Raw genomic sequence first — 57,252 nt, 5'->3', positions numbered from 1 at the left:
GTGTCGGTCGATGACCCCCGGTTCGACGAGATCGCTTGCGCGGCAGACGATAACCCTCGTGTGAGCGGCATCGGCTGGCGCCCGTCGGCCGGTCAGGGGGTGATTGACTACGACGCGTACAAGCCGGGTATTCCGGAGAAGTTCGCCGCGTTCGCCGCTGCTGTCGATCTGCCTGACACGCTGACGATTGTTACCGGTCAGGGTGGTCGTCACCTCGTGTTCTCACTGCCCGACTACGCGCATGAGTCGGGGCTGTCGGTGCCTGAGGGGAGCGGAATCGACGCCGTGCGCACGCACTGGCAGGGCTACTTGGTCGGACCCGGTTCGGTTCACCCGGACACCGGCGACCTGTACCGGTTCGAGGAGCCTCGTCGGCCGATCGCTGAGTTACCGCCGGACGCGGTCGCTGCACTGACGGCGTCACGTCGCCGTACGAGCGGACGCGTCGGCCGACCGGCCAATGATGAGGTTGCGCTGTGGCTGTATCGCCACGGCAGCGGACGGCCGTCGGCCGCGATGCGCACAGCGGTCCGCGATCTGGGAACGATGCGTGAACACGCCCACGACACGATGCGCGATGCGATCTGGCGCTGTCTGCGTCTGGCCGACGAGGGCCACCCCGGCGCCCAGGTCGCTATCGGCAAGGTCACCGCGAAGTTCCTCGACGAGATGACCCGGCGTGAGCGCGTCGGTCTGCCCGGTGTCCGCACGCCTGAGGAGGCCATGTACGAGATTCGCGATGCGCTGGCCGGTGCGGTGGCCCACATCCTCGCTGACCGTGAGGGGGTGGCCTGATGGCTGACGCTGACGAGGTCGCACGCAAGGTGACCGAGGAGCTTGTGGGCAAGCCTCCGCAGGAGCGAAAGCGCAAGCCGCGCAAGGATATGCACAAGGTTGCTGACGCGATCGAAGTCTACCTGCGCCGGTATTGTGTGCTGCCCGGTGAGCACTGCTACGTGGCCGCGACGCTGTGGGTGATGCACTCGTGGGTGGTCGAATCGTTCGACACGACGCCGCGTCTGTTCCTCGACAGTGCGGTGCCCGGTTCGGGTAAGAGTCGCGTGCTCGAATTGCTCGAACACCTCGTGTGCTGGCCGCTCAATTCGTTTTCTGCGTCCCCGGCCGCGTTGATCCGGTCGATCGACGCCGGACAGCGAACAATCCTGATCGACGAGGTCGACACGGTCTATGCGAAAGCGGCAGGGACCGAGGACATCACGGCCGTGATCAACGCCGGGTACAAGCGGGGTGCGAAGGTGCCGCGTTGTGTCGGTCAAGGTGCCGACTTCGAGGTGGTCGAACTGTCCGCGTTCGCGCCGATGGCGCTGGCCGGGCTGACGACCAACGTCCCCGACGCAGTGCGGTCACGGTCGATCCACTTCCGGATGCGCAAACGCATCGCGGCCACCGAACCGCTGGCGCGTTACCGGCGTCGGGACGCTGAGGCTGAGGCCGGGTCGATGCGCGCCTCACTGCGCGTGTGGTCGGAGTCGACGGTCACCGATGCGCTGGCAACCGCGCGCCCGGTGCTGCCCGACGGCGTCGAGGATCGACCAGCCGAGGTCTGGGAGCCGTTGGTGGCTGTGGCCGACGCGGTCGGTGGGCAGTGGCCCACACGTGCCCGTGAGGCGTGCGCTGCGTTCGTGTTCGCGAAGTCAGCCGACGGCCCGTCGCTGGGGGTCGAGATGCTGACCGCGATTCACGAGATTATGGCGACGTTCAAGCTCGACGACATCGCGACCCCGACGCTCATCACTGCGATCAAAAACATGAAGGACGCGTCGCCGTGGCCTCCGTCGCGGGGTGACCTCGAACCGGCCGTGCTGGCGCGGTTGCTGCGTCCGTTCGATGTCGAGCCGAAGCAATTCAAGGTCGACGGCAAGAAAGTGCGCGGCTACCGGCGGTATGGCGATGGCGGTCTGTTCGATGCGTTTGCGCGCTACGTCGAGGACGGCGACGCACCCGACGAGGAGTCGCGCAGCGTGCCCGAACCGAAGCGGACGAGCGTTGTCCGAATCGACCGGAGCGGACGTCGGCCGCTGCTCAGACTCGACTACGACATCCGCGATGTGCCCGGTGTCGACCCCGACGACGAGGAGACGGCGTCGTGACCGTCTCCGCGCCCGTCCTCGTCAGAGGCGGTACTAGCGGTACCCCCGGTACCCGCGTGGTGTATCCGCTGGTCAGAGCGCCGCTGGCGTGGTACCGGGCTGGCGAAATTACCCGGTACCCGACCGGTACTGACCCGGTACCCGACCCCGATCGGGTAGGTACCGGCAAGACGCGGGTACCGGGTACCCGGTACCTACCCGGTACCAATTTCACCCCCTCTGACCTGCGAAGTACCGGCAGTACCGCCGGTACCGCCGTCTCAGCCAATGGACGGGAGCACACGAGCGCATGACCGCATCCACGAGCGGCACCGGACCCCGATCGAAAGCACGCGAGAGCGCGATCGAGGCACGGCGCCGACAGTTCGACGAGTACGTGCATCGGATGCTGACCGACCCGATGCCGGGGACTACCTGGCACCCGTTGTTCAGGTGGCCGTCGGACTCCGACGAGGAGTACGCGGCGCGGGTCGCCGAGCACGAACGCAACACACAGACCACCGGCCACGCGGCCGGGGAGAGATGAGGAACGATGAGCATCATGGACACGCCGCCGAGTGACGCGGCATACGCACACGAGGCCACGAGGGTCCGGCCCAACGCTGAGATGAGCCAACCGGGTCGCAAGGAGGTCGCCGAGCACAACAAGCGCGTCATGGCCCAGGCTGGGGATCGGCTGATGGCCTCGACGACGTCGGTTGCACCGGAGCCTGCGCCGCCGGTCGGTAGTCATCCGCCGGTGCCCGACCTCACCGCCCAGGGGGACATCGGGCAGGCCGTGATTGACCTCGTGCGGTTCGACCGGATCGAGGCCGCACGCACGCGCTGCGTCTCGCGCGTTGTCGAGGAGGAACGCGCGCTGGTCGACGAGGCACACGGAGACGCACTCGATGCACAGATCGACGAGCACCTGACGGCGGCGTGGTCCGCTGCCACGAAGAAGGAGCGTGTGCCCGCGCTGCTGGACCCCGTCATCCGGTGGGACACCCACGAGCGCGTCGTCGAGGACCGTCGATTGATCGGCAGGCGGCTGCGTAGCGCGATCGACGACCGCGCGGTGTCCGACGCGCAGGAGGCCGTGACCGGTGCCCTCGACGACATCCACGCTCTCGTGATCGAGGAGGGACAAGGGGCGCTCACGGACGCAGTGCAGGCACACGAACGATTGACCCTGGCCAATCTCGACGTGGACGCCGACGCGGGTGCCCTCGTCGACCGAGGCGACGATGGCGCGTTGTCGGCATTGCGGCTCTGGCGCGCGGCCGTCGTGCGATGGGAGCGCGCGCAGGCTGTGCGGCAGTGGGTTGCCGCTGCCCTCGACAGGGGTCTCACCGTGAGCAGGGAGGGGTCGGTGTGCGTGGTGCCGCCTCCCCGTATGCGCAGCGGTGAGTGGCTGTCGGAGGCGGATCGGCAGCGCGCCAACGCACCTCAGGCTGAGGAGCGCACCCGGGGGTCCTATTGCTGGCAGGGGTCCGCGCCGTCGTGGTTGGCTGGCCGGTCTGCTCACGAGGTGCTGAGGTGGTTCGTTGGCCTTGATGCTGGCGACCGGCTGTCACCGCGCGGTGTCGTGAGCGATGAGGTGTCGGCATGACGAACGAGGACACCTACGACCGCGGTTTCGGTCGATACCTCGATCGAGACATGCGGGATCGGCCGCACACGGCGCAGGAGGCCACCGACGAGCGCGCAACGCGTGGACAGGGCACGGTGGCCGACCAGGGGTCCAGTGGGGACAAGCCTCGTGCGCCTCGTGGCGACGATCGCGGGTTCGGCAGGTACTTGCCGCCTGCGTCGTGATCTAGCCCGTCAGCGGCTATTACGGCCCCGGTATCGCACACTGCGTGCGGCCGGGGCCGTCGTCGTGTCCGGCGCAGGTGGCAGGATGAGATGACCGGGGGTGTCACCCCTCCCCGCCTGCGCACGCAGGGCCCCGCCGCGTACTGTCCTCACGAACGAGGCCAAAGGTTAAAGGCACTCGAAATCGGTCCTGACCAGGGCATTTAGACCCACTGAGAGCCACGCTGACGGCCGTTCGCAGCGTCGTCGAGGTCGAAACCTACACCCGCGCAACGCATTACGTGGCACGGTGGCGCGCTGAGAGTACGGCTGAGAGTAGACCTCGCACGGTTGACGCCAACCGAACCAGTTGCGACACAACGTGATTCACGTGCACCGGCGGTATCCTGGCAGCACACCCGGACATCACCACCGGGGCGACAGGAGACACCGACATGCCACCCAAGAAACGGACCGCCGGGGCTACCGGCGACGCCATACGCGCGTTCTACACGACGTGGGCAGCCGACGAGGGTCTAGAACTCGACGTGACCGACCTCGCGCTGCTCGAACGCCTGGCGAAGGCCACCGACCTGGCCGCGCGGATCGAGGCCCAGATCGACGCCGACGGCCCGATGCTGACCACCGAACGCGGCACGAGCAAACCGCACCCCGGCCTACCCGCGTTGCGCGGAGAGGTCGAACTAGCCGCGAAGCTGACCGTCCTCCTCGACAAGCGCATCGAGGACGCCGCGTCGGACCAACCGGCCAACCGTGGCGGCGTCGCACCGTTCGCCACACGCGGCCAGTACAACCGCACCGGAACCGACGACACCCCGGCAGCGGTGCGTAAGCCCGCACGCACGCCCCGGAAGCGGAGGCAGTGACGTGGTGCGCAAGAGCACGGGACCACGGCTGTCGTCGACCTCGACGGCAGCCAAGGCGCCGGAGGAACTGACGTTCGCCGACGTACCGGCCGACCTGCGTCCGTCGTCATTCGCGCGTGTGTGGCTGTCCGTTGTGCCGTTGCGCCCGGACGAGACCGACGAGAGGCACTGTTCGCTCGCATTCGGCCTCAGCGTTGACGAGGGTGACCGGGAGCGGTCCGTAGGGCGCACGCTGGCTGTCGATTCCCACTGGCGCACGAAGCTAGCGCAGGAGGCGCACGCGGAGGCCTACCGTGCATGGCTGGCCGACAACGGCCTGGCCGACCTCGTGCGGAGCAACGGCGCACCGACCGGCGCGTGGTCGATGCAATCGTTTCGCCGATGGGACGAGGCCCGACGCGGCATCTGATCTGTGCACGCACTGTGCACGCACACACTCCGGTTCACCCCGGTTTCTCGCGATCCGGCAACGGTTCGACACAACGGCATATATGCAGTTCAATCGGTGTTTCTGAGTTGGCGCCGGTTTGTGCCGGTTTCTCGCAAACGTCGAGATGCGAAAACTGACACGGAAGAGGTCACTGGTTCAATCCCAGTATCGCGCACCATCAGATCCCGCTGTTCGCAGCGGGATCTTTTCGTTCCCCGGCCCCTTGGCGCAGTTGTGTGGGATCCACGGGTACAAAAATGCCCCCGAGGATCCCACGCAACTCTAAGCGGTGCTTGCGTTCGCCACCCGAGTGCGGTCTGATTGCCAGACTGACACGGGGTGCCGACACAAGGTCGGCTGAGATCAGACCCGCAGAACCTGCTCCAGTTAGCACTGGCGAAGGGATGGTCCGAAAATGCCTGCAGCGCTGCCTCTTTCCGAGCACGTCATTCTGATCACCGGCGCGGGCCGCGGACTGGGCGCAACGCTCGCACGCGCCGCGGCGCGTGAGGGTGCGCGTGTGGTCGTCAACTATCGACGCAGCGCCGACGCGGCCGTTGCGCTGGCAGCAGAGTTCGGCGACCGAGCACTCGCCGTCGAAGCCGACGTGACCGACCCCGACGCGGTTCAGACGATGATCGACACTGCGACAACCTATTTCGGCGCGCCTATCTCGGCGGTGGTGAACAACGCCCTGCCCGACTATTCGTTCAACGGCGACGCCCGCTCAACCGCCGACACCATCAGCACCGCAGAACTCGACGCGCAGTTTCGCGGAATCGTCGGTGGCGCACTGACAGTCGTACAGGCGGCGCTTCCGGGCATGCGCGAAGCCGGTACAGGGCGCATTGTCAACATCGGCACCAACCTCGTGCAGAATCCCGTTGTCCCCTACCACGACTACACAGCCGCCAAGGCCGCACTCCTGGCGCTGACTCGCACGCTGGCCGCCGACCTCGGCCCGGACAACATCACCGTCAACATGGTCTCCGGCGGACTCCTGCGCACCACAGACGCGAGCGCAGCGACACCCCCTGAGATCTTCGACGCCATCGCCGCGTCCACTCCCCTGCGGTCGGTCACCACACCAGAGGAATTCGCCGACGCCACAATGTTTTTCCTCTCACCGTGGTCGCGGGCGGTCACCGGACAGAACCTCGTCGTCGACGGCGGCCTCGTCAAGGACTGAACACCGGCAGGCATACTGCGAACATGAACATCGACTACCGCCCGGGCAGCTTCACCGTCGTCGACTCATCAGGTCGCGAGGCCGCATTCGACGGGGACCAGTACAAGTGGGAGATCACCGACGGCATGCTCATCGTCAACGCCATCACCACCGAGGGCCAGGGCGCGATGCCATACGAGGTGACCGAACTCCGCGAGATCTACGCGGGCTCGTGGCGACTCTCTCTGGGGTGAATCCGGAGCTTCGTCGTGCATCTGAGCCCGCCGATCGCCTTCCGACGCCCTCGGCGCGGTCGTAGAATCGTATGCATGACTGCTGATATGACACCCGGCTGCGACAACCCCGACTGCACCTGCGGGCCCGAGTGCTCGTGCGGCGCCAACTGCACCTGCGGAAAGAAGTAGCGCCGCCTGTGCCACCACATCCGACCAGCCAGGTGGCCGGCGATGCTGCACCCGAACAGCATTCCCAGAGCGCCGTGGCCGTCGACGTCGTGGTCGACCCCTCACTCGCAGGCGTCGTCGCCGAGGTAGCTGCCGCAACCTTCCCCCTGGCCTGTCCGCCGCACTCGTCGCCCGACGACATCGCCGAGTTCATCACGACCAACCTGGCCGAAGCGAACTTTGCTGCCTACATCGCCAGCGACGAGAGCGACGTGTTGATCGCACGCACATCCGACGGCACGACGGTGGGCTATTCGCTCGTGCACCACCGGCCATCGACCGACCCCGACGTCGCAGCGGTGGTCGTCGAGACACCGTCGTCCGAGCTGTCGAAGATGTACGTACTCCCCGACCATCACTCACGCGGTCGCACCGAGCCGCCTGCACAGTTGCTGATGCGCGCCGCGATCGAGACCGCCCGTGATCGCGGCAGCGTGCTCGTCTGGCTCGGCGTCAACCAGGAAAACGTTCGCGCGCAACGCTTTTACACGAAGATGGGATTCGAGCGTGCCGGGGTCAAGACGTTCGACCTCAACGGCAGCATCGAGCACGACTTCATCCTGACCCGACGCCTTTAGACTGAGCGCGCCGGGACCTAGTCAGCGCACGGGAACGTCGAGTGCCTTCGCGATGGTCGGCCATTCGCGGTGCAGATCCTGGTTCCAGTAGCCCCAGGAGTGCAGACCCTGCCGGAAGTTGTAGGTGATCTTCACGCCCGCCTGATCGGCCTTCTGCTTGAATGCCGTCGTGCACTCGAGCGCGGCACGCTCGAGTGCGCCACCGACCGGCGAGGCGATCCCAGCGAGGCCCAGCGAGAGGTCAGGAAGTCCGTCGCCCACAGCGACATAGATCGGCTTTCCGCGCAGTGCTGCGATGTGTTCTGCGGGTCGTGTTCGGTCCACAGCGGGTCGGTGATCGGTCCCCACATGTTGTCCGGGTTGCCGCCGCGCGTCTGTACCGTCGCCGCTGTCGCGCGACGGAAATCCGGCGTCCCCTGATCGAGGCATCCGCTGAATGCCGCGACGCCCGAATACATCTCGGGGTTGCGAACCGCGATCGACATCGCGCCGAGTGCGCCCATCGACAGCCCACCGATCGCGTTCACACCGTTGGTGTCGAAGCGCTTCGCGATCAGCGGCGGGAGTTCTTTGGTCAGGAATGTCTCCCACCGGTTGTTCTTGAGGATGGGGTCGTTCGACCGCCAATCGGTGTAATACGAGCCCGTGCCTCCGATCGGGAGCACCACATTGACCTGCTTGTCGGCCATGAACTTTTCGATGTCTGTCTGATAGGTCCAGCCACTCTCGGTGTAGTTGGTGTAGACACCGCCGTCGATCCCGTCGAGAAGATAAAGGGTCGGACGCGGCGTCGACCGATCCCGAGGCAACAGGACGCTGACCGTGATCCGCCTCTTCATCGCTGCGGAGTACGTCGTCACCTGAGCGCGCGTGGCGCTCGCCATGCTCACCGCTTCAATGCGTGACGCGTCGGTCGAGCTTAGGGGTTCCGCAGAGGCCGGAGCCGAAATCGCCACTCCCACAAAGAGTGCCGCGACCAACGCAGCAGCCGCCGTCATCACAATCCGCACAATTACCCCCAGGGTCGAGTCATACGAGACGCCGACGCACCCCGCTCATGAGCGCAGATTCCCGTCCCCCGACACCGACTACACTACTGAGGAGTAAGTAAAGCACGACTGACTTCAGTGAACACTCGAACACTGGAATTCGGCTGACAGTCGGCGCTAGCCGATCGCCGTTTCCGACGACCGCGACAGCGCGAGAAGTCGCGACGTCGCACGGAGATACTTCTTGCGGTACCCGCCGGCAAGCATCTCGTCGGTGAAGATCTCGTCGAGCTTCCCACCCGACACCGTCACGGGGATGTCGGCGTCGTAGAGCCGGTCGGCGAGAACGACCAGGCGCAGCGCCACCGATTGATCCTTGGCCGGATGCACGTCACGGATACCGACAAGGGACACACCGTCGACCAGCGCTTTGTACTTCGACGGATGCAGCGTACTCAGGTGCTCGCAGAGTGCGTCGAAATCGTCGAGGGTCGCGCCGGGCGTCGACTCTACGAGAGCGACGAGGTCGGCGTCGCTGCGCGGGTCGGGTGCAGGCGGTAGGTCGCGATGGCGGTAGTCGGGTCCGTCGACGCGGATGGTGTCGAAGACGGATGCGAGCTTGCGGATCTCCCGCAGGAAGTCCTGTGCTGCGAAGCGCCCCTCACCGAGTTGCCCGGGCAGCGTGTTCGACGTCGCGGCGATCGACACACCCTGCGCGGTGAGTTCGGCGAGCAGTCGCGAGATCAGCATGGTGTCGCCGGGGTCGTCGAGTTCGAACTCGTCGATGCAGAGCACCGAGTGGTCGGACAACCGCTCGACGGCCTGCATGAATCCGAGCGCGCCCACGAGGTGCGTCACCTCGACGAACGTCGCGAACGACTTGGGTTCTGGCATCGCGTGGTAGATCGACGCCAACAGGTGCGTCTTGCCGACGCCGAACCCGCCGTCGAGGTAGAGCCCGACGCCCTGCTGTTGCTTGTTGCGGGAGAACAGTCCCTTCTTACCGCCCCTGACCTTGCGTGCGCGCGTCACGAAGTCGCGAGCGGCGTCGACGGCCTGCGACTGCGTAGGCTCGTTCGGGTCGGGGATGTAGGTGTCGAAGCTGACCTCGTCAAAGGTCGGTGGCGGCACCATCTCATCGATAAGAGCGTCGGGAGACACGACCGGATTGCGGTCGACAAGACTGGCCACCATACCGGGAGCCTAGCGATAACCATCGGAGGGACGAGATGCTCTACCTGCAGAAAGCGACCCAGGTCACATTATCTCCCGACGACGACGTCGACGGGATCGCCGATCTGTACGCCTATCCCACCGACCTCGACCGCCCGTGGCTCAGAGCCAACATGATCTCCACGCTCGACGGCGCGGCGTCGTTTCAGGACAAGTCCGGGGGGCTCGGTGGCGCGGGCGACAAAGCCGTCTTCCGGGTCCTTCGTGGATTGTGCGACGTCGTCCTCGTGGGCGCCAGAACAGCGATCGACGAGGGCTACGGCCAACCACAACCCGACGCTTCGTTCGCCGCGCGCCGATCGGCCGCGGGCCAGACGCCCGCTCCTCGGCTCGCCCTGATCACCCGGTCGCTGACGGTCGACCCCGACTTCGCGCTGCTGAGCGACCCCGCCACCGTCGTCATCACCACATCCCAGGCCGACGCCACCCGTCGCGCTCGCCTGGCCGACGCGGGTGCGACTGTCGTCGATTGCGGTGACGACGCCCTCGATCTCCACCAGGTGACCGACTACCTCACGGCGACCGGCAGCCCACGCATTCTGTGCGAGGGCGGCCCCAGCTTGCTCGGTTCGTTCGTCGACGCCGATCTCGTCGACGAACTGTGTCTCACTGTCAGCCCCAACCTGGTATCCGGCGACGCCCCACGTATCTCACACAGCGATCGCGACGCCGCGACGCTGCACCATCTGCGGCTCGTGCACCTCCTCACCGACACCGACGGCTATGTCTTCAGCCGGTGGAGCCGTTGACTACGCTCGCCCACATGCGATCTGCGCGAGGCCGACACGGACAACCCCGGCGACCCCGTCACCCCTGGACCGTCGTCATCGGCGCCACCTGCGCTCTCGTCGCGGCGCTCGTCGTGTCGTCGTGCGCAGTCGGCCCCGACACCGGACCAGGACTCGTACCCGCGGGCGACGGCGGCGGCAACCAGTCTCCGGCGTCATCGAGTGCCGCACCACAGATCCCCGCACTGCAGAAGCCGCGCAACGAACTCGACTGGCGCGAGTGCGGTAGCCGGGTCGCACGGGACTACTCGACGACGGCGCCGAGCGGCGTGACCATCGAGTGCGCCACTCTGCCCTCCCCCATCGACCCCGATCGCCCCGGAGACACCGTCGACGTCGCGTTGACCCGGGCCCGGGTGGCCGATACCCCCGCCGACGCTGCGCCTCTGGTGCTGACCTCGGGCTCCGACCTTCCTTCGTCGCGCACACTGCTGCTCCTCGCGGGCGGCGCGGGCAAGAAACTCCTCACGAGCAATCCGGTGGTCGCAGTCGACAGGCGCGGGATCGAACGCAGCGGCGCACTCGACTGCCTGACGCGCGACGAACGCTCGACGATCCGCAACAACGGCCTCGGTGGTGGGTCGTCGGACACATCTGCGCGGCTCACACGGCTGTCCGCCGCGGCGTCGACCGCCTCGGACGGCTGCACCGAAACACTTTCTCCGAACCAACTGCATTTCGGCATCTCCTACGCGGCGTCCGATCTGGAATCGCTGCGTGAGCGGTGGGGAGTCGACAGGCTCGGGCTGATCGGCGTGGGCGAGGGGTCAGACGTGGTCATCGCGTACACCGCCCAGTACGGCGGTCGGACCGGGCGCATCATCCTCGACACACCGACGCCCTTCGGCGCGAATGCCCGTGACACCGGCGCCAACGAAGCGACCGGAGTCCAGGCCGCACTGCGAACCTTCGCCCAGCGCTGTTCCTCTCTGCCGTCGTGCGCGTTCGGGGCCAACGGAACCCAGACGATGCAGAGCGTGCTCGACAAGGGGCGCGACGGTCAGCTGGGCGGCATGTCGGACACCGATGCGCTGACCGCGATCACCACGGCACTCGCACTCGCGCCCAACAGTCCCGACGGAATCAACTCGGTGGCATCGGCCATCGCCGCCGCCGACCGCGGAGACACCCGTGCCCTCTCCGGACTCGCCGACGATGCGGCGTCGCTGCGTGAGTCGGACGGACAGCTCGTCGCCGCGTGCAACGACGTGTCCGGACCGATCGGCCAGAACGAGATCCCCGGCCTTGCAACGACCTGGAGCAAGCAGAATCCGCTCACCGGAAACAACTCGGCACTCTCGCTCGGTAGGTGCCTCGGCTGGGCGTCGACACCCACGGTCAATCCGCCGAACTCGTACCCTGTCCCACCGCTGCTGCTCAACGGCACCGGCGATTCGATCAACGGCGGCAACGGCATCTCGACCGTCAACACGGTGCTGACAAAGGCGGGCGCAGACTCGGTCAGCGTGACGTGGGAGGGCCTGGGCTACTCGGTGCTCGCCCGCAGTGACTGCGCTGCCGACGCGGTCTCCGACTACATCGAGCAGGCACCGCTGAGCGGGCCGTCGGAACGCGGTTGTCCGACCTGACCTAGTCCTGCAAAACGCGTCGCAGGATTCCTACGCCGGCACGGCGGGGCCGACGCCGTGTCGGACGCCACTCGTAGTACGGTTCGCGGGTGGCCTCTCTCGACAGGATTCTCTACCCGCAGATGACGGTGCAGCGGATCATCCCGCTGGTGCTGTGGCCGCTCACGATCATGACGGCGATCCACCGGTCGGTGATTCTCGCGATCAACGGCGACCGGACCGACGACTTCACGCCCGTCTACCAGGCCGCGTTGCGGTTCATGAACAACCAGCCGGTCTACAACGAGAATCTCAACACCGTCGACCCGCATTATCTGTATCCGCCATCCGGGACGTTGTTGATGGCACCGATCTCGGTGCTGGATCCGCAGACCGCGCGCTGGACCTTCATCGGGGTCAGTGTGCTTGCGTTGGTGATCTCGGCGCTTCTTCTCACCAAGCTCTTTGGCTACTCACTCAAGTCGTGGGTCTTGCCGACCATCCTGTTCTTCTTCTTCTTGACAGAGTCGACGGCCCACACTCTGATCTTCACGAACTTCAATGCCTTTGTGCTGCTTGGCATGTCCGCATTCATGCTCCTGATGATGAAGCGTCAGGATTGGTGGGCCGGTGTACCGATCGGGCTGACCATCGCCGTCAAGCCGGTGCTCGCCCCCCTCCTGCTGCTCCCGCTGCTCAACCGTCAGTGGCGCATCCTGGTCACCGGAATAGCCGTCCCGCTAATCCTCATGGTCATCGCGTGGCCGCTGTCGGCGGACCCGAAAGCCTTCATCGACCGAACACTCCCCTATCTCGGCGAGGCACGCGACTACTACAACAGCTCGATCGCGGGCAACGGCGCCTACTTCGGTGTCGCACCGTGGCTGGTGCTCGTTCTGCGCATCGCGTTCGTTCTGATGGCCGTGTTCTCGCTGTGGTTCCTGTACCGCTACTACCGCACGACCAATGAACTGCTATGGCTGACCACCTCGTCGGGTGTGCTGCTGACCACCACGTTCCTCGTGGGCGCGCTCGGGCAGGGCTACTACTCGATGCTGCTGTTCCCGTTGATCATGACCGTCCTGATCCCGGGCTCAACCATCCGCAACTGGCCGGCATGGCTCGGGATATACGGCTGCATGACTTTCGACTCGTTCTACTCCCGCGAATGGACGGCCTTCGGCTGGATGCTGGAGTACAACAAGGTCACCTACGGCTGGTCGCTGTTGATGATTGCCGTGTTCTGCTCACTGCTGTTCCGTTATCTCGACGTGCGGGGACAGGGTGAGGGTTCGCTCCAGCGGCAACCGGAGGTTCCGGCCGCCGAGGCACCGTCGTCCACAGACACCGCGGCTGACCGGACCGTCAGCCAGCCTCGATAACGGGCCAGTGGCACGGCCAATGCGACACTCGTACCGTTGAGTCATGACATCTGAGACTTCTGGAAAGTCGACTTCCGAGAGCCCCGAACAACTGTCGAACCTCACCGACGAGCAGTGGCGTGAACGCCTCACCCCGCAGGAATTCCGCGTGCTGCGGCAGGCGGGCACCGAAGCGCCGTTCGTCGGCGAGTACACCGACACCAAGACCACCGGCGTGTACCGGTGTCGAGCGTGCGGTGCCGAATTGTTCCGCAGCGACCAGAAATTCGATTCGCACTGCGGATGGCCGTCGTTCTTCTCACCGTTGGCGGGCGACGCGATCATCGAACGATCCGACGACTCGATGGGGATGCGACGCACCGAGGTTCTGTGCGCCACCTGCGGCTCGCACCTGGGCCACGTCTTCGCCGGCGAGGGCTACGACACCCCGACCGACCTGCGGTACTGCATCAACTCGATCAGCATGACGTTGGAGCCGGACGAGAGCTGACAGGTCGCGCCGATCAGCAGCCGAGCTGATCGGCCAGGTCGTCGAATCCTGTGGCGCGGAAGTCGTCGAGCGAGTTCGGGGTTTCGTCTTTGTGCACCGGACCCCACTCGCGCGGACGTTCGACGTAGGCGGTGCGCAGTCCGCACGCGCGCGCCGCGTCGAGATCCCACGCGTGCGTGGCGACCATCAGGACGTCTGACGGCTCAACCTGCATGAGGCGAACGATCCCGAGGTAGACCTCCGGCGACGGTTTGTAATGCCGCCACAGGTCGGCGCCACCGAGGAAATCCCAGTCGAATCCGTTGTGTTTGGCCATCTCGGCGAGTAGCGCCACGTTTCCGTTGCTCAACGCGGAGACGATGAACTTCGACGTCAATCGGCGTATTCCGCCCGCCGCGTCAGGCCACCCGGGAATGACGTGCCAGGCGTGGACGGCCGCGTCCAGCTGCGCCGGGGTCGCCGTGATGTCGTACGAGTCCCGCAGCAATGCGTCCAGTGACTCGCGGTGGATGTCGTCGAGCAGTGTCCACTGCCTGGCACCCGATTCGATCAGCTCCAGCGAGGGCGCGTAGGTGTCTCGCCAGTCGTTCGCGAGCTGTGAGGCGCCGACGGTCGGAAACTGTTCGGCCAGAACAGCACTCACACCCGTATGCCAATCGGTGACGGTGCCGAACGTGTCGACGGCCAGGACCTTGACCACGTGCCCTCCTCGTTCGTGAACTAAGGCAGCGCGTCGACGAGGTCGACGACCTCGACGCGTGGTCCCGTGAAGAACGGAATCTCCTCGCGCACGTGACGGCGAGCCTCAGTGGCGCGCAGATCGCGCATCAGGTCGACGATCCGGTGCAACTCCTGAGCCTCGAAGGCGAGCAACCACTCGTAGTCTCCGAGCGCGAACGAAGCAACCGTGTTGGCCCTGACGTCCTTGTAACCACGTGCAGCCTTACCGTGTTCCGCGAGGATCGTCCGACGCTCCTCGTCGGGGAGCAGATACCAGTCGTAGGAGCGCACGAACGGATAGACGCAGATGTACTTTCCTGCCTCTTCACCGGCGAGGAAAGCGGGCACGTGGCTCTTGTTGAACTCTGCGGGCCGGTGCAGCGCCGCTGCGCTCCACACCGGATCGCACGCCTGGCCGAGCACCGTCTCGCGGCGGAATCGGCTGTAGGCGGCCTGCAACTGCTCGATGTGCTCGGCGTGCCACCAGATCATGAAGTCGGCGTCGGCGCGCAGTCCCGACACGTCGTACACGCCGCGCACGACGACGCCCTCGTCCTCCAGCGACTTGAAGAAGTCGGTGGCGTCGGACTTGGCCTGGTCACGCTCGTCGCCGAGCTCGCCAGGGCGCACGGCGAAGACCGAGAACATCAGGTAGCGGATCGTCGAGTTCAGTGCGGTGTAGTCGAGGCGGCTCATGAGATCAATGGTGCCACCGGCGCGCGTCCGCGAACCGGGCAGGGTGGTCTCGACTCGGGTGCTCGCTGACGCTCGCGCCCGCTCGACCAGCGAAGTTGGGCACGGTGGTCTCGACTCGGGAGCTCGCTGGCGCTCGCGCCCGCTCGACCAGCGGAGTTCGGCTCGCGCCCGCTCGACCAGCGGAGTTCGGCTCGCGCCCGCTCGACCAGCGGAATTGGACAGGGTGGTCTCGACTCGGGTGCTCGCTGGCGCTCACGCCCGCTCGACCAGCGGGGTTGGGCGCTCCGGCTCACGCCACTCGACCAGCGAAGTTGGGCGCACGTCCGCTCGACCAGCGGGGTTAGGCCCCCAGGTCGCCGAGCAGGCGTTCGACGGCCCTGCCTGCCTGACCAATGCACGCGGGTACCCCGACGCCACGCACCGCATTGCCCGCCAGGGCGAGCCCGGCAGGCAGCGACGCTTCGACCCTCGCCATCGTCGCAAGATGTCCTGGCGCGTAACGCGGTAGCTCCCATCGCTGCACGAACGTGTCGATGACGCGTCCCGTCAACGGCTCGATGCCTGCGGCCGCGCACACTCGATCGAGATCGGCCAGCGCCCAGTCGCGCAGTCGATCGTCGATGCCCGGCTCGACGTCCTCGTCGGGAATCGGCTGCCCGTACCGGCCGAAAGACGCACGCACCGACAGCAACTCGCCTGGTTCGCCGAGATGCGCCCACTTGCGCGAGCTGAGTGTGAAAGCCTTGGCACGCAAATCTTCTCCCGTTGCGACGAGCACGCCGGAATTGTCGGGAAGTGCGGTGTCAGGTGTCAGCGTGATGGACACGACCACCGATCGCGCCCGCTCGACAGCCTGCAACGTCGACGCGGCGTCGGGCGCCTCTCGGCGGAGCATGTGTCCCGTCATCCAGCACGGTGTCGACAGAACGACGCCGTCGTAGCTCGCATCGGTAGCGGCCGGCCGATCGCCCGTGAAGAGGGCCCACCGCGAGCCGTTGCGTCGGACGTCGGTCACCGCGGCGCAGGTGCGGAGGTCTGGTCGCGCGGCGTCGAGCAGCGCCTCGACGAGGACGCGATATCCGCCGATCAACGTTCCGAAGACCGGCCCGGTCGTGGTCGGGTTGGCAAGCAAGGCGCCGACCGCCGCCGTCAGACTCGGCGCACCCGCATCGAGCTGTGCCGCCAGAGCCGGAAGTGCTTCGCGCACACCGATATCCGCGGCGAGGCTCGAATACACCCCGCCGAGCATCGGGTCGACGCTGCGCGACACCACCGACGGACCGAACCGGTGGGCGACAAGATCTCCCACAGAGACGTCGGTACCGGGAGCCCATTCCAACGGGCGGTCGGGTTCGGCACGCATCCGCTCGAGATCTGCCGGATCGACCAGACCGGCCACCGCGTCGGGCGTCGCGGGAATCCCCATCAGCGCGGGGCGGGGCATGTCGTGCAATCGGCCGCACGCCCACAGTGCGGGTCGACGCCCGGTCGGTGACACCACCCGATCAGCCAGACCGAGCTCGGTGACCAAGCCGAGCGCCTCCGGTCGTCGCACGATGAACGCCTCGGCGCCCACATCAACGAGCACTGATCCCCGACCGTCAGCACCGACGTCGACCGTCTTGAGGATTCCGCCCGTCCGCTCCCCTGCTTCGTAGAGGTCGATACGTGCGTCGGGACCGAGTCGCTGCCGCAGCCGGAACGCCGCGGTGAGACCCGAGATGCCCGCTCCGACAACGGCGACGTCGATGGTCATGTCCTCACCTCGCGAACGTTCAGATCGAATGGACCAGTTCTACGGTCCGCGTGATCACATCCGGATCGGTTCCCGGCAGCACACCGTGCCCCAGGTTGAAGATGTGCCCTGCGGCGCCGTGCACGACGGCACGCTCGCCCTCGGCGACGATGCGTCGGACATGTTCGTCGATCGTGGCCCCACCTGCGAAAAGCACTGTCGGATCGAGGTTTCCCTGCACTGCGACACCTCCGCCGACGCGGCGCGCGGCATCGTCGAGCGGCACGCGCCAGTCGACGCCGATCACGTCGGCCCCGACCTTGGTCATGGACTCGAGCAACTCCCCCGTTCCGACACCGAAGTGGATGCGGGGCACGCCGAAATCGGAGACCTCGGCCAGCACGCGCGCACTGTGCGGCGCGACGAACGTCCGGTAGTCGGCATCCGAGAGCGCACCCGCCCACGAGTCGAAGAGCTGGATCGCGTCGACTCCGGCGTCGAGCTGGGTCCGTAAGAAGGTGATGGTGATGTCGGCGAGGCGACCCATCAACGCATGCCAGAGTCCCGGATCGGAGTACATCATCGACTTGGTGATCGTGTAGTTGCGGCTCGGCCCGCCCTCGATCAGATACGAGGCGAGGGTGAACGGCGCACCCGCGAATCCGATGAGTGCGGTTTCGTCGTCGAGTTCGTCGAGGATCAGCCCGATGGCACGCGCGATCGCGCCCACCGATTGGGGGTCGAGCGCCGGGAGCTGCGCCACGTCGTCGACGGTACGCACCGGATGCGCGATGACCGGGCCGGTACCCGCGACGATGTCGAGGTCGACACCGGCAGCCTTGAGCGGCACGACGATGTCGGAGAAGAGGATTGCTGCATCGACGTCGTGGCGGCGCACCGGTTGCATCGTGATCTCACAGACCATCGCCGGGTCGAAGCACGACTCGAGCATCCCGTGATCGGCGCGAATGGCACGGTATTCGGGCAGGGAGCGACCTGCCTGCCGCATGAACCACACCGGACGTCGTGTGGGTGCGCCGCCGGTCGCGGCAGCGATGAGCGGCATCTGAGCATGATTTCGGCGCGTGCGGGCAGGGTGTGACATCACCGATCACTCTGCCATGTGGGGCACAGACGCAGGCCGACCAGGTCGGCCTTGCTCGCCGAGCTCCCCCGCCTGCCTCGACACGCCGACGACCGAGGACCTACCTGCCCGGCGCGCCTCCCGTCGGCCACGCCTACCTCACTCTACCGTCGAGATGTGACCTCCTCCGGAGCTCCGACGGAGCCTGCTGACTTCCGCACCGCGGTCGAGTCGCTGCACACCGCCCAGATTCGGCGCGACATCGAGGTCGGGCCGATCCGTCCCCCGCAGCGACTCGCCCCGTACAGCTATGCCGTGGGCGCCGAAGTCCGCGTACCCGATATCGACGACGACGTGCCGGTCGACTCGTCGGGAAGTGCATTCGGCCGACTGGTCCTGCTCTACGACCCGGCAGGCCAGGACGCCTGGAACGGCACCATGCGCCTCGTCGCCTACATTCAGGCCGAGGTCGAGGCCGCGCTGGCAATGGATCCTCTCCTGCCCGAGGTGGCGTGGAGTTGGCTGTCCGACGCGCTGGGCGCCGAGGTGGGTTCGACGTCGAGCGACGGCTCGCGGACGTCGCGGACCGGCGAACCGATCGTCGTCACCGCGCTCGGCGGAACTGTCACGTCGACGACGTCGGTGCGCTACGGCGACATCGCCGGACCACCCAGGGCACATCAACTCGAAGTGCGAGCCTCGTGGACCGCACCGACCTCCGACGGCCTCGGTGGCCATCTCGAGGCCTTCTGCGACGTCCTGTCGTCGGCTGCGGGCCTCCCCCCGGTCGGGGTCACCGAGCTCGGTTCGGTGTGAGTCCATCGGTATGAGTACATCCGACGAGCGGCCCGCCGACCCCGGCAACGAGGTCGTCGCCGAACCGTCCGTCGAACCACTACTCGCACCAGCCGACGGTGTTCCACCGGTGCTGTCCCGCGCGGCGGACTTCGCCTATGCCGCCGAATGCCTTGCCGCCGGAACCGGCCCCATCGCCGTCGACACCGAACGCGCCTCGGGATATCGATACTCGCAGCGTGCGTACCTCGTTCAGCTGCGTCGCACCGGCTCCGGCTCGTTTCTGCTCGACCCGATCAGCGAGCCAGAGGCCCTGGCCCCGGTGATCGAGGCGCTCGACGGCCCGGAGTGGGTGTTGCACGCCGCCGATCAGGATCTGCCCTGCCTACGCGAACTCGGTTTCCGCTGCGAGACGGTCTTCGACACCGAACTGGCCGGACGGCTGCTCGGAGAACCCAAGGTCAATCTCGCGGCGATGGTCGCCACATATCTCGAACTCGGTCTGCAGAAGGGCCACGGGGCCGCTGACTGGTCGCGGCGACCGCTCCCCGACGACTGGCTCAACTACGCAGCGCTCGACGTCGAGGTGCTCGTCGAATTGCGCGACGCCGTGCAACAGGCGCTGGTAGAGCAGGGTAAGGACGAATGGGCGCGCCAGGAGTTCCGATACGTTCTCGACCGGCCGGCTCCTGCCCCACGCGTCGACAAATGGCGCAGGACCGCCAACGTGCACACGGTGAAGAACAGCCGATCGTTGGCTGCGGTCCGCGAGCTGTGGGCTGCGCGTGAAGAGCTCGCCCAGCGACGCGATGTCGCGCCCGGCCGGATTCTGCCGGATTCGGCCATCGTCACCGCGGCCAACGCCATGCCGACATCGCAGGCGGAGCTGACCCGACTACCCGTCTTCGGCGGCCCACGGCAACGTCGTCAGGCCGGCATCTGGCTCGGCGCGATCGATCGTGCACGCAGCCTCCCCGAATCCCAACTGCCGTCGAAACGCGGTCCGACAGTAGGACTCCCGCCGATCAGCAGGTGGGAGCAGCGCAACCCCGACGCCGCGAAGCGCATCGCGCAGGTCCGTCCGATCGTCAAAGAGATCGCCGAGAACAACAACCTGCCCCTCGAGAATCTGCTCGCGCCCGACCTGGTACGCCAACTCGCCTGGGACGGAGTCGATCTACCTGCGACACCCGACGTCGTCGACGCATACCTCGCGGCGGGCGGTGCGCGGCCGTGGCAGCGCGAACTGACTGACATCGCTCTTGCTGACGGGCTGAATGCCGCTGCGAAAGCGCCTGCGGCCGAGCCGGATTCGACGAGCTGACCGCGAGCGTCAGCCCCGGTCGCTCTCCGGCGTGTCGACGCCGGCGCCATCACGCGCCACGTCGATCGCCTCGTCGGCGTGCTCGAGCTCTGGCACCGTCTCCATCCCCGACACCGTGGCCGTGATCGACCGCGCGAGATCCTGAGCCGTCAGACCGAGCTCGGCCAGAATCTCGCCACGCGACGCATGTTCGATGAAACGCTGCGGAATCCCGCGAAGTTGCACGGGCACAGGCACTTCCGCGTCGGAGAGGGCGGCGCTGACGGCAGCTCCCACTCCCCCGCTCACACCGCTGTCCTCGAGCGTCACCACCAGCCGATGTCGGCGCGCGAGGTCGACGATCGACTCGGCGACGGGCAGCACCCACCGCGGATCGACGACCGTCGCGTCGATGCCCTGCTTGGCCAGCCGGTCCGCGGTGTCGACGGCGAGACCACAGAACGCGCCGACGGCGACGATGAGTACGTCGCCCGACGCTTTTCCGACGCCAGGTGACGACCGACGCAGGATGTCGACGCCGTCGTCGAGACGCTCCACCGCGCGAATGTCTTCGGGTACAGCGCCCTTTGAGAAGCGCAGTGCGGTCGGGCCGTCGTCGACGGCAAGCGCTTCGTCGAATTCTTCGCGAAGGCGGACGGCGTCGCGCGGTGCGGCGACGCGCAAACCGGGAACCATCGCCATCAGCGACAGATCCCACATGCCATGGTGACTGGGGCCGTCAGGCCCGGTGATCCCGGCACGGTCGAGGACGAGGGTGACCGGCTGACGCAGCAACGCGACGTCCATGAGGAGCTGGTCGAATGCGCGGTTGAGGAATGTCGAGTAGATCGCGACCACGGGGTGCATGCCGCCCAGCGCGAGACCCGCCGCCGAGGTGAGCGCGTGCTGTTCGGCGATGCCTACGTCGAACATCCGATCGGGATACTTCTCGCCGAACGGTGCGAGCCCGGTCGGGCCGGGCATCGCAGCGGTGATCGCGACCACGTCGGGACGCGTCGCACCCGCTTCGAGGAGTGCCGCGGAGAACACCGACGTCCAGTCCTGCGCGGACACCGACTTCGCGCGGCCGGTCTTGGGATCGATCACACCGGTCGAGTGCATCTGATCCGCCACGTGATTCTCGGCGTGGATGTAGCCGTTGCCCTTGCGGGTGACGGCGTGCACGATGACCGGACCGCCGAAGGATCGGGCCCGCGCGAACGCCGCCTCGAGCGCTTCGACGTCGTGGCCGTCGACCGGCCCGACGTACTTGAGCCCGAGGTCGGTGAACATCTGCTGGGGCGCGAGGAGGTCTTTGATCCCGCTTTTCATGCCGTGCAGCACCGCGTACGCGGGTCCGCCCACAACGGGCAACATCTGCATCACACGACGGCTCTCGTCGAGGAAGCGTTCGTATCCGGGCTGGAGTCTCAGACCCGACAGGTGCGCCGCGACGCCGCCGATGGTCGGTGCGTAGGAACGCCCGTTGTCGTTGACGACAATCACGACCGAGCGGTCGGAATCGGCGATGTTGTTGATCGCCTCCCAACACATTCCGCCGGTGAGCGCGCCGTCGCCGACGATCGCGACGACCGTGCGGTCCTGACCGGTCAGAGCGAACGACTTCGCCAGGCCGTCGGCGTAACTCAGCGCTGCTGATGCGTGTGAGGACTCGACCCAGTCGTGCTCGCTCTCGGCGCGATCCTGGTACCCGGTGAGTCCGTCGCGTTGACGCAACTCGTCGAAGCCCGCGGCCCGTCCGGTGACGATCTTGTGCACGTACGACTGGTGGCCGGTGTCGAAGATCACGGGGTCGACAGGCGAATCGAAGACGCGGTGAAGCGCGAGCGTCAGCTCGACGACCCCCAGGTTGGGGCCGAGGTGGCCACCTGTGGCCGACACTTTCTCGATGAGGAATTCACGGATCTCACCGGCGAGTACCACGACCTCATCCGGCGACAACGCCTTGAGATCGGCCGGGGAAGAGATCCGCTCGAGCACACTCATCGAGTCCTCCTACTACGCACACCGGCCGCGCGGGCTTGTCGCGGTCGTGTCGAACAGTCTACGGACCTCGCGGCAGTGCCCTGGGTCACCACAACCGCGAGCTGGTCACACACCGGCGGCCGCGATCGGCACCAGCACGGCGATCGCCTCGACGTGGTGTGTCAGCGGGAAGGCGTCGAATGCCCGCATCCTGGTGACCGCGTATCCGCGTTCGGTGAACAGCGCGAGGTCACGTGCGAACCGCGCGGCGTCGCAGCCGACGTGCACGACGATCTCGGGCGACGCGGCGACGATCCTGTCGATCACGCGGGTGCCTGCGCCGGTTCGCGGCGGGTCGAGGACGACGACCTCCGGTGACGGCAACGACTCGATCACATCGGCGACCTCGCCATGATGAGTGGTCACCGACGAGTCCTCCTCGTCGAACACCGCATCAGCCGCGGCCAGTGCGGCGGCGTCGGAGTCGACGATGTGGACCTCACGGAGGTCGACAGTGTCGACGAGGGCGCCCGCGAACACACCGGCTCCGCCGTAGAGATCCCAACAGGTCGCGGGTGGCGAGACGTCGGTCGAAGCGACGAACTCGGCGACGGTCTGCGCGTAGACGGTCGGTGCCATTCGGTGTGCCTGCCAGAAGCCGGTCACCGGAATCGACCACTCTCGCTCGCCCACGCGGTGGCGGGCGGCGGCGTCGCCTTCGAGTACCGTTGTGGCCCTGCGTGATTCGACACTACGTCGACGACGCTGCGCGGCGCTCCTGCCACGATCGCGACGAGAATGTCGCCGCGGCGCCACTGCCGGCGCGAGTTCGGTGATGTGCCTGCGGCCGACGTCGTCGGCGACGATCGCCAACTCCGCACCGGGCGTGAAGCGGCGGTCGTCGAGCCCGTCGAGCAGACCTGCGACCGGCTGTACACAGTCGACACCGACGACGAGGTCGCCGCTGTGGAAGCGGTGCTGTCCGCTTCGGCCTGCGTCGTCCACCGCGAGACGCGTCCGCACACGCCAGCCGGTGGCGTCGTCGGACAATGAGCGGATGCCGATCGAGGGTGGCGCATCGAGGTCGGCGTCGGCGGCGCACCAGTCGTGGACGCGATCGGCGGTGAAATGACCGACCCGCACGAGCACGTCCTCGAGCGCCTGAGCCTTCAACGTCTGCGCGTGGCCCGGTTCGATGAAGGCGAGGTCGCAGCAGCCTGCGCCGTGAGCAGCCGCCGGGCAGATCGTCTCGACGCGATGCGGCGAGGGGTCGAGGATCTCTATCGCCTCCGCGCGCCAGAACGACTCCGCTCGGGTGTCGACGACGCGCGCCGTGACCGTCTCCCCGGGAATGGCGCCGCGCACGAACACCACACGTCCGTCATCAAGTCGCCCGACGGCATCTCCCCCGTTGGCCGGGCGATCAACCCGCACGGTGACGACAGGTGCGGTCACGGGTCGTTGCGGCGTGGAGCTCACTGGCCACCCAGCGCTCGTCGGGTGTCACCTGGGGCGTTGTACTCGAGGTCGTCGCGGCGTCGGTCCGACGACGTGAGCTGCCAGGGCACCGACGTGACCATGACGCCCGGCTCGAACAGCAGGCGCGTCTTGAGGCGCAGTGCCGACTGGTTGTGCAGAATCTGCTCCCACCAGTGACCGACGACGTATTCGGGGATGAAGACGGTGATCACGTCGCGCGGATGCTCGCGGCGCACCCGACGCACGTACTCGATCACCGGGCTCGTGATCTCCCGGTATGGCGACGCAATCACCTTGAGCGGCACCTTGATGTCGCTTTCCTCCCACTGCGACACCAGTATTCGCGTGTCGCGGTCGTCCACGTTGACCGTGATGGCCTCGAGGACGTCCGGCCGCGTGGCGCGGGCGTAGAGCAACGCGCGCTTGGTCGCCATGTGCAGCGTGGAGACCAGGACGATCGAGTGTGTGCGGCTCGGGAGAACCTGGTCTTCCTCTGCTTCGACACGCTCGAGTTCGCGTTGGACCGATGCGTAGTGGTGGTGGATCAGTTTCATCAGCACGAACAGGATCACCATCGCGAGGATGGCGATCCATGCGCCCGCGGTGAACTTGGTGATGAGCACCACCACCAAGACCGTCGCCGTCATCACCAGGCCAACCGAGTTGATGACCCTGGACTGCTTCATTCGACGCCTGGCACGCGGATCGGTCTCGTGTCGCAACAGACGCGTCCAGTGACGCACCATGCCCGCCTGGCTCAGCGTGAACGAAACGAACACGCCGACGATGTAGAGCTGGATGAGCGCGGTGACCTCACCGCCGAATGCGACGACGAATGCGATCGCCGCGACGGCAAGGAAGATGATGCCGTTGCTGAAGGCGAGGCGATCACCACGAGTGTGCAACTGTCGGGGCAGGAACCGGTCCTGCGCGAGAACCGAACCGAGCACCGGGAATCCGTTGAACGCGGTGTTGGCCGCGAGCATCAGGATGAGGGCCGTGGCGACGGCCACGAAGTAGAAGCCCGCCGGGAAACTCTCGAAGACGGCCTGCGCGAGCTGCGCGATGAGCGCCTCCTGCTGAAAGCCGGGTGGCGCGCCGATCAGGTCGCGCGCCGGGTCGGAGACGTACTTGGCGCCGACCCGCTCGGCGAGCCAGACGATCCCGAGCAGCAGCACGATCGCGATCGTTCCCAGCATGAGCAGCGTCGTGGCTGCGTTGCGCGACTTCGGTTTCTGGAATGCGGGCACGCCGTTGCTGATCGCCTCGACACCGGTCAGTGCCGCCGAACCCGACGAAAACGCTCGCGCGATGAGGAAGATGAAAGCCACACCGGCGAGATGCGTGTTCTCCGCGCGGATACCGAAGTCGGCGGTCTCGGCGCGGACGTCACGTCCGAGGACGAAGATCTCGGTCGCGCCCCACAGGAGCATCGCGATGACCCCGATGATGAACGCGTAGGTGGGAATGGCCAGCACCGAGCCGGATTCCTTGATGCCGCGCAGGTTGACAGCTGCGAGCACGACGATCGCCGCCACACAGAACCACACCCGATGCTCGTGCACGAACGGGATGGCGGAACCGATGTTCTCCGCGGCCGACGAGATCGAGACCGCGACGGTCAGCACGTAGTCGACGAGCAGCGCGCTGCCGACGACCAGACCCGCCGTCGGTCCGAGATTGACGGTTGCCACCTCGTAGTCGCCGCCCCCGGACGGATAGGCGTGGACGTTCTGTCGGTAGCTCGCGACGACCACCGCCATCACGACAGCGACAGCGATCGCGATCCAGGGCGCCAGGGTCATGGCGCTGAGACCTGCAACCGAGAGGACCAGGAAGATCTCCTGCGGCGCGTAGGCGACAGACGACATCGCGTCAGAGGCGAACACGGGCAGCGCGATCCGCTTGGGCAGCAGGGTGTGGCCCAATTTGTCACTACGGAACGGCCTGCCGAGGAGCAGTCGTTTCGTCGCAACAGACGCCTTTGACACGGTGGACACCACGCAACACTAAGACCTAGCGCTCGGGTTGGGCCACTACGCCCCCGGCGAGGTCTATCAAGCGGCTGTGAACTCCGCGTGTGGGCAGTTCGCATGGCCCGATGTCGCCGGGGTCATCGGGCGGGTAGGTTCAAGTCGCGCGGACAATCGGCGGCAACCGCCTGCGTCGACGCTCCACCGCGCCCGACTAGCAGTGAACCCACGAGAGGATCGATGTGCGGGTAGTCATCATGGGGTGCGGACGAGTGGGATCGTCCCTGGCGATGGCCATGCAGAAGCGCGGTCACCAGGTGGCCATCATCGACCGCGATCCGGCCGCGTTCACACGACTGTCCGACGACTTCACCGGCGAGCAGATCGTCGGGGTCGGGTTCGATCGCGACGTACTCGCCCGCGCCGGGATCGACCGAGCCGACTCGTTCGCCGCGGTGTCCTCGGGCGACAACTCCAACATCATTGCCGCGCGCGTCGCGCGCGAGACCTTCGACGTCCCTCGCGTCGTCGCCAGAATCTACGACGCGAAGCGAGCCCAGGTCTATGAGCGACTCGGGATTCCCACCGTCGCAACGGTGCCGTGGACGACCGAGCGTTTCGTCTCGGCTCTCGGCGAGACGTCGACGACAACGGAGTGGCGCGATCCGTCGGGAACCATCGCGATCGCCCAGCTCGACATCCACGAGTCGTGGATCGGCATCACGTCGGTGAAGTTCCAAGAGCTCTCCGGGGCCCGCCTGTCTTTTCTGAACCGCCACGGCAAACCGATCCTCCCCGAAGCCAAAACCGTTCTGCAACAAGACGACATCGTGTTCGCATCGGTCCGCCTCGACGATCTCGCCGGTGTGCGCGCACTCGTCGCAGCGCCGCTGGCCCATGCCGATTAGAGGAGAGAGATGAAAGTCGCCATCGCCGGTGCAGGCGCAGTCGGTCGTTCGATCGCCCGTGAACTCATCGCGGCAGGCCACGAGGTCACGCTGTTCGAACGCCTCGCAAGCCACATCGACGTCGAGGCCGTCCACGGAGCGAACTGGCTGCTCGCGGATGCCTGCGAGCTGGCCAACCTCGAACGAGCCGGGTTGCAATCCTACGACGTGATGATCGCCGCCACCGGCGACGACAAGGCCAATCTCGTGGTCAGCCTGCTGGCGAAGACCGAGTTCGCGGTGAGCAGGGTCGTCGCCCGCGTAAACGATCCGCGCAATGAGTGGCTGTTCGGGGAGGACTGGGGCGTCGACGTCGCGGTGTCGACACCTCGGCTACTGGCCTCACTGGTCGAAGAGGCGGTGTCGGTCGGTGATCTGGTGCGGCTCATGACATTTCGTCAGGGTCAGGCAAACCTCGTCGAACTCACGCTGCCGCCCGACACCCCGCTGGCGGGCAAGCCGGTCCGCAAGATCGATCTGCCGCGCGACGCCGCGCTGGTGGCCATCATCCGTGGCGGCCGCGTGATCGTGCCCGAGCGCGACGATCCGCTCGAGGGTGGCGACGAACTCGTCTTTGTCGCCGCGGTCGAGGTGGAACCGGCGCTACACGCGGCGATCCACGGCAGCTGAGGCCCCGCCGGCGCGCGACGCGCGTCGGACGAGCACCATGGTCACCACGACTGCGAGCGCGGTGAGCGGCCAGCCCATCCCGATCCGAGCGACGGCCAGCCAACCGGTGTCGCCGCTGTCGTAGAGCGACGATTGTGCGAGATAGCGTCCCGCGAACACGAGTGCCCAGAATGCCGTGGCGACGTCATAGGCGATCAAAGTCCCGCGGTCGTGACGCCACTGCGTTCCGGTGCCGTTGACGTAATTCCAGGCCACGCCGATCAGCGGCCATCGAAGCAGGATCGAAGCGACCAGGACACCCGCGTACACCAGCGATGTCCAGATGCCGAACAGAAAGTACCCTTTCGCGTCGCCGACGCGATGGGCGATGAACGCGCAGATCGCCACGCCGAGAAAGCCGGAGATCGCCGGTGCGAGTCCGTCGTGACGGAACAGACGGACGGCCGCGACCGATACCGCCGTAGCGAGCGCCGCGATGATCGCAGCCGTCAGGCCGAATGCGGCGTTGACGGCCACGAATACAATGACGGGGATCGTCGACGAGATCAGGCCGGATACTCCGCCGAGCTGCTCGAGAACCGTCGGCGTCGGCCGTTCGCCCACCTGAGCTGCGTCGATATCCGACGCGGCGTCGGTACTGTCAGTCTTCTCCGTCGCCATGCAATTCGTAATCGGGGTTGTAGATCACCTTGGTGCCATTGTGTTCGCCGAGACGCCCACTCACGGTGATCTTCCGACCCGGCTCGATACCCGGTATGCGGTTACGGCCCATCCATTTCAGAAAGACGACGTCGCTTCCGTCGAAGAACTCCGCCTTGACCCCACTCTTGGCGGTGCGTGAACAGGTCTCGACCGCGCGCAACTCGCCATGCATCGTGACCTCGTCACCGCGCGAACACTCCACCGCGCGCTGGGCGCCGGTGGCCGCCGACTCCGCCGCGATCTTCTCCGCGTCGGCTTCTCCGAGATCTTCGGTGAGCCGCCTGGTCAGTCGCTTGAGATAACCGGCTGTGGGCATCACAACCTCCAAATAGCGATGTGGGCACGATCAGTGTTTCGGGCGCGGCTTATCGGGCTGAACCAACCGAGCCGCACTCGGTCAGCCTAGACCCCTGCGCTCAGCAGTTACAACGCACGGCATCATCGGTTCATGCCCTCGGCTGACACCGCGCCCCCACCAGCACCGACCGCGTTGATCGTCATGCCCGGCACAGGTTCGGACGACGACTACGTTCGACGAGCATTCGGGGCGGCTGCACGACTTCTCGACGTCGAGCTCATCGCTGTGAAACCGACCGCCGACCTCATCCCCGGATTCATCCGCGCACTCGACGCCGCGGCGCGCGAGCATGCGGTCGTCCTGGTCGGCGGCGTGTCCATCGGCGCGGTGACCGCACTGCGGTGGGCGCTGGACCGACAGTCCGCACACACCGGAACCTGTGCCGGCGTCCTGGCTGCGCTACCGCCGTGGAGCGGCGAACCGTCGGGATCGCTTGCCGCGGCGAGCGCCCGCCTGACCGCCGACTCCATCGAACGCGACGGACTCGACGCAACGATCGCGACGATGGTCTCGACGAGTCCCGAGTGGCTCGGCGTCGAGCTGAGTCGGTCGTGGCGCGCGCAGTCCCGCGACCTCGTCGCACAACTGCGCGCTGCGGCGGAGTGCGTGGCACCGACCCCGGACGACATCTCCGAACTCACTGTGCCACTTGCGATTACCGCTGCGGTCGACGATCCGCTACATCCCCGCGCAATCGCCGAGGACTGGTCGGCCGCTGCACCGCGCGCGGAGGTCGTCGACGTCGGATTGACCCAGTGGGGCATCGACCCCTCGGTGCTCGGGACGTCGTGCGCGCGCGCCTGGCTGCGCCTGAGTGCGGCGCCGGAGTCGGAGCCTGCCCGGCACCTATGAGAGGGAGGTCAGCGGCGTCGTCGAAAACGCTGCATGGCCGAGCCCGCCGAGCGGGGCTGATCGTCGGATGAGTCGACATCCCCACCGGCCGTGAACTCGGCGTCGGCGGTGGCAACACCCGTGTCCGTGCCACTCGTCTGCTGTGCCGTCAGATCGTCACCCGAGCCTGCAATGGCTCCGTCGGGTACGACGACGCCGGGCGGGACATCGCCACCCTCGGCCGACGCGCCCTCGAACATTTGCTGTTGTGCTGCGGCGACCTGCTCGGCCAACACCGGCGGCAGCACAAGCGGCAGCATCTCGCGGGGAGGTGCGGGCTCGGTGCCTCGACGCACCACCGACTCCGCGAGCACGGCACGGGACAGCTGGGACAGTTCGGACGCGGTGTCGTTCGGACCGCTCGCCACCAGCCGAACCATCCAGCGCGGGCCGTCGACTCCGATGAAACGATGACTGCCGCCCGGAACCTCTGCGACGATTTCGCGGCCCCAATGACCGTCTTCGATGCTCGTGGTCGCTCCGTCGTTCTTCAGTGAGTCGACGAGTTCACCTACCACCTCGCGCCACAGTCCCGGCGACTTCGGCGCCGCGAAAGCAGCGACGGTGATCCGGCCGTAGGGAGTCACCAGGTAGACGGCCTCTGGTTGATGGTCGGCGGTCATCTCGACGGTCACCTGGCCGCCTTCGACAACGGGCACCAGCACGGCGCCGAGGTCGAGGTGCGATTTCTCGAGATCCTCTGCCGGGGTGTCGAGTTCGGTGATGTCGTAGGGTCCGCGCGCCTGCCCGATGAGCAGCTGCTGGTCGGCAGTGTCCGACGCCGACTCGGGGTCTCGTGCCATCACGTGGGGTTCTCCTCGTTCGCGTTGTCGCCTGCGGTATCCGAGCCGTTGGCCGGGTCGACGATGCCCGGATCGACGGATCCCCCATCCGTCAGTATGGCGTGTCCGCCGCTCGATCCGTAGCCGCCCTCGCCGCGAGCTGTCTCGTCGAGCTCGTCGACCTCGGTGAAGTCGACCAGTTCGATCCGCTGGATCAGCAACTGCGCGATGCGATCCCCGCGCACGATGCTGATCGTCTCCGACGGATCGAGGTTGATCAGACACACCTTGATCTCCCCGCGGTACCCGGCGTCGATGGTTCCGGGCGCGTTGACGATCGACAATCCGGCGCGTGCGGCGAGTCCCGACCGTGGATGGATCAGCCCGACCGTTCCGAATGGCAGCGCGACGGCGATCCCCGTTCCGACGAGCTGTCGACGGCCTGGCGGCAGTTCGACATCGATGGTGGAACAGAGGTCGACACCCGCATCGCCGGCATGAGCCCGAGTCGGCAGTGGAATGTCGGGATCGAGTCGCTTCACCGGGATCTGACCGATCGGTGCGGCGCCAGGGGTGGATTCTACGGTCACGAACGCAGACTACGCTGAGCTTTGTGAGTTCATCCGAACGCCCCGAGGAGACCGGGGCCCAGTCGCCAGGACCGACTGATCCGGCAGCAGACCGCTACAGCGAACGGCTGCGTGTGCCCCTGTGGTGGTGGCCTGCCGCGGCAGTGGTGACCGCGGTCGCCGGATACGAGATAGAGCTCTCGGCGCATCGCTCGTCGTGGAGTTTCGTCGGATACATCGCCGTCGGGCTGCTGTGTGCATTCCTGCTGTGGTCGATGGGCCGTACCCAGATCAGGGTCAGCGCAGACGGAGTCTTGCATGCGGGCAAGGCGCAATTGCCGAATTCTGTCATCGCGCGCGGGGCGAGTATCCCTGCGTCGGCCAAGAGCGCGGCGCTCGGTCGGCAGCTCGATCCGGCTGCGTTCCTCATGCACCACGCGTGGATCAAGACGATGGTGTTGTTGGTGTTGGACGATCCCGATGACCCGACGCCCTACTGGCTGGTGTCAACGCGCCATCCCGACAAGGTGCTCGCCGCACTGGGTATTCCCGATGCCAGCACGACGCACGCGGTGAGTCCTGAGCACTCGGACCGCGACCAGAGCTGAGGCGACCAGAGCTGGGGCCCGCGGTAGTCCGAGACTCACGAGCAGACGCAAGCGGCGCAGCGGTGCCGGATACCGGCACGCTGCGCGCCGCTCAGGCGCAGTCGACGCAGATGAGCGAGCTGCCATTCTCCCGAGCCAATCGGCTGCGGTGGTATACGAGGAAGCAGCTGCTGCAGGTGAATTCGTCGGCCTGCTTGGGGATCACACGGACGGAGAGCTCTTCTCCGGAGAGATCAGCGCCGGGCAGCTCGAATGACTCGGCCGTGTCGGTCTCATCGACATCAACCGCAGACGACTGGGCTTCGCTGCGACGAGCCTTCAACTCTTCGAGCGAATCCTCATTCAGGTCTTCGGTCTCCGTACGCCGTGGCGCGTCGTAATCAGTAGCCATTGTGTGCCTTACTTGGTTGGAGTTGGAGCCGTGGAGGACTGGCTTGTGGCCGGTCGACCAATTGAGCACGATGCCTGTCGGGGGGTTGGATTTCACCGACGTCACAACAACTCGTGGCGCCTGCAATTCGTTACCCCCAACCAAACAGATTTATGTGATTTGCATCACATATTCCGTAGGCTGGTCCGTCCCTGTCTAGGACGGGGCGCCCGAACTGTAGTGCATCGCTTGTCTGCGGTCAACATCACGCGTACGCCGATTCATTCCCGAGCGTCGGTCGGCTCAGACGGACACGCGGAGTGAACCGGGACTCATCACACAGGGACCGACTCGCACGCACGGTGCTTGACCCACACCCGCGCACGAACCCTCTACAGTGAACCTCGTCCTGCTCGCTGGGCTCCCGGCGTCGGCAGGCGCAGGTATGCGTGGATGCGAGAAGGAGCAGGGTTCAACGGTGGTCTCGAGGATTACGGTCGGTTATCCCACCGATGACAAGGGACGCCCCTATCGACGTCGGCGTGCGCGGCCCGCCATCATCGTCGCGGTCATTCTGCTCGTCGTAGGTGTGATCGCATGGGCTGTCGCACTTTCCAAATCGACAGCCGACGCAACGCCCACGAGTTGCAACCAGCCCACACCGGCCAGTTCATCGGTGGCGGCACCCCCGGTCGCCAATGCCCCCGCGGCCGCGTCGGCGAAGACACCGAAACTGACCGTCGTCAGTCGTGACGACATGCTGAAGGTCGCACCCGCCGCGCTGTCGACATTCCAGGTGCGCGTGCTGAACGCGTCGACTCAGCGCGGCGAAGCCCAGACCGTCTCAGACGATCTGACCGCGCAGGGATTCAATCCCGTTCCCGACGGCGCATATGCCGACGACGCCCTCTACCCCAACCACGACCTCGACTGCGTGGCGCAGATCCGCTTCGGGCCCGCGGGAAAGGCTGCCGCAGCGTCGGTCTGGGTCGCGATCCCGTGCGCAGAACTGGTCGACGACGGGCGCACCGGAACCTCAGTCGACGTCGCGCTCGGCGAGTACTACAAGGCACGTGAGCAGTCGCAGGACACGCAGGCCGCGCTCGAGGCCCTTCGCTCGGCGGACCCGCACAACCCCAAGACCGGGGCCGACCCGGGAGTGGTGCGGGCGGTTCACGCCCAAACCTGTTGATCGACAGGCTGATCGATCATTCAGGAGATCGGCGACAGCGCGCCGATCTCATCGAGCAACGCGAAGAACTCATCAGCGATACCCGGCGCGACGGCGACCGTTGCATCGCCGTCGGCTGAGCGCGAATCCGGTGGCGGAGTCCGCACAATCGCACCCGCCTCTGCTGCGACGAGGCCACCGGCCGCCCAGTCCCAGGGACTCAATCCGTGCTCGATATGCGCATCAACCGCGCCGGAGGCGACCATGCACAGGTCGAGCGCCGCGGCACCTACTCGACGTAGATCCCGAACCCGGGGAAGAAGCCGGGACATCAGCTCGCCCTGCACGCGTCGGCGCTCGACGTCGTAGCCGAAGCCGGTCGCGACCAGTGCGAGGTCGACGCGCGAGATCGGGTTGGCACGAAGCCTCGTACGCACACCGTCGCGCACTTCATATGCGCCACCCGACAGCGTCGCGGTGTAGACGACGTCGCGCGCGACGTCGACGACAGCACCGGCAACCGACCTGCCGTCGACCTGGGCGGCCACGGAGACCGCATACGCGGGGATGCCGTAGAGGAAGTTGACGGTCCCATCGATGGGATCGATCACCCAGCGCACACCGGACGGAACCTCGACGGTGCCGCCCTCCTCTTCACCGAGGACGGCATCGTCTGGACGCAGGCGCTTGAGCAGCCCGCGGATGAGTTCCTCGGATTCGGTGTCGGCGAGCGTCACAGGGTCGGTCGGCGTCGATTTCGTCGACACGGCCGACGGGGCAACGTCATTGCCTGTTCCCGGTGCCGTTCCGGTGTGACCGAACAGCTCCGGCCGCCGCCTGCGGACATGGCGAGCCGCTTCGGTGGCCACCTCGAATGCCACCTCACCGAGCCGCTCCACATCGACGCCGGCGATAGTCGGAGCCGTATCGACCTTCTCGCGGGGGATGTTCACCAGACCATCATGTCAGTTGACCTTCGCCCGACCCTCTCGGTGACCTCTACTCGACCTGTGGGCGGCACGCAGTCAGCCGACGGTTACGTGATCGTCACCGTGCGACACGTTTTCCGACAAGGTCCGCCCGTTGCACGTCACGCCTCGATAGCCTGAATATCGCACGGTCGCGGACACTGCGATCACCGAGAGAGGAAGCCGCCATGACCGACTCATCCACCTCTGCGAACGATTCCGCCGGACCCCGCGCGTTCGGCGTCGACGTCGGGGGGTCGGGGATCAAGGGCGGAATCGTGGACCTCACGACTGGCAAGCTGGTCGGCGAACGCTACAAGGTGCTCACCCCCAAACCCGCGACACCCGAAGCGGTCTCGCGGGGCGTTGCCGAGGTCGTCGGCCACTTCAACTGGGATGGGCCCGTTGGCATCACACTTCCTGGAGTCATCACCGACGGAACCATGCGCACCGCGGCGAACATCGACAAGGGCTGGATCGGCACGAATACCTACGAGCTCTTCGCCAAGGATCTCGGGGGGCGTGCTCTGTCGGTCGTCAACGACGCGGACGCAGCCGGAATGGCCGAGGACGCGCACGGCGCCGGACGTGGCGTCGACGGGGTGGTCATGCTGCTGACGTTCGGCACCGGCATCGGATCGGCGATCCTGGTGAATGGCACGCTCGTACCGAACACCGAGCTCGGCCACCTGATCGTCGGAAAGAAGGAAGCCGAGCATCAGGCGTCCTCGCGCGTGAAGGAAGAAAAGGGCTGGTCGTACAAGAAATGGTCCAAGAAGGTCAGCAAGGTCCTCGATGAGTACGAGGCACTGTTCTGGCCGTCGTTGTTCATCGCGGGCGGCGGCATCAGCTGCAAGGCCGACAAGTGGATTCCGTACCTCACGAACGAGACCAAAGTGGTTCCGGCGACCCTGCAGAACACGGCCGGAATCGTGGGAGCCGCGATGGCCGTCGATCAGGGTCTCAAGCCCTGATCCCGTCGACGTCGCAGCGATCTCGTAGCGCCCGCCGTCGGCGATCCCCAGGGGTCGCCGACGGCGCGCTACCGAGATTGCGACAACCGGCCTGACCTGGCATTTGTCACATTCGGGGTGATGTTGTCGTTACAATGGCTTCCACCGGTGACGATGCACCGAGAAACCAGCCCGATCCGCAGCGGTTCTCCGCTGTGAATCAGCGTGTCAGATTGTGTTCGGAAAGGTTGTACGTGGCAGCCACCCAGACCCGCCAGAGCGACGCCGAAGCCGAGGATTCGACGACGACGTCGGCCCCGGCTGCAGATAAGCCAACGGCAAAGAAGACCGCCAAGAAGGCGGCCAAGAAGGCCACAGCTCGCAAGGCCCCCGCCAAGAAGGCGGCCAAGAAAGCCGCTCCGAAGAAGGCGGCCAAGAAGGCCGCGAGTCCTGCCGACGGGGCAGAAGAAGCCAACGAAGCAGAAGAACTCGACGGCGGCTCGATCGACGACATCGACGGCCCCGACGCGGAACTCGACGAAGACGTCGAGATCGACGACGACGATCTCGAGGTCGACGACGAGGAAGCCGAAGATACGGCCGACGACGACGCCGAAGAGGAGTCCGAGACTCCCGCGAAGACGACCGCCGGAGCCACTCCCCCGGTCGCGCCGCCCGCCGACAAGGCGTCGAAGGACGCCGACGCGAAGACCGCAGGAGACTTCGTCTGGGACGAGGAAGAGTCAGAGGCTCTTCGTCAGGCCCGCAAAGACGCAGAGCTCACCGCGTCCGCCGACTCGGTTCGTGCCTACCTCAAGCAGATCGGCAAGGTCGCCCTCCTCAACGCAGAAGAGGAAGTCGAACTCGCCAAGCGCATCGAAGCAGGCCTGTACGCCACCGAGCGTCTGCGTCGGATCATGGAGTCCGGCGAGAAGATCTCGACCGCACAGAAGCGCGACCTGAACTGGATCTCCCGCGACGGCAACCGCGCCAAGAACCACCTTCTCGAGGCCAACCTGCGTCTCGTCGTCTCCCTCGCCAAGCGCTACACCGGCCGCGGCATGGCGTTCCTGGACCTGATCCAGGAGGGCAACCTCGGCCTGATCCGCGCTGTCGAGAAGTTCGACTACACCAAGGGTTACAAGTTCTCGACGTATGCCACCTGGTGGATCCGTCAGGCGATCACCCGCGCGATGGCCGATCAGGCCCGCACCATCCGTATCCCGGTGCACATGGTCGAGGTCATCAACAAGCTCGGCCGCATCCAGCGTGAGCTGCTCCAGGACCTCGGCCGTGAGCCGACTCCCGAAGAGCTCGCGAAGGAAATGGACATCACGCCCGAGAAGGTGCTGGAGATCCAGCAGTACGCGCGTGAGCCCATCTCGCTGGACCAGACGATCGGCGACGAGGGCGACAGCCAGCTCGGCGACTTCATCGAGGACTCAGAGGCCGTGGTTGCGGTCGACGCGGTCAGCTTCACGCTGCTCCAGGATCAGCTGCAGTCGGTGCTCGAGACGCTGTCCGAGCGCGAAGCCGGCGTCGTCCGACTCCGCTTCGGACTCACCGACGGTCAGCCGCGCACACTCGACGAGATCGGCCAGGTCTACGGCGTGACGCGTGAGCGCATCCGTCAGATCGAGTCGAAGACCATGTCGAAGCTTCGGCACCCGAGCCGCTCGCAGGTTCTGCGCGACTACCTCGACTGACCGTCGATACGGCCGCGGTTCAGGTACCTGATTCGTCGAACGGCGCGAACGTGCCGTCCGCTTGCTGCGGGTAGCTCGTGACGTCGACCACCGCGCTCAGCGGTAGCGGGCCGTAGAGGTGCGGGAACAGCATCGATTCCGGATCGCCGGCGACGCCGGGTTCCCAGCGGATCTCGGCGTCGAGTCGTGTCGGCTCGACGTGCAACGCAAGCAGGTCGTGCTCACCGGAGTAGAACCGGTTGGCTGGCAGGTGCACCTGCTGCGGAGTCGAGAGGTGGATGAACCCGACGTCGGCGAGCGATGACGGCCGCAGCTCCGATTCGTGTCGGGCCGCGTCCCAGTCCGCACTCGACATCAGATGAATGAGGTGTTCGACGGTCCGTCCGTCGGTTGGTGACGTCACTGCAGCACCATAGCCACCAGAGGTCTCACCACCATCGAAATGTGAGCCAGATCGCCTCTCGCGTAACGGGATCGTGTAGTTGTGTTGCACCTCGGGGAACCGATGTAAACGGTGAGTGACGACACACCCGGGAAACCGGCGGAACAATACGAGCCCCCGAAACGTCTGACACAGTGAGGTTGACGCATCGTCCGGATGCGTTGGCTCTGAAGGGAAGGCGACCACACCGGCGCCGGACCGGGACGGAGGAAAATGTCTGACATCGCCACCACAACCCCGATCTCCATACCGCTCACCGCTGCCGATCGCTGTGATCGCTGTGGCGCAGCCGCAAAGGTTCGTGCCGTCCTGCCCAAGGGCGGCGAGCTTCTCTTCTGCCGCCACCACTTCAACGAGCACGAGGCCCGACTCGTCGAGCTCAGTGCCACCGTCGAAGAGTCTGCGGGAGAGCTGGTCTAGAGACCGATACACGTAGCGAACGCCCCGACCACTCGGATGTGGCCGGGGCGTTCTGCTATTCAGATCTCGTGCGCTCGCGTCACCGCCACGCGCGCAGCGCCTTGATGCGCTCGCGGAGTTGGTCGGCCGTGGCCATGGCCGTCGGCGGGCCGCCGAGTTTGCTGCGTAGTTCGTTGTGCACCATGCCGTGCGGCTTACCGGTGCGATGGTGGTGCATCGCGATCAGCCCGTTGAGTTCTTTTCGTAGCGCGTGGAGATTCTCGCCCGTCGCCTGCTGCGTTGGCACCTTGTCTGCCGCCGGAACGATCTGCGTCACCGCCGATCGCTGCGCAACCTGGTCGGCCTGCTTCTTACGGAGAAGTGCGCGCACCTGGTCGGCGTCGAGCAGTCCTGGTAGTCCCAGGTAGTCCGATTCTTCGTCGCTGCCCGCAAACGTCGCTGTACCGAACGACGAACCGTCGAAGATCACCTGGTCGAGCTCGGCGTCGGCATGCAGCGATTGGAAGCTCTTTTCTTCCTCGCCCGCCTCGTCCTTCTGCTTGTTGGCATCGATCAGCAGCGCGTCGTCGAGCCCGTCACTGTCGCGATGAGGTTTGCCGAGCACGTGGTCGCGCTCTGCTTCCATCTGGCTCGCCAGATTCAGGAGCACCGGGACTGAGGGCAAGAACACGCTCGCGGTCTCGCCCGGACGTCTCGAGCGCACGAAACGCCCGATTGCCTGCGCAAAGAACAGCGGCGTCGACGCACTCGTCGCGTACACGCCGACCGCCAGACGCGGAACGTCGACGCCCTCGGACACCATGCGGACCGCGATCATCCATTCGTCGTCGGATTCGGCGAACTGCGAGATGCGCGACGTCGACTTCGGGTCGTCGGAGAGGACGAGGACCGGTTTGCGGCCGGTGATCGACTCGAGGAGTTCGGCGTAGTCGCGGGCAACGGTCTGATCGGTGGCGATGACCAGGCCGCCTGCGTCGGGAACGCCTGCCGCACGCAACTGGCCGAGTCGTGTGTGTGCGGCCTGGAGCACGGACGGAATCCAGTCACCGTGCGCGTCGAGGGCGGTTCGCCAGGCTCGTGCGGTCTGCTCGGCGGACAGTGGCTCTCCCAGTCGGGCGGTGTACTCCTCACCCGCCGACGTACGCCAACTCGCCTGTCCCGAGTACGCGAGGAACACGACGGGCCGCACGACGCCGTCGGAGAGCGCGTCGGCGTAGCCGTAGGTGTGGTCGGCACGCGATCGCAGCACGCCACCCTCTTCCGGCTCGTATGTGACGAACGGGATGGGTGAGTCGTCGGAGCGGAACGGCGTTCCTGTCAGCGACAACCTCCGCACGGCGTCGGAAAACGCCTCACGGATCGCGTCGCCCCACGATTTCGCGTCGCCACCGTGATGGATCTCGTCGAGGATCACGAGTGTTCGACGATTCTCGGTGCGCACCCGGTGCCGCGACGGGTGCGCGGCCACCTGCGCGTAGGTCAGGGCGACACCGTTGTAGTCGGAGCTGGTCTGACCGTCGGAGTTGCGGAATCGGGAGTCCAGAGCGATGCCGACGCGCGCGGCGGCCTGCGCCCACTGATGCTTGAGATGCTCGGTCGGGGTGACGACGGTGACCTGTTCGATCGTGCGATCGTCGAGCAGTTCCCGCGCGACCCGAAGTCCGAACGTCGTCTTTCCCGCACCCGGCGTTGCAACCGCGAGAAAGTCTGTCGGCCTGGTCGCGAGGTACTTCGTGAGCGCTCGTCGCTGCCAGGCGCGTAGCGGTGGACCGGCGGGCGTTGCGGGCGATTGGGCAGAAGTCACGTAATCAAAGCTCCCGACGGCGCGAAGGCAAGAAACAACCCCTCGGCCAGATGGACCGTGCCGGAACACATTCACTCATCCGAGGGGACTTCTCGATCTTAGCGGCTCGCGCCGACACCGCTTTCGCCAGACACGGGTGATCCACGCGAGCACCGCAATGCGGTCTGTGACACGCGGCAAGGGGTGTGTCGCACGCAACCTGCGCCGATCAGGGATGCTGGACCCATAGCCACGACACGCCGCAACCCTGTTCCGATGACCGACGACGCCACCCCGTCGCCGGCTCTCGGAGAACGCGCGCGCAGACCTCCGCGCCGGCCGGCACCCGTGTCGATGGACCTTCCGATGGGAAACGACGGGCGGCCGCTCGATTCCCCAACACTCGACACTCCTGCCCTCGACTCTCCTGCCCTCGATGCCGCTGCGGCCCCGCGTGGCTCTCCGCCGACGCGTGACACCGACGACGCCGCGTCGGAAGGAACCGACGATCCGCAGGCGCACCAGCCGTCTGCCCCCGGGCCGCCTGTGCTGCCGAACATCCATCGGGTTGTCTGGCGCACGATCAAGAAGGCATGGGACGACGGAATCGTCGGCTGGGCCGCACAGGCCGCGTTCTGGCAGGCGTTGTCGCTGCCTCCGCTGCTTCTCGGGCTCCTCGGCAGCGTCGGCTACGTCGCCGGGTGGTTCGGTCCCGACACCGTCGAAGTGATCTCGTCGCGGATCATCAGCTTCGCGGAACGCACGTTCTCGACGAGCGTCGTCAACGATCTCATCACCCCGACCGTCGACAACGTCCTCGGTCGCGGACGGGTCGGAGTGATTTCGATCGGCTTCATCCTGTCGCTGTGGGCCGGGTCGTCGGCCGTGTCGTGTTTCGTCGCGTCGATCGTTCGGGCGCACGACCAGCACGAGGTACGCAATCCGGTGTGGCAGCGAATCTTCGCGCTCCTGCTGTACGTGTGCTTCCTGCTCGTGTCGGTGTTCCTGCTGCCACTGGTTGCACTCGGCCCGAACTACCTGCACGAGATCGTGCCCGACTCGTGGGACCGAGGTGTGAGCGCGCTGATCGACTACGGATACTTCCCGTTCGTCGCGCTGCTGCTCCTCGGGGTCCTCACGACGCTCTATCACCTGGCGCTGCCGAATCCGCTGCCCTGGCATCGGCTCGTCGGCGGCGCGGTGGTCGCCGGGATCTTCTTCTGGATCGCCAGCTACGTGCTGCGTATCTACCTCGCCGCGATCACACGCGCCGGATACACCTACGGCGCACTGGCGACGCCGATCGCCTTTTTGCTGTTCACGTTCTTCCTCGGCTTCGCGATCGTGATCGGCGCCGAGTTCAATGCCGCGGTGCAATCACTGTGGCCGGCCAAACCCCCTGCCACCGCGCACGTCCGACACTGGGTACACGAGCAGACCTCCGACATCACCGGCCACATCAAGTCGATTCCCGAGCGACTGGCCACCGGGCCGATCCGCAAGTCCCCTCAGCAGCCCGACGACGCTACGCGCGACTCGGGCTCCGAGGCCGACACGGACGTCCACGCGTATGACACCCCGACCGATGGCATGCAGACTCCCCGGGACCGGTCGTCACCTCAACGGCAACCGCCGCCCGGCAAACGTCGTTAGCGGGCGGCGGTGGCTGCGGCAGGAAACGTCACTCTTTGCGCATCCGGTTGTAGATCTTCTTGCACTTGGGGCAGACGGGCGATCCCGGCTTGGCCGAGCGCGTCACCGGGAACGTCTCGCCGCACAGCGCCACCACGTGATTGCCCATGACCGCGCTCTCGGCGATCTTGTTTTTCTTGACGTAGTGGAAGAACTTGGGTCTGTCGTCGTCTCCCCGATCCGTCGCGTCGGCGTCGGGCCGCTCGTCGGTCTTGGTGTCCGACCATTCGTCGAGGTCGGGACGCTCGATAGTTTCGGTAGCCATGCGCTCTATTGTGCTCCTCACTGCCCGATTCCGACACGGTGACCCACGACGCCCGACGACCAGGGCCACCAGCGCGGCCTGAGACACGCCCGAGCGCGTCACACGACGGTTGCCCCGTCGGTGCAATCAGGAACCGAAAGTGGAACAGTGGAGACATGGGATTCGACGGAACGAAGCGCAGTCATGGTGGGTACTGAGGGGCCACGCCGCGATCATGTGTCGCCAGAGGCCTTCCTCATCACCGACGCGCAGGAATCCCTCGACGAGCAGCACAGGGCGCGCGTACGCAAATATCTGACGCTGATGTCGTTTCGTGTTCCCGCGCTGATCATCGCGGGCATCGTCTACAGCATGACCGGATCGGGCTGGTGGGCGCTCGGCATCGTCGCACTGTCGATCCCGCTCCCCTGGGTCGCCGTCCTGATCGCCAACGATCGACCGCCTCGCAAGCGCGGAGAGGTAGCCCACTACAAATACGGCCCCGACCACCACGTCGTCGGCCCACAGGCTCTCGGCGGCGAGTCGAACGTCATCGACTCCACCGTCGCCGACGACCGACATCGAAACTGACGGCATCCACACCCGGTTTGAGTGGACCCAGTCGCGTCAGCTGGACCAGATCTCAGCCGATTCTCAGTCGCTCTCTCGTACCAGATCGAGCGTTCATGCAGCTCAGGAGCCAGTAGACCGAATCAGCCCCCGGGGAACTTTCACGGAGTGCATGTCGTTGCACCCTATGAACGCACTCGATTAGGAGGCCAGATGTCACGCTCCACCGTCACACGCTCCACATCCACCGTCGCTTCTGGCGACACCACCCCCTCACGCCCGGCGATGACGGAACAAGATCTCGACGCACAGTCACCTGCGGCAGATCTGGTCCGTGTCTACCTCAACGGCATCGGCCGCACGGCGCTGCTCAACGCAGAGCAGGAGGTCGAGCTCGCCAAGCAGATCGAAGCCGGCCTCTACGCCAAGCACGTTCTGGCGACCCGCAAGCGGCTGTCCGCTGCCAAGAAGCGTGATCTCACGATCGTCGTTCGTGAGGGCGAGGTCGCACGAGCTCACCTACTCGAGGCCAACCTCCGCCTCGTCGTCTCGCTGGCCAAGCGCTACACCGGCCGCGGAATGCCACTCCTCGACCTCATCCAGGAGGGCAATCTCGGCCTGATCCGCGCGATGGAGAAGTTCGACTACGCCAAGGGCTTCAAGTTCTCAACGTACGCGACCTGGTGGATCCGTCAGGCCATCACGCGAGGCATGGCAGACCAGAGCCGCACCATCCGTCTGCCTGTCCATCTCGTCGAGCAGGTCAACAAGCTGGCCCGCATCAAGCGTGAGCTGCACCAGCAACTCGGCCGCGAGGCCACCGACGACGAGCTCGCCAACGAATCGGGCATCCCGGCGGAGAAGATCGCAGATCTGCTCGACCACAGCCGCGACCCGGTGAGCCTCGACATGCCGGTGGGCAGCGACGAGGAGGCACCGCTCGGCGACTTCATCGAAGACGCGGAGGCGACCTCCGCGGAGAGCGCCGTCATCGCCGGACTCATGCACACCGACGTCCGCGCGGTGCTTGCCACGCTCGACGAGCGTGAGCAGCAGGTGATCCGTATGCGCTACGGCCTCGACGACGGACAGCCACGCACACTCGACCAGATCGGCCGCATGTTCGGGCTCTCGCGCGAACGCGTCCGTCAGATCGAGCGTGAGGTGATGGGCAAGCTCCGCCAGGGCGAGCGCGCCGAGCGTCTGCGCGCCTACGCGAGCTGACTCGCCACCGCTAACTCAATCGTCCAATCAGCTCAATCGTCTCGGTCCGGTATCCGCCTTGGTGGGCACCGGGCCGATTCGTATGCGGGCGTTGAGGATTGCTGCGCCCTCCGGCGAACACAGCACGGGGTCGACGAAGATCTCGCGGATCTCCGGGATGTCGTCGGCCATCGTCGAGATGCGGATGAGCAGGTCGACCAGAGCTTCCCGATCGACAGGGGCCTCTCCCCGATAGCCGTAGAGAAGCGGGGCCGATCGTGGCTCGTCGATCAGTTCGTCGGCGTCGAGGGCGGTGATCGGGATCGCGCGATACCCGTCGTCGCCGAGTAGCTCGAACGTCCTGCCCGACAAGCCGAACGAGATCAGTGGCCCGAACGACGGGTCGTCGCGCATGCGCACCATGGTGCCGACGCCCTTGGGCGCCATCTTCTGCACGTGGAGCACCTTGTCACCGGTCAGCTCCGAGATCTCGGCGAACGCGGTCACCACGGCGGTGGCGTCGGGAAGGTCGAGTCGTGCGCCTTCACGGTCGAGTCGGCCGCGCCACGACGGCGACGTTGCTTTGACGGCCACGGGAAATCCCAGGTCACGCGCCGCGGCCGACGCCTCGTGCATCGTCGAGACCTCGCTGAAGGGAACCACCCGGACGCCGTACCACTCCAGCAGGCGTGCCGAGTCGACGTCGCCGAGTACCGTCACCTCATCGGCGCCTGCGGCCGTGGAGCCACCTGACTCATCCGACTCATCGTCAGAAGGTCCGCACATCGCTTCGCGCACCCATGTCCGCGCCGCCTCGGGGTCGATGCCGTCGGGCCTTTCGACGGGGACTTCCGGTCGCGCGCACCAACGCGCGTACTGCCACGCGCGTGCCAGCGCGGCCGCTGCCCGTTCAGGAGACGAATACGACGGAATCGATCCGCGGGCAGGTAACCCCGACGGTCCTGGTTTCATCAGGCCCGGCGGGATGCCCTCGACGGCGAGGAAGGTGGTCACGATCGGTTTGTCGGCATCGGCGTCCGGTGTGTTCGCGCCCGCGATCAGTGCGCGGGCATGCCAGCCGAGATCGACGGCGACAGGTGGCACGAAGACGACGATCACGCTGTCGACCCCCGGATCGGCCATCGCCTGCGCGACGGCGCCCTCGAAATCATCCTCCGAGGCTCCTGCGCCGAGGTCTATGGTCGACTCCACTTCCAGACCACCCGAGCGCGCGGTGTCAGCGGCGAGGCTGCCGAGCACCGACGAATTGCCGATGATGCGGGTCCGGGGGCCGCGAGGTAGGGGTTGGTACGCGAAAAGCGATGCGCAGTCGAACAATTCGGGAATGGTGTCGACCTGGATGACGCCTGCTTGCTCGAGCATCATCTGCGCGATGCGATCGTCGAGGCTTGCCGCAGCGGTCCGTGCGGCACGCACCGGGCTCATCGCCCCCTTACCGGACTTCACCGCGACGATCGGCTTCGACCGCGACACCCTGCGGGCGATGCGCGAGAACTTCCGCGGGTTACCGAAGCTCTCCAGATACAGCAGCACGACGTCGGTGGCGGTATCGGAATCCCAGTACTGCAGCAGGTCATTGCCCGAGACGTCGGCGCGGTTGCCCGCCGAGACGAATGTCGACAGTCCGATCTGTCGATGGGCGGCCGTGTCGAGGATCGCGATGCCGAGCGCACCGGACTGACAGAAGAATCCGACGCGGCCCAGCGGCGGGATTCGCGGCGCGAGAGTGGCATTCAGCGCGATCGACGGGTCGTTGTTCGCGACGCCGAGGGCATTGGGCCCGACCAGGCGCATGCCGTGCTCGCGGACCTGCTGAACGAGGCGATGCTCACTCTCCAGACCCGCCTCACCGCTCTCCCCGAAGCCGGACGACACGATCACCAGCGCACGCACACCCTTGACCATGCAGTCGTCGAGCACCTCGTCGACGCTCGCCGCGGGCACCGCGACCACGGCGAGATCGACCGGGTCGGGGATGTCGCGCACCGTCGGGTACGCGCGGATTCCCCTGACCGACGGCGGCCGCACGCGAGGAGCACGCGCCGGGCCGCGATGACGTCGCTGTGGTGTGCGTGTGGCCCCGGCGCGCGCCGCGTCGTGGGCCGATTCGCCCTGCTCATCGTCGGGTTCACCGTCACGGTCGGGACCATTCACCGGGAACACCGGTCCGGTGAATCCGGCCGCAATGATGTTGGCCAGCAGCGCGTTTCCCACTTTCTTGGGATCGGTCGACGCACCGATCACGGCGACGGACGCCGGTCGCAACAAGTTGGCGACGCTGCGCGCCTCGGAGGCACGCTCACGGTCGTTGCGCACCGAGAGCATCGCCTCGGTGGGATCGATCGTGAACTCGACGTGCACCGTCGAACCGTCGAATGCGCGCGAGATCTGGTAGCCGGCGTCGCGGAAGACGGCAACCATGTTGGGATTCTCGCTGAGCACCTCGGCCTCGAAGCGGGTGAATCCGTTCTCGGCAGCGGCTCCGGCGAGATGTTCGAGGAGAATGGGTCCGAGGCCGCGGCCCTGGTGTTCGTCGGCGACGACGAAGGCGACCTCTGCGGATTCTGGCTTGCCGTCGGCGGCGAGTCCCTCGTAGATGCCGATCGCGATGATCTCCCCGCCGAGCACTGCGACGATCGCAACCCGGTTGTGGTGGTCGACCGTGGTCATGCGTGCGACCTCGCGCGGCGGAAGAGTCGGCGTCGGACCGAAGTAGCGCATGTACCTGGTGCGTTCGGACAAGCCCGAGTGGAATCGGACGACGCGGTCGGCGTCGTCGGGAACGATCGGACGCAGATGCACCACGCCGCCGTCGGACGCGAGGACGTCGGCGATCCAGTGGCGGGGGTAATCCCACGGACCGCGCGGGCGCTCGCCCTCTGCGTGGTCATCCCGGTGACCTGCCTGAACGGTTGAATCAGTCGCTGGGGTATCAGTCGCTGGCGTATCAGTTTTCCCGGTCGAATCAGTCACGGGGGAATCAGTCACGGGGGTCCTCCGGGTCGAGTCCGTGTAGCGGATACACCGCACGGCGAGTGGCCATGATGGCGCGATCGGTTTGTCGTTGGGCGCTCTCGTCGATGCCGGGCGGCGGTTGTTGGCCCGTGTCGCCATCCCACTCGACGAAGTCGACGTCGCCGCCGTCGCCCATGACATGCACGGGCGCCTGCGAGTACTCCGAGTGCACCTGCGTGGCGATTTGTTCTGCTGTGGCACACCATGATTCGTTGATTGGTGTCGACACGTCGACGTCACGATCGAGCACAACGCCGAGCAGATGCGACCAACTGCGCGGCACGACATTCACCACGCCGTAGCCTCCTCCGCCGACCGCTATCCACCTGCCGTCGCAATACTTCTCGGCTAGGTCGCGCATCGCGATCATTGCCGCACGCTGCCCGTCGACGGTCAATGAGAGATCGGTCAACGGATCGGCGCGATGACTGTCGGCGCCGCACTGGCTGATGATGATCTGCGGCTTGAACTCGGCGATCAACGACGGAACGACAGCGTGGAATGCGCGAAGCCACAACCGATCCTGAGTGTCGGGCATCAGCGCGATGTTGACCGCGGAACCCTCGGCGGCATCCTCACCGACCTCAGTCGGCCAGCCGGTTCCCGGCCACAGCGTCGCGGGATGCTGGTGCAGCGACACCGTCATCACGCGCGGGTCCGATGCGAACGCCACCTGCACGCCATCACCATGGTGTGCGTCGATGTCGATGTAGGCGATGCGGTCGAAACCGTTCTCGAGCAGCCAGTGGATCGCGACGGCACAGTCGTTGTAGATGCAGAATCCCGCTGCACGCGACCGCATGGCGTGGTGCATTCCGCCACCGATGTTGACCGCCCGACGCACCGCTCCGGAACCGACCGCCTGCGCTGCCGCCAGCGTTCCACCGACCAGCAGCCGCGCCGCCTCGTGCATTCCGTCGAACACGGGATTGTCGGAGTCGCCGAGTCCGAACAGACGCTCGAGAAGCGGGCCCGACAACGACGCCGTTCCCGATCCGACGGCACGCACCGCGTCGATGTAGTCCTGACTGTGGACGACGGTCAGAGCATCGTCGCCGATAGCGAGCGGTTCGGAGACGTCGACGTCGTCGAGCACTCCGAGGCTCTGTGCGAGGGTCATCGTCAGCGCCAAGCGCACGGGATTCATCGGGTGGGTGTGTGCCCAGCGATACGAGAGGAACTCCTCGCTCCAGATCACTGCCGCGCTCATCGATGTCTCCACGCACTACGCACACAACCAAGGCTAGTGCCTCACCGCGCGGGCCGGACGCGTTCGGCATGTGACGAGGCAGTCTCGGAAGCAGGTCAAGGTACTCTTGTAAAGACGGAAGGGACTGGCTCAAGTGAACGATCTGGTTGATACCACCGAGATGTACCTCCGGACGATCTACGACCTCGAAGAAGAGGGAATCGTCCCACTGCGCGCACGCATCGCCGAACGACTCGAGCAGAGCGGACCGACCGTGTCTCAGACGGTCGCGCGTATGGAACGTGACGGATTGTTGCGCGTCGCGGGCGACCGCCACCTCGAACTGACCGACAAGGGTCGTGCCCTCGCGGTCGCCGTCATGCGCAAGCACCGTCTCGCCGAGCGGCTGCTCGTCGATGTCATCGGCATGCCCTGGGACCAGGTCCACGAGGAAGCGTGCCGCTGGGAGCATGTCATGAGCGAGAACGTCGAGCGCCGGCTCCTCGCCGTGCTCGACAACCCGACGACCTCGCCATACGGCAATCCGATTCCCGGCCTGGCAGAACTCGGCGTCGAGACGCCGACGTCCACGGGAGAGGCCGCTCGCCTGTCCGATCTCCCGCAGGGTGAGGCGGTCGCGGTGATCGTCCGCCGACTCTCCGAGCACGCCCAGTCCGATACCGAGCTGATCGCTGCGCTGCGCGACGCGGGAGTCGTCCCGAACGCACGCGTGACAGTGACCTGCACCCCGCAGAAGGTGGAGATCAGTACTCCCGGTCACGCCGGACTGACCCTGTCTCCCGAGATGGCCCACTCGCTGTTCGTCGAAAAGGTCTGAGCGACACCGCAATCCGGCGCCACCGGTCAACTCGCATTACGCAGAGTGGCGCCGGGGAGCGTTACGCCGAGTTGTGCTGCCGCGTCGTACGAGTCACCGATGAGGTGCCAGAGGTTGTCCGGGCGTAGCCCGTTGCGCAGCGAGTGGTCGAGGAGCTGTGCGAGTTTCCACGTGCGGTCGGCCTCGCGCGCGACGTCGAGCGCCACGCCCGCAAAGCTCCCCTCACCTGCGATGTAGTGCAGATGCGCGAGGAGCGTCGCGGCGCTGGCTCGTCCGGTACCCGTCAACCGTCGGGTCAGTTCACGCCACAACACCTCGGCGCCTGCACGAAGATCGGTGACCGCGAAGCCCAGCGCGGCATCGCGAACCTGAACGTCGCAGATCGCGCGTTCGAGTTCGGCAACCCGCTCGCACGAGAAGCGGTCGGGCTCCATCACGACCGCCTCGTAGATCGCTGCCATGAGTTCGTGTGGTGGCTCGTCGTCGAAGCTGCCTCCGCCAGCCCCTGCGTGGCAGGAGCCGTCGTCGCAATGAGGCGCCGGGGCGAGCATCGATGCGATCTCCGCGCGGCTTGCCAGGAGCAACCGCCCCGAATGAACTGCATCGGACACAGCGGTCGGCGAGGTCCGCGGATCCGTGAGCACTCCGCGTTGCAGCGACGACCGCGACGTGAGTGCAGCGCTGTGCTCCCAGATCTGCATCCAGTGCTCGCCCTCCGCGAAGCGACCGCACACGTAGCCGCGACCGATACCGCCGCACCGTCGCATCCGCCGATCCACTATCGACAGAATCTCCTCATACGTCCGGGAATCGAGGTCGAAGCGGTCGTCACCGATCACCGCGATGAGGTCGGCACTGCCGTAGCCCCGCAGTATTCGCGCCAGATTGTCGATCTCGTTGAGCATCGGCCGCGCAGGGGTGTCGTCAGCGGCAAGGTCGAGATCCAGCCGTACGGACGCCTGGACCGTGCGCGCGTCCGGTGCCAGCGCCAGGAGAATGAGTGAGCGCTCCGGAATGAAGCCGAAGAAGCCAGGGATGGCGGTGAGCAGCGCAGAGACGGTCCGGATGGGCCCGTGCGGCGATTCTTTTCGAAGTGACATGTCGAACATCTTGGGTTCGTCTGCGGACGACAGAACCCGCCAACTGCCCCGATGACCCACCTTGTGCACATCCTCGGACGGATGCACAGATTCACGAACCGAATGCCGCCCGCAGCGCCTTCTCGAAGAGGGCACCGAGCTGACCACTGGCCTCGGTGCTGATGTCACCAGCTGATGGCCATCGGTACTGGCAATACACGCGCACTGTGCCCCGCTGTCCGATATAGGTCATCGTGCGCGTCAGGAGCGGCGCCTGGTCGCCACCGGTCTCGACCGTCCGCAGGACGGCTGCGGTGTCGACACCCGCAGGGTGTGCGGGAGCGTCGGACACCCTTGTCTGCACCTTGCTCGTCGCCGTCGTCTCGTTGCCGGTGGTCGCTCGAGGACACGCACGCGCCTGATCGACCACCGCGCTCAACGCGTCATCGACTCCGACGACGGCGGAGGTGAAGGACGCACGGTCGGCTTCGACGATTCCCAGATAGACGACGGCTCCATCGGAGCCAACCGCCGCGGGCTGACACTCGGGTGGATCGTAGGGCGAGTTGGCTGGTCGGCCGATGAGGTCACCGATGGCATATGCGACCGAGTTCTGCGGAACGCGGGTCGCACCCGGCACTGGGAAATCGGCTGCGGTCACCGACCGCGAGGAGAGATCGGAGGTGTTCTGCGTCGCATCACCATCGACCGAACACGACGCCACGAGAAAAGCCGCGGCCAACCCCATCACCAGACCGACACTGCGTACACCCACGAACTTCGACTGTGCCACCGCAAGGCCGAGGCACCGGTCACGACACTCCGGCGGTCCCCAGATCATCTCGGGGAATCGAGAGGTGGGCGCGGTTGTTGAACACACAAAGATCCGCTAACACACAAGGATCCGCTGCAAGAACAACACAGATGCGCCACGCGGACGCTCGACGAGCGACACCGATTGGTCACGAGTGGTGTGGATGCGGGACAATTCGACGAACAGGTAGGACAGGCACGTGCCGATCTTCAAGAGGAGGGACGACATGGATTCCAATCCGGACGAGGGCCGTCAGCTCTTCGAGCTCGCCTTCCCCGCTCCCCAGGTCTCCGACGCCACGGGGACCGGCCCCGTACTTATTCACGCACTCGACGGCTTCGCCGACGCGGGACATGCCGTGGCACTCGCCGCGCAGAACCTTCGCGACTCGCTCGAGTCCGAGGTGGTGGCGACCTTCGACAACGACGAGCTGATGGACTATCGCTCGCGCCGACCGACGATCACCTTCAGCGGCGAGACCTTCACCGACGTGGAGATGCCCACCCTGACGCTGCACGCGATCCGCGACAATGCCGGTAAGCCGTTCCTGCTGCTCTCCGGCTCGGAGCCGGACCTGCGGTGGGAACAGTTCACCGAGGCCATTCGACGCCTCGCCGACCATTTCCGGGTGACCGACGTGATCGGTCTCAACGCCATCCCGATGGCCGTTCCGCACACCCGGCCATCGTCGTTGACCGCGCACGGCAACGAGCCCGAATCGTTGGGCGATCTGCCCACGTGGGGTTCGCAGATGAAGCTTCCCGCGAGTGCGTCGATGCTCTTGGAGCTGCGCCTGGGCCAGGGCGGACGACGTACCTCGGGACTGTCGGTACACGTGCCGCACTACCTCTCCCAGACCGATTACCCGGCAGCGTCAGCGCGCCTGCTCGAGGCGGTGTCGGGACTGACCGGACTCGAATTGCCCACCGGCGCACTCGAATCCGCGGCAGCCGCGGTCCGCGAGCAAGTCGACGCCGAGGTGTCGGGCAACGGTGAGATCGAATCCGTCGTCGCGGCGCTCGAGGCGCAGTACGACAGCTTCACCGAGGCACAGACGCAGCGCGCATCTCTGCTCGCCGCCGATGAACCGCTTCCCAGCGGCGACGAACTCGGCGCCGAACTCGAGCGGTTCCTGGCGGAGCAATCGCGTGGCGACGTCGATCCGGACGGCACCGGAGACCTCCACGATGGGGACGGCAACGGCGGTTCGTCATCGCCGAACTGATCGACGAGTCCGTTTCCGGGTCAGCGACGACGCTGACCCCCGTCGCCGACGACGACGCCGCATTCGATACGTTCACCGGATGGTGGGCCGACCGCGGCATCGACCTCTATCCGCATCAGGAGGAGTCGCTGCTCGAGTTGATCTCGGGTAACAACGTCATCCTGGCCACACCGACAGGTTCGGGGAAGTCGCTCGTGGCGTCCGGCGCCATCTACTTCGCCCGATGTCGGGGCCAGCGCGCGTTCTACACCGCGCCGATCAAGGCACTGGTCAGCGAGAAGTTCTTCGATCTGTGCGCGCAGTTCGGCGCCGACCAGGTCGGCCTGATGACCGGTGACGCCTCGGTCAACTCCACTGCTCCGATCATCTGCGCGACCGCCGAGATCGTCGCGAACCTCGCACTTCGCGACGGTCCGAACAGCGATATCGGCGTCCTGGTCTCCGACGAGTTCCACTTCTACGGCGAGTCCGATCGCGGATGGGCGTGGGAAGTCCCACTGATCGAGCTTCCGCACACACAGTTCCTCCTGATGTCGGCGACGCTGGGCGACATCAGCTTCTTCGTCGACGACCTGTCGCGACGCACCGGCCGCACCACCACCGCGGTCACCGGAACCCATCGACCGGTCCCCCTCGAATACACGTATGCGATGACACCCATCCACGAGACGATCGAGGGACTCATCGACGCGGGTCGCGCCCCGATCTACGTCGTGCATTTCACGCAGCTCGCTGCGGTCGAGCGCGCGCAGGCCCTCCTGTCGGCACGAATCACCACCAAGGAGGAGAAGGCTCAGATCGCCGAGGCGATCGGCGACTTCCGCTTCTCCACCGGATTCGGCTCCACCCTGTCGAAGCTGCTCCGCGCCGGCATCGGGGTCCACCACGCAGGCATGCTGCCGCGCTACCGACGGCTCGTCGAACGCCTTGCACAGCAGGGACTTCTCAAGGTCATCGCGGGTACCGACACCCTCGGGGTCGGCATCAACGTGCCCATCCGTACCGTCCTGTTCGCCGGTCTGAGCAAATACGACGGCACGCGCGTGCGTCGTCTGCGCGCCCGCGAGTTCCACCAGATCGCCGGCCGCGCCGGGCGCGCGGGCTTCGACACCATCGGCTACGTCGTCGCGCAGGCACCCGAGCACGACGTCGAGAACGCCCGCGCGGTCGCCAAGGCGGGCGACGACCCGAAGAAGCTGCGAAAGCTGGTGCGCAAGAAGCCACCCGAGGGTTTCGTCTCCTGGGGCGAGAAAACGTTCCTGCAGCTCGTCGATGCACCGGACGAGCCGTTGCGCTCGCACTTCCGCATGACGACCGCGATGTTGCTCGAAGTCCTCGGCAGGCCGGGAGATTGCTTCGCGGCAACGCGACATCTGTTGGAGGACAACCATCTTCCCCGCAATCGACAACTGGGACAGATCCGCCACACCATTCGTCTCTACCGTGACCTGCGCGACGCGGGCATCGTCGTGCAACTACCCGAACCCGACGACGAGGGCCGATACGTCGCGCTGAGCGTCGACATGCCCGAGAACTTCGCGCTCACCAACCCGCTGTCGGCGTTCGCGCTCGCCGCATTCGAGCTACTCGATCCGGATTCGTCGACCTATGCGCTCGACGTCGTCTCGATTCTCGAATCCACTCTCGACGATCCCCGCCCGGTGCTGATGGCCCAGCGCAAGGAAGCGCGCGACGCTGCGATCGCCGAGATGAAAGCCGACGGCGTCGAGTACGAGGAGCGCATGGCGCGGCTCGAGGAGATCACCTGGCCGCAACCGCTCGCCGAGGAAATCGATTACGCCTTCGGTGTCTACCGCAGGACCCACCCGTGGATTGCGGGGTTTCCGCCGTCGCCGAAGTCGGTTCTGCGGCTCATGCTCGAGCGAGCGATGACGTTCACCGAACTGATCTCTGCCTACGGTCTCGCCCGCAGCGAAGGAGTGGTACTGCGGTACCTATCCGACTGTTATCGCGTGTTGCGCCAGGGTGTTCCGACCACCGTGCTGACCGACGAGATCGTCGAACTCACCGAACGCGTCGGCGACATGGTCCGCGACGTCGACTCCAGCCTCCTCGACGAGTGGGAAGAGTTGGCCCGCACCGCTGCCGCCGACGAACACTGACCGAATCACGCTCACACGGCAGCCGCCTTCTCCACACGCACCGCGCCCGTCTGTTCGACAAGGCCGGCGATGATGGACGCCAGGCGCCGATACGACTCACCCCTACCCGACGACTCGCGGTAGACCAACCCGATTCGACGCCCAGGCCGCGGCGTCGTGAATGTCGCGGTCGCGAGGTCGCCGCCCGCGGTTTCGGCGGCAACGGCGGTACCCGGGATCAGCGTGACGCCCAGACCACCTTCGACGCACTGCACCGCAGTCGCCAACGACGCCGCTCTGGTGTGCCCGATGTCGGCGCGCACGCCCGCCAGTCGGCACACCTCGAGCGCCTGGTCGCGTAGGCAGTGCCCCTCGTCGAGCAGCAGGAGCGGAAGGTCGGCGAGCGAACTCGGGTCGACGCGCTTGCGTCCGGCCAGCGGATGATCGGACGGCAGCGCCAGCACGAAATCCTCGGCGTACATCGGTATCTCGGCAAGGCCGGGCACGTCGGCGGGTAGCGCGAGACACGCGGCGTCGAGAGATCCCTCCCGTAGCTGCGCCACCAGTCGTGCCGTCTGGTCCTCGACGACCCGCAAAGCGAGAGAGGGCAATTCGGCCGCGAGCCCGCGCAGCACGGTCGGCAGAACGTACGGCGCGACCGTTGGGATCAGGCCGAGTCGCAGAGTACCGGCAAGCGGATCGTCGGAACCCGCGGACGCAGAGAGGAATTCGTCGACGGCGTCGGTCACCGCGATCGCCTTGGGTAGGAGCATCTCGCCCTCCGGTGTCACGAAGACACGCCGCGTTGTACGTTCGATGAGTTGCTTGCCCAACCCGGCCTCGAGGCCTGCGAGTGCTTGTGACAGCGACGGCTGGCTGACGCCGAGTTCTGTTGCCGCAGCGCCGAAATGGCGTTTTCGAGCGAGTGCGACGAACGCCCGCAGACCCGCTACCGACGGCTGATAACTTTTATCACTCATGCCTATCAGTCTAGTGCTAATCATCACGTTTCGCTTTTGGTGGCTTTTCGGCAGAATTGAGAGGCAACTGCAGAACGTGAGTTCGCGCGCCACCCACGAACGCAATCGACACGAAGGAGCGACAACACACATGGCTCTTCTGACCATCGGAGACCAGTTCCCCGCCTACAACCTGACGGCAGTCATCGGAGGCGACCTGAGCAAGGTGGACGCCCAGCAGCCCGACGACTATTTCACCCAGGTGTCGAGCGACGATCACCCCGGCAAGTGGCGCATTGTCTTCTTCTGGCCCAAGGACTTCACGTTCGTGTGCCCGACCGAGATTGCCGCCTTCGGAAAGCTGAACGACGAGTTCGCCGATCGCGACGCCCAGGTTCTCGGTGCGTCCGTCGACAACGAGTTCGTCCACTTCCAGTGGCGCGCACAGCACGAGGATCTCAAGACCCTCCCCTTCCCGATGCTGAGCGACCTCAAGCGTGAGCTCGCCACCGCCGCAGGCGTTCTCAACGCCGACGGTGTCGCCGATCGCGCGACGTTCATCATCGACCCCAACAACGAGATCCAGTTCGTCTCGGTGACCGCCGGTTCCGTCGGCCGCAACGTCGACGAGGTGCTGCGTGTTCTCGACGCACTGCAGTCCGACGAACTGTGTGCCTGCAACTGGAAGAAGGGCGATCCGACCATCGACGCCGGCGAGCTCCTCACCGCAAGCGTCTGAGAGGAATCGGCATGAGCATCGACAATCTCAAGGAAGCCCTCCCCGAGTACGCCAAGGACCTCAAGCTCAATCTGAGTTCGCTGGCGCGTTCGACAGAACTCTCCGAGCAGCAGCTCTGGGGCACCTTCCTCGCGTCGGCTGCGGCATCGCGCAACGCGAAGGTGCTGGCCGAGGTGTCCGAGGAAGCGGCGGACAACCTGTCGGCCGAGGCCTACAACGCGGCGCTCGGCGCGGCGTCGATCATGGGCATGAACAATGTCGCCTACCGCGCCAAGAGTTTTCTCGGCGACGACTACGGGCAGGTGCGCATGGGTCTGCGGATGAACATCATCGGCAACCCCGGCGTCGACAAGACCGACTTCGAGCTGTGGAGCCTCGCAGTGTCGACCATCAACGGTTGCCACGACTGCACCGCAGCACACGCGAAGGTCGTCCGTGACGCCGGCCTGACCAAGGAACAGGTCTGGGAGGCCGTCAAGGTCGCCGCAACGGTTACCGGTGTGGCGCAGGCCATTACCACCACCGAGGTGCTGGCGAACGCCTGATCTATCACCCACTGCACTGCCCCGGTCTCACCAGAGGCCGGGGCAGTGTGCTGTTCGGATCAGCTACCGACCACACCGATCCTGGCGGCGGCGTCGAGTCGGGCGAGCTTCTCGGCGCTGCCGGTGCCCTCGACGGGCTGGTAGACCACAACCCTCTGACCCCGCGCACCGGCGACTTCGAGGGTGTCCCAACGTAATTCGACGACGCCGACGTCGACGAGCACCATTCGCTTGGCACCGCTGGACTTCACCTGGACCTCGTTGCGGGCCCAGATCTCGGCGAAAAGCGGGCTGTGCAGCGAGAGTTCGCCGACAAGGTCACGTAAACGTGGGTGATCGATATCTGCTCCGGTGAGCGATCGCAGGTTGGCGACGGTCTCGGCGGCCACCTGCTCGTAGTCGGGATAGATCGACGGCGCGTGCGGATCCAGAAAGAGCTTGCGCAACATGTTGTCTCCCGGCTCGATTCCGATCGCCCCGTGCAATGCCGCGCCGGCGTCGTTGATCGCGAGGAGGTCCATGAACCGATTCATCACGATCGCCGGCTGGTGCCACTGAGCCATCAGGTCTCTGATCGGCTCGACCACCTCGTGATCGGCGAAGTCGACGTCGATACGTACATCGGCGAGCGCGGCGAGATGCTCACGTTCGGAATCGTCGAGGCCGAGCACATCAGCCAGCGACGCGACCACCGCAGCCGACGGATTGCGATCGCGTCCACGCTCCAGCCGGACAAGATATTCGACGCTGATCCCTGCGAGACTCGCCACCTCCTCGCGACGTAGACCGGGCGTACGCCGCGGGCCGACCGTCCGCAGACCGAGCGTCGCAGGGTCGACGCGCTCGCGGCGGGCGCGCAGGAACTCACCGAGTGCGGTCATAGCGAAAGTCTAGGCTCGCAGCGATCAGCAGCCAGGTAGCGCGAGGACCCCTCACGACGCGGTCTGTTCGTGCCGTCCGAACCGCTCGATCCTTGTTCTCATGACACAAGAAGCCCGGACACAAGAAGCCCAGACACAAGAAGCCCAGACACAAGAAGCACTGACACAAAATGAGAACACCGCAACTCTCGACGGCCGTATCGCGGTGGTGACCGGCGCGGGCACGGGTATCGGCGCCGCGACGGCAAGGACGCTGGCGTCGCGCGGAGCGCGCGTCGCGTTGCTCGGTCGTCGGATCGACAAGCTCACCGCGGTCGCCGAGGAGTTCGACGGCCTCGCCATCGCGACGGATGTCAGTGACCCGCGTGACGTCGCCGCAGCGTTCGAGGAGGTGACGCAGCGCATCGGCGCACCCGATCTCGTCGTCGCCAACGCCGGTGTGATGCTTGCCGCGCCGTTCGACGACGCCGACCGCGACGAGTGGCGTCGAATGCTCGATGTGAACGTGATGGGCGTGCTCGACACCGCTCGCGCCGCCATCCCGGGCCTGCGCGCGGCTGCGGCGGACGGACGATCCGCCGACCTTGTGCTGATCAGTTCGATTGGCGCGCACATCGTGCTACCGACGTACGCGGCCTACACGGCGACGAAGGCCGCCGTCTCGCACCTCACACGAACCCTCCGAGCAGAACTGGGCCCCAACGGTATCCGCGTGCGGGCCATCGAACCGGGGATGACGGAGTCGGACCTCGGCAACGACATGACCTACCCGGGCTCCAAGGAGTTCCTGGCCGGGTTCGCCGTGCAGAACCCTCCGATCCCCGCGGCCGCGATCGCGGAGGCTGTCGCCTGGTCGGTGTCGCTTCCGGCCGCTGTCAACGCCGCGTCGATCGAGGTTTTGCCGACGGCCCAGGGCTGACCGGCCAAGCTTCAATCAGCCCAGCTTTGACCGGGCCGGCGTCAATCGACTCAGCCCAGCGCTGCGCCGATACGGTCGGCCAGCTCGCCGACCCGGCGCAGGCGCCCGCAGCGGTCGGTGCCCTGCGTAAGCACGGCGTGAGCACTCGCGCCGCAGGCCAGGGCGCGCTGCAGGTGTCGCCATCGTTCGTGATGACGACAGCGGAGGTCGGCGAGCTGGCCGACCGTATCGGCGCAGCGCTGGGCTGAGTCGATTGACGCCGGCCCGGTCAAAGCTGGGCTG

The 57,252-nt window shown here is 66.2% G+C and carries 55 protein-coding genes, 3 pseudogenes and 1 riboswitch (1 of these 59 only partly in view); of the genes and pseudogenes, 34 read left to right on the top strand and 24 right to left on the bottom strand.

Features of this window, described 5'->3' with window-relative positions:
• The 10 genes from A5785_RS19770 to A5785_RS19725 all read left to right on the top strand — a co-directional run.
• Positions 1-795, top strand: partial view of a bifunctional DNA primase/polymerase gene (locus A5785_RS19770; RefSeq protein ID WP_064868566.1) — the 3' portion only. It extends 216 nt beyond the left edge of the window; the window shows 795 of its 1,011 coding nt (coding positions 217-1,011); the start codon falls outside the window, past its left edge; it ends in the stop codon at positions 793-795.
• Positions 795-2,111 (top strand): DUF3631 domain-containing protein, encoded by a 1,317-nt coding sequence (locus A5785_RS19765; protein ID WP_064868563.1) that lies wholly within the window; start codon positions 795-797, stop codon positions 2,109-2,111. The genes A5785_RS19770 and A5785_RS19765 overlap by 1 nt, the downstream gene beginning before the upstream one ends.
• A 289-nt stretch (positions 2,112-2,400) precedes the next feature.
• A complete protein-coding gene (locus A5785_RS19760; RefSeq protein WP_064868560.1) occupies positions 2,401-2,637 on the top strand; it encodes a hypothetical protein in 237 nt (78 codons plus the stop codon).
• 6 nt (positions 2,638-2,643) lie between these two features.
• Positions 2,644-3,702, top strand: a complete 1,059-nt coding sequence (locus A5785_RS19755; RefSeq protein WP_156528158.1) for a hypothetical protein — start codon at positions 2,644-2,646, stop codon at positions 3,700-3,702.
• Positions 3,699-3,908, top strand: a complete 210-nt coding sequence (locus tag A5785_RS19750) for a hypothetical protein (RefSeq protein WP_064868554.1) — start codon at positions 3,699-3,701, stop codon at positions 3,906-3,908. Before A5785_RS19755 ends, A5785_RS19750 begins: the two co-directional genes overlap by 4 nt.
• A gap of 434 nt (positions 3,909-4,342) precedes the next feature.
• Positions 4,343-4,774, top strand: a complete 432-nt coding sequence (locus tag A5785_RS19745) for a hypothetical protein (protein ID WP_064868551.1) — start codon at positions 4,343-4,345, stop codon at positions 4,772-4,774.
• A gap of 1 nt (position 4,775) precedes the next feature.
• Positions 4,776-5,183, top strand: a complete 408-nt coding sequence (locus A5785_RS19740) for a hypothetical protein (RefSeq protein WP_064868548.1) — start codon at positions 4,776-4,778, stop codon at positions 5,181-5,183.
• Positions 5,184-5,529: 346 nt separating this feature from the next.
• Positions 5,530-5,626, top strand: a riboswitch (TPP riboswitch).
• The gene (locus A5785_RS19735; RefSeq protein WP_005201908.1) at positions 5,620-6,393 is read left to right on the top strand and encodes a 3-oxoacyl-ACP reductase; all 774 of its coding nucleotides are present in this window, start codon (positions 5,620-5,622) and stop codon (positions 6,391-6,393) included. (Overlaps the previous riboswitch by 7 nt.)
• A 23-nt stretch (positions 6,394-6,416) precedes the next feature.
• On the top strand, positions 6,417-6,626 hold the full coding sequence (locus tag A5785_RS19730; RefSeq protein WP_049697224.1) for a hypothetical protein: 210 nt from the start codon (positions 6,417-6,419) through the stop codon (positions 6,624-6,626).
• A 245-nt stretch (positions 6,627-6,871) separates the two neighbouring features.
• The gene (locus tag A5785_RS19725) at positions 6,872-7,414 is read left to right on the top strand and encodes a GNAT family N-acetyltransferase (protein WP_064868588.1); all 543 of its coding nucleotides are present in this window, start codon (positions 6,872-6,874) and stop codon (positions 7,412-7,414) included.
• Positions 7,415-7,435: 21 nt separating this feature from the next.
• On the opposite strand, the pseudogene A5785_RS19720 reads toward A5785_RS19725, so the two are convergent.
• Positions 7,436-8,412, bottom strand: a pseudogene (locus tag A5785_RS19720) (alpha/beta hydrolase).
• 168 nt (positions 8,413-8,580) lie between these two features.
• A complete protein-coding gene (zapE, locus tag A5785_RS19715) occupies positions 8,581-9,597 on the bottom strand; it encodes a cell division protein ZapE (protein ID WP_005201904.1) in 1,017 nt (338 codons plus the stop codon).
• A gap of 35 nt (positions 9,598-9,632) precedes the next feature.
• On the opposite strand from zapE, the gene A5785_RS19710 reads away from it, so the two are divergent.
• The 4 genes from A5785_RS19710 (at position 9,633) to msrB (ending at position 13,864) form a co-directional block, all read left to right on the top strand.
• Complete coding sequence (locus tag A5785_RS19710; RefSeq protein WP_064868545.1) at positions 9,633-10,385, top strand: pyrimidine reductase family protein; 753 nt, start codon at positions 9,633-9,635, stop codon at positions 10,383-10,385.
• Positions 10,386-10,399: 14 nt separating this feature from the next.
• The gene (locus A5785_RS19705; RefSeq protein ID WP_231895056.1) at positions 10,400-12,013 is read left to right on the top strand and encodes an alpha/beta hydrolase; all 1,614 of its coding nucleotides are present in this window, start codon (positions 10,400-10,402) and stop codon (positions 12,011-12,013) included.
• 89 nt (positions 12,014-12,102) lie between these two features.
• The gene (locus tag A5785_RS19700; protein WP_064868542.1) at positions 12,103-13,374 is read left to right on the top strand and encodes a glycosyltransferase family 87 protein; all 1,272 of its coding nucleotides are present in this window, start codon (positions 12,103-12,105) and stop codon (positions 13,372-13,374) included.
• A 43-nt stretch (positions 13,375-13,417) separates the two neighbouring features.
• Complete coding sequence (gene msrB / locus A5785_RS19695) at positions 13,418-13,864, top strand: peptide-methionine (R)-S-oxide reductase MsrB (RefSeq protein WP_064862988.1); 447 nt, start codon at positions 13,418-13,420, stop codon at positions 13,862-13,864.
• Positions 13,865-13,877: 13 nt separating this feature from the next.
• On the opposite strand, the gene A5785_RS19690 is transcribed toward msrB, so the two are convergent.
• From A5785_RS19690 to hemE, 4 genes are all read right to left on the bottom strand, one after another.
• Complete coding sequence (locus A5785_RS19690; protein WP_064868539.1) at positions 13,878-14,564, bottom strand: haloacid dehalogenase type II; 687 nt, start codon at positions 14,562-14,564, stop codon at positions 13,878-13,880.
• Positions 14,565-14,584: 20 nt separating this feature from the next.
• Positions 14,585-15,280, bottom strand: a complete 696-nt coding sequence (gene hemQ, locus A5785_RS19685; RefSeq protein ID WP_064863009.1) for a hydrogen peroxide-dependent heme synthase — start codon at positions 15,278-15,280, stop codon at positions 14,585-14,587.
• Positions 15,281-15,620: 340 nt separating this feature from the next.
• Positions 15,621-17,036, bottom strand: coding sequence for a protoporphyrinogen oxidase (gene hemG / locus A5785_RS19680; RefSeq protein ID WP_064868536.1), 1,416 nt, complete (start codon positions 17,034-17,036; stop codon positions 15,621-15,623).
• 19 nt (positions 17,037-17,055) lie between these two features.
• Positions 17,056-18,081, bottom strand: coding sequence for a uroporphyrinogen decarboxylase (gene hemE, locus A5785_RS19675; RefSeq protein ID WP_064868533.1), 1,026 nt, complete (start codon positions 18,079-18,081; stop codon positions 17,056-17,058).
• Between the two features lie 195 nt (positions 18,082-18,276).
• On the opposite strand from hemE, the gene A5785_RS19670 reads away from it, so the two are divergent.
• Entirely contained in the window at positions 18,277-18,915 is a 639-nt protein-coding gene (locus tag A5785_RS19670) for a DUF3000 domain-containing protein (RefSeq protein ID WP_064868530.1), read from the top strand.
• A 10-nt stretch (positions 18,916-18,925) separates the two neighbouring features.
• A complete protein-coding gene (locus A5785_RS19665; protein WP_064868527.1) occupies positions 18,926-20,218 on the top strand; it encodes an HRDC domain-containing protein in 1,293 nt (430 codons plus the stop codon).
• 9 nt (positions 20,219-20,227) lie between these two features.
• Here the strand turns inward: A5785_RS19665 and dxs are convergent, their stop codons facing one another.
• The 3 genes from dxs to A5785_RS19650 all read right to left on the bottom strand — a co-directional run bounded on the left by dxs (position 20,228) and on the right by A5785_RS19650 (position 25,662).
• Positions 20,228-22,204: a 1-deoxy-D-xylulose-5-phosphate synthase gene (dxs, locus tag A5785_RS19660; RefSeq protein WP_064868525.1), complete on the bottom strand. Its 1,977-nt coding sequence runs from the start codon at positions 22,202-22,204 to the stop codon at positions 20,228-20,230.
• Positions 22,205-22,309: 105 nt separating this feature from the next.
• Entirely contained in the window at positions 22,310-23,638 is a 1,329-nt protein-coding gene (locus A5785_RS19655) for a class I SAM-dependent RNA methyltransferase (protein ID WP_082946623.1), read from the bottom strand.
• Between the two features lie 20 nt (positions 23,639-23,658).
• Complete coding sequence (locus A5785_RS19650; RefSeq protein WP_197500852.1) at positions 23,659-25,662, bottom strand: APC family permease; 2,004 nt, start codon at positions 25,660-25,662, stop codon at positions 23,659-23,661.
• A gap of 215 nt (positions 25,663-25,877) precedes the next feature.
• Here A5785_RS19650 and A5785_RS19645 point away from each other — a divergent pair, with 215 nt between their 5' ends.
• Both A5785_RS19645 and A5785_RS19640 read left to right on the top strand, forming a co-directional pair.
• Positions 25,878-26,543 (top strand): potassium channel family protein, encoded by a 666-nt coding sequence (locus tag A5785_RS19645; protein WP_197500851.1) that lies wholly within the window; start codon positions 25,878-25,880, stop codon positions 26,541-26,543.
• Between the two features lie 9 nt (positions 26,544-26,552).
• Positions 26,553-27,212, top strand: coding sequence for a potassium channel family protein (locus A5785_RS19640; protein WP_064868520.1), 660 nt, complete (start codon positions 26,553-26,555; stop codon positions 27,210-27,212).
• On the opposite strand, the gene A5785_RS19635 is transcribed toward A5785_RS19640, so the two are convergent.
• Together A5785_RS19635 and A5785_RS19630 are read right to left on the bottom strand one after the other, a co-directional pair.
• On the bottom strand, positions 27,186-27,872 hold the full coding sequence (locus tag A5785_RS19635; RefSeq protein WP_064862978.1) for a DUF3159 domain-containing protein: 687 nt from the start codon (positions 27,870-27,872) through the stop codon (positions 27,186-27,188). The two genes, A5785_RS19640 and A5785_RS19635, sit on opposite strands and share 27 nt — an antisense overlap.
• Entirely contained in the window at positions 27,853-28,230 is a 378-nt protein-coding gene (locus A5785_RS19630; protein WP_005201887.1) for an OB-fold nucleic acid binding domain-containing protein, read from the bottom strand. The genes A5785_RS19635 and A5785_RS19630 overlap by 20 nt, the downstream gene beginning before the upstream one ends.
• A 132-nt stretch (positions 28,231-28,362) precedes the next feature.
• Here A5785_RS19630 and A5785_RS19625 point away from each other — a divergent pair, with 132 nt between their 5' ends.
• Entirely contained in the window at positions 28,363-29,124 is a 762-nt protein-coding gene (locus A5785_RS19625) for a hypothetical protein (RefSeq protein WP_064862977.1), read from the top strand.
• An 8-nt stretch (positions 29,125-29,132) separates the two neighbouring features.
• Here A5785_RS19625 and A5785_RS19620 read toward each other — a convergent pair whose 3' ends face one another.
• A complete protein-coding gene (locus tag A5785_RS19620) occupies positions 29,133-29,966 on the bottom strand; it encodes a DUF3710 domain-containing protein (RefSeq protein WP_064862976.1) in 834 nt (277 codons plus the stop codon).
• Between the two features lie 92 nt (positions 29,967-30,058).
• A pseudogene (dut, locus tag A5785_RS19615) lies at positions 30,059-30,535 on the bottom strand (dUTP diphosphatase); the annotation flags it as partial.
• Between the two features lie 23 nt (positions 30,536-30,558).
• Here dut and A5785_RS19610 point away from each other — a divergent pair.
• Positions 30,559-31,122, top strand: a complete 564-nt coding sequence (locus A5785_RS19610; RefSeq protein ID WP_064862974.1) for a DUF3093 domain-containing protein — start codon at positions 30,559-30,561, stop codon at positions 31,120-31,122.
• Between the two features lie 91 nt (positions 31,123-31,213).
• On the opposite strand, the gene A5785_RS19605 is transcribed toward A5785_RS19610, so the two are convergent.
• Entirely contained in the window at positions 31,214-31,513 is a 300-nt protein-coding gene (locus A5785_RS19605; RefSeq protein ID WP_005173015.1) for a DUF4193 domain-containing protein, read from the bottom strand.
• 457 nt (positions 31,514-31,970) lie between these two features.
• Between A5785_RS19605 and cei the strand changes: the two genes are divergently transcribed.
• Entirely contained in the window at positions 31,971-32,684 is a 714-nt protein-coding gene (gene cei, locus A5785_RS19600; protein WP_064863007.1) for an envelope integrity protein Cei, read from the top strand.
• 20 nt (positions 32,685-32,704) lie between these two features.
• Here cei and A5785_RS19595 read toward each other — a convergent pair whose 3' ends face one another.
• Positions 32,705-33,616: an inositol monophosphatase family protein gene (locus tag A5785_RS19595; protein WP_064868517.1), complete on the bottom strand. Its 912-nt coding sequence runs from the start codon at positions 33,614-33,616 to the stop codon at positions 32,705-32,707.
• Between the two features lie 203 nt (positions 33,617-33,819).
• On the opposite strand from A5785_RS19595, the gene ppgK reads away from it, so the two are divergent.
• Both ppgK and A5785_RS19585 read left to right on the top strand, forming a co-directional pair.
• Positions 33,820-34,605: a polyphosphate--glucose phosphotransferase gene (gene ppgK / locus A5785_RS19590; protein ID WP_064868514.1), complete on the top strand. Its 786-nt coding sequence runs from the start codon at positions 33,820-33,822 to the stop codon at positions 34,603-34,605.
• A 233-nt stretch (positions 34,606-34,838) separates the two neighbouring features.
• Positions 34,839-36,290 (top strand): RNA polymerase sigma factor, encoded by a 1,452-nt coding sequence (locus tag A5785_RS19585; RefSeq protein WP_064868585.1) that lies wholly within the window; start codon positions 34,839-34,841, stop codon positions 36,288-36,290.
• A gap of 19 nt (positions 36,291-36,309) precedes the next feature.
• On the opposite strand, the gene A5785_RS19580 is transcribed toward A5785_RS19585, so the two are convergent.
• Positions 36,310-36,645 (bottom strand): DUF952 domain-containing protein, encoded by a 336-nt coding sequence (locus tag A5785_RS19580; protein ID WP_064868582.1) that lies wholly within the window; start codon positions 36,643-36,645, stop codon positions 36,310-36,312.
• A 300-nt stretch (positions 36,646-36,945) separates the two neighbouring features.
• On the opposite strand from A5785_RS19580, the gene A5785_RS19575 reads away from it, so the two are divergent.
• Positions 36,946-37,152 carry a DUF7455 domain-containing protein gene (locus A5785_RS19575; RefSeq protein WP_005173003.1) on the top strand — a complete coding sequence of 69 codons (207 nt, stop codon included), beginning with the start codon at positions 36,946-36,948 and terminating at the stop codon, positions 37,150-37,152.
• A 79-nt stretch (positions 37,153-37,231) separates the two neighbouring features.
• Here A5785_RS19575 and A5785_RS19570 read toward each other — a convergent pair whose 3' ends face one another.
• Positions 37,232-38,956, bottom strand: coding sequence for a DEAD/DEAH box helicase (locus tag A5785_RS19570; protein WP_064868511.1), 1,725 nt, complete (start codon positions 38,954-38,956; stop codon positions 37,232-37,234).
• Between the two features lie 345 nt (positions 38,957-39,301).
• Here A5785_RS19570 and A5785_RS19565 point away from each other — a divergent pair, with 345 nt between their 5' ends.
• Complete coding sequence (locus A5785_RS19565; protein WP_005201875.1) at positions 39,302-40,588, top strand: YihY/virulence factor BrkB family protein; 1,287 nt, start codon at positions 39,302-39,304, stop codon at positions 40,586-40,588.
• 28 nt (positions 40,589-40,616) lie between these two features.
• On the opposite strand, the gene A5785_RS19560 is transcribed toward A5785_RS19565, so the two are convergent.
• Positions 40,617-40,892 (bottom strand): DUF3039 domain-containing protein, encoded by a 276-nt coding sequence (locus A5785_RS19560; protein WP_064862970.1) that lies wholly within the window; start codon positions 40,890-40,892, stop codon positions 40,617-40,619.
• Positions 40,893-41,075: 183 nt separating this feature from the next.
• Here A5785_RS19560 and A5785_RS19555 point away from each other — a divergent pair, with 183 nt between their 5' ends.
• Both A5785_RS19555 and A5785_RS19550 read left to right on the top strand, forming a co-directional pair.
• Entirely contained in the window at positions 41,076-41,462 is a 387-nt protein-coding gene (locus A5785_RS19555) for a DUF3099 domain-containing protein (protein WP_005201873.1), read from the top strand.
• 192 nt (positions 41,463-41,654) lie between these two features.
• Positions 41,655-42,665 carry a sigma-70 family RNA polymerase sigma factor gene (locus tag A5785_RS19550; protein WP_005201872.1) on the top strand — a complete coding sequence of 337 codons (1,011 nt, stop codon included), beginning with the start codon at positions 41,655-41,657 and terminating at the stop codon, positions 42,663-42,665.
• Positions 42,666-42,692: 27 nt separating this feature from the next.
• Here the strand turns inward: A5785_RS19550 and A5785_RS19545 are convergent, their stop codons facing one another.
• Together A5785_RS19545 and A5785_RS19540 are read right to left on the bottom strand one after the other, a co-directional pair.
• Positions 42,693-45,653 (bottom strand): bifunctional acetate--CoA ligase family protein/GNAT family N-acetyltransferase, encoded by a 2,961-nt coding sequence (locus tag A5785_RS19545; protein WP_064868508.1) that lies wholly within the window; start codon positions 45,651-45,653, stop codon positions 42,693-42,695.
• Positions 45,646-46,890: an acetoin utilization protein AcuC gene (locus A5785_RS19540; protein WP_064868579.1), complete on the bottom strand. Its 1,245-nt coding sequence runs from the start codon at positions 46,888-46,890 to the stop codon at positions 45,646-45,648. The genes A5785_RS19545 and A5785_RS19540 overlap by 8 nt, the downstream gene beginning before the upstream one ends.
• A 133-nt stretch (positions 46,891-47,023) precedes the next feature.
• On the opposite strand from A5785_RS19540, the gene A5785_RS19535 reads away from it, so the two are divergent.
• Positions 47,024-47,707, top strand: coding sequence for a metal-dependent transcriptional regulator (locus tag A5785_RS19535; RefSeq protein ID WP_005201868.1), 684 nt, complete (start codon positions 47,024-47,026; stop codon positions 47,705-47,707).
• A 26-nt stretch (positions 47,708-47,733) separates the two neighbouring features.
• On the opposite strand, the gene A5785_RS19530 is transcribed toward A5785_RS19535, so the two are convergent.
• Positions 47,734-48,807, bottom strand: a complete 1,074-nt coding sequence (locus A5785_RS19530; RefSeq protein ID WP_039854168.1) for a DUF4192 domain-containing protein — start codon at positions 48,805-48,807, stop codon at positions 47,734-47,736.
• Positions 48,808-48,898: 91 nt separating this feature from the next.
• Entirely contained in the window at positions 48,899-49,561 is a 663-nt protein-coding gene (locus A5785_RS19525) for a hypothetical protein (RefSeq protein WP_231894750.1), read from the bottom strand.
• A 265-nt stretch (positions 49,562-49,826) separates the two neighbouring features.
• On the opposite strand from A5785_RS19525, the gene A5785_RS19520 reads away from it, so the two are divergent.
• Positions 49,827-50,825: a PAC2 family protein gene (locus A5785_RS19520; RefSeq protein WP_064863001.1), complete on the top strand. Its 999-nt coding sequence runs from the start codon at positions 49,827-49,829 to the stop codon at positions 50,823-50,825.
• Positions 50,825-52,948, top strand: coding sequence for a DEAD/DEAH box helicase (locus A5785_RS19515; RefSeq protein WP_197500853.1), 2,124 nt, complete (start codon positions 50,825-50,827; stop codon positions 52,946-52,948). The genes A5785_RS19520 and A5785_RS19515 overlap by 1 nt, the downstream gene beginning before the upstream one ends.
• A gap of 11 nt (positions 52,949-52,959) precedes the next feature.
• Here the strand turns inward: A5785_RS19515 and A5785_RS19510 are convergent, their stop codons facing one another.
• Positions 52,960-53,907, bottom strand: coding sequence for a hydrogen peroxide-inducible genes activator (locus A5785_RS19510; protein WP_039855072.1), 948 nt, complete (start codon positions 53,905-53,907; stop codon positions 52,960-52,962).
• 130 nt (positions 53,908-54,037) lie between these two features.
• On the opposite strand from A5785_RS19510, the gene A5785_RS19505 reads away from it, so the two are divergent.
• Positions 54,038-54,625 (top strand): peroxiredoxin, encoded by a 588-nt coding sequence (locus A5785_RS19505; RefSeq protein WP_005204599.1) that lies wholly within the window; start codon positions 54,038-54,040, stop codon positions 54,623-54,625.
• 11 nt (positions 54,626-54,636) lie between these two features.
• Complete coding sequence (locus A5785_RS19500; RefSeq protein ID WP_005204597.1) at positions 54,637-55,170, top strand: carboxymuconolactone decarboxylase family protein; 534 nt, start codon at positions 54,637-54,639, stop codon at positions 55,168-55,170.
• Between the two features lie 59 nt (positions 55,171-55,229).
• On the opposite strand, the gene A5785_RS19495 is transcribed toward A5785_RS19500, so the two are convergent.
• The gene (locus A5785_RS19495) at positions 55,230-56,051 is read right to left on the bottom strand and encodes a helix-turn-helix transcriptional regulator (RefSeq protein WP_005204595.1); all 822 of its coding nucleotides are present in this window, start codon (positions 56,049-56,051) and stop codon (positions 55,230-55,232) included.
• Positions 56,052-56,151: 100 nt separating this feature from the next.
• Here A5785_RS19495 and A5785_RS19490 point away from each other — a divergent pair, with 100 nt between their 5' ends.
• Together A5785_RS19490 and A5785_RS19485 are read left to right on the top strand one after the other, a co-directional pair.
• Entirely contained in the window at positions 56,152-56,970 is an 819-nt protein-coding gene (locus A5785_RS19490) for an SDR family oxidoreductase (RefSeq protein ID WP_082946622.1), read from the top strand.
• A gap of 71 nt (positions 56,971-57,041) precedes the next feature.
• Positions 57,042-57,218, top strand: a pseudogene (locus A5785_RS19485) (aspartate aminotransferase family protein); the annotation flags it as partial.
• Positions 57,219-57,252: the final 34 nt, after the last annotated feature.

The sequence above is a fragment of the Gordonia sp. 852002-50395_SCH5434458 genome, assembly GCF_001665905.1.
Lineage (GTDB): Bacteria > Actinomycetota > Actinomycetes > Mycobacteriales > Mycobacteriaceae > Gordonia > Gordonia jacobaea.
Note: the sequence above shows the minus strand (reverse complement) of the source record. Positions and strands in the feature narration are given on the sequence as shown.

What these genes read in the sequence shown, in the direction of transcription:
- A5785_RS19765 (WP_064868563.1), top strand. Translation starts at nt 795, where the DNA reads ATGGCTGACGCTGACGAGGTCGCACGCAAGGTGACCGAGGAGCTTGTG.
- A5785_RS19760 (WP_064868560.1), top strand. Translation starts at nt 2,401, where the DNA reads ATGACCGCATCCACGAGCGGCACCGGACCCCGATCGAAAGCACGCGAG.
- A5785_RS19755 (WP_156528158.1), top strand. Translation starts at nt 2,644, where the DNA reads ATGAGCATCATGGACACGCCGCCGAGTGACGCGGCATACGCACACGAG.
- A5785_RS19750 (WP_064868554.1), top strand. Translation starts at nt 3,699, where the DNA reads ATGACGAACGAGGACACCTACGACCGCGGTTTCGGTCGATACCTCGAT.
- A5785_RS19745 (WP_064868551.1), top strand. Translation starts at nt 4,343, where the DNA reads ATGCCACCCAAGAAACGGACCGCCGGGGCTACCGGCGACGCCATACGC.
- A5785_RS19735 (WP_005201908.1), top strand. Translation starts at nt 5,620, where the DNA reads ATGCCTGCAGCGCTGCCTCTTTCCGAGCACGTCATTCTGATCACCGGC.
- A5785_RS19730 (WP_049697224.1), top strand. Translation starts at nt 6,417, where the DNA reads ATGAACATCGACTACCGCCCGGGCAGCTTCACCGTCGTCGACTCATCA.
- zapE (WP_005201904.1), bottom strand. Translation starts at nt 9,597, where the DNA reads ATGGTGGCCAGTCTTGTCGACCGCAATCCGGTCGTGTCTCCCGACGCT.
- A5785_RS19710 (WP_064868545.1), top strand. Translation starts at nt 9,633, where the DNA reads ATGCTCTACCTGCAGAAAGCGACCCAGGTCACATTATCTCCCGACGAC.
- A5785_RS19705 (WP_231895056.1), top strand. Translation starts at nt 10,400, where the DNA reads ATGCGATCTGCGCGAGGCCGACACGGACAACCCCGGCGACCCCGTCAC.
- msrB (WP_064862988.1), top strand. Translation starts at nt 13,418, where the DNA reads ATGACATCTGAGACTTCTGGAAAGTCGACTTCCGAGAGCCCCGAACAA.
- hemQ (WP_064863009.1), bottom strand. Translation starts at nt 15,280, where the DNA reads ATGAGCCGCCTCGACTACACCGCACTGAACTCGACGATCCGCTACCTG.
- hemG (WP_064868536.1), bottom strand. Translation starts at nt 17,036, where the DNA reads ATGACCATCGACGTCGCCGTTGTCGGAGCGGGCATCTCGGGTCTCACC.
- hemE (WP_064868533.1), bottom strand. Translation starts at nt 18,081, where the DNA reads ATGCCGCTCATCGCTGCCGCGACCGGCGGCGCACCCACACGACGTCCG.
- A5785_RS19665 (WP_064868527.1), top strand. Translation starts at nt 18,926, where the DNA reads ATGAGTACATCCGACGAGCGGCCCGCCGACCCCGGCAACGAGGTCGTC.
- dxs (WP_064868525.1), bottom strand. Translation starts at nt 22,204, where the DNA reads ATGAGTGTGCTCGAGCGGATCTCTTCCCCGGCCGATCTCAAGGCGTTG.
- A5785_RS19640 (WP_064868520.1), top strand. Translation starts at nt 26,553, where the DNA reads ATGAAAGTCGCCATCGCCGGTGCAGGCGCAGTCGGTCGTTCGATCGCC.
- A5785_RS19635 (WP_064862978.1), bottom strand. Translation starts at nt 27,872, where the DNA reads ATGGCGACGGAGAAGACTGACAGTACCGACGCCGCGTCGGATATCGAC.
- A5785_RS19630 (WP_005201887.1), bottom strand. Translation starts at nt 28,230, where the DNA reads ATGCCCACAGCCGGTTATCTCAAGCGACTGACCAGGCGGCTCACCGAA.
- A5785_RS19625 (WP_064862977.1), top strand. Translation starts at nt 28,363, where the DNA reads ATGCCCTCGGCTGACACCGCGCCCCCACCAGCACCGACCGCGTTGATC.
- A5785_RS19620 (WP_064862976.1), bottom strand. Translation starts at nt 29,966, where the DNA reads ATGGCACGAGACCCCGAGTCGGCGTCGGACACTGCCGACCAGCAGCTG.
- A5785_RS19605 (WP_005173015.1), bottom strand. Translation starts at nt 31,513, where the DNA reads ATGGCTACTGATTACGACGCGCCACGGCGTACGGAGACCGAAGACCTG.
- ppgK (WP_064868514.1), top strand. Translation starts at nt 33,820, where the DNA reads ATGACCGACTCATCCACCTCTGCGAACGATTCCGCCGGACCCCGCGCG.
- A5785_RS19580 (WP_064868582.1), bottom strand. Translation starts at nt 36,645, where the DNA reads ATGTCGAGTGCGGACTGGGACGCGGCCCGACACGAATCGGAGCTGCGG.
- A5785_RS19575 (WP_005173003.1), top strand. Translation starts at nt 36,946, where the DNA reads ATGTCTGACATCGCCACCACAACCCCGATCTCCATACCGCTCACCGCT.
- A5785_RS19565 (WP_005201875.1), top strand. Translation starts at nt 39,302, where the DNA reads ATGGGAAACGACGGGCGGCCGCTCGATTCCCCAACACTCGACACTCCT.
- A5785_RS19560 (WP_064862970.1), bottom strand. Translation starts at nt 40,892, where the DNA reads ATGGCTACCGAAACTATCGAGCGTCCCGACCTCGACGAATGGTCGGAC.
- A5785_RS19555 (WP_005201873.1), top strand. Translation starts at nt 41,076, where the DNA reads ATGGTGGGTACTGAGGGGCCACGCCGCGATCATGTGTCGCCAGAGGCC.
- A5785_RS19550 (WP_005201872.1), top strand. Translation starts at nt 41,655, where the DNA reads ATGTCACGCTCCACCGTCACACGCTCCACATCCACCGTCGCTTCTGGC.
- A5785_RS19540 (WP_064868579.1), bottom strand. Translation starts at nt 46,890, where the DNA reads ATGAGCGCGGCAGTGATCTGGAGCGAGGAGTTCCTCTCGTATCGCTGG.
- A5785_RS19530 (WP_039854168.1), bottom strand. Translation starts at nt 48,807, where the DNA reads ATGTCACTTCGAAAAGAATCGCCGCACGGGCCCATCCGGACCGTCTCT.
- A5785_RS19520 (WP_064863001.1), top strand. Translation starts at nt 49,827, where the DNA reads ATGGATTCCAATCCGGACGAGGGCCGTCAGCTCTTCGAGCTCGCCTTC.
- A5785_RS19510 (WP_039855072.1), bottom strand. Translation starts at nt 53,907, where the DNA reads ATGAGTGATAAAAGTTATCAGCCGTCGGTAGCGGGTCTGCGGGCGTTC.
- A5785_RS19505 (WP_005204599.1), top strand. Translation starts at nt 54,038, where the DNA reads ATGGCTCTTCTGACCATCGGAGACCAGTTCCCCGCCTACAACCTGACG.
- A5785_RS19500 (WP_005204597.1), top strand. Translation starts at nt 54,637, where the DNA reads ATGAGCATCGACAATCTCAAGGAAGCCCTCCCCGAGTACGCCAAGGAC.
- A5785_RS19495 (WP_005204595.1), bottom strand. Translation starts at nt 56,051, where the DNA reads ATGACCGCACTCGGTGAGTTCCTGCGCGCCCGCCGCGAGCGCGTCGAC.
- A5785_RS19490 (WP_082946622.1), top strand. Translation starts at nt 56,152, where the DNA reads ATGACACAAGAAGCCCGGACACAAGAAGCCCAGACACAAGAAGCCCAG.